The 45,353-nt window shown below is 62.3% G+C and carries 41 protein-coding genes, 1 tRNA gene and 2 pseudogenes; 19 read left to right on the top strand and 25 right to left on the bottom strand.

What is annotated here, in order from left to right:
- Positions 1 to 458 (top strand): annotated as a pseudogene (locus GSQ92_RS30585) (transcriptional regulator); the annotation flags it as partial.
- Between the two features lie 96 nt (positions 459 to 554).
- Here the strand turns inward: GSQ92_RS30585 and GSQ92_RS27405 are convergent.
- From GSQ92_RS27405 to GSQ92_RS31270, 8 genes and pseudogenes are all read right to left on the bottom strand, one after another.
- Positions 555 to 776, bottom strand: coding sequence for a hypothetical protein (locus GSQ92_RS27405; RefSeq protein WP_159014698.1), 222 nt, complete (start codon positions 774 to 776; stop codon positions 555 to 557).
- A gap of 792 nt (positions 777 to 1,568) precedes the next feature.
- Positions 1,569 to 2,354, bottom strand: a complete 786-nt coding sequence (locus tag GSQ92_RS27400; RefSeq protein WP_159014697.1) for a response regulator transcription factor — start codon at positions 2,352 to 2,354, stop codon at positions 1,569 to 1,571.
- A 574-nt stretch (positions 2,355 to 2,928) separates the two neighbouring features.
- Positions 2,929 to 3,795 (bottom strand): DUF2189 domain-containing protein, encoded by an 867-nt coding sequence (locus GSQ92_RS27395; protein WP_158803199.1) that lies wholly within the window; start codon positions 3,793 to 3,795, stop codon positions 2,929 to 2,931.
- 27 nt (positions 3,796 to 3,822) lie between these two features.
- Positions 3,823 to 4,209, bottom strand: coding sequence for a cytochrome O ubiquinol oxidase (locus tag GSQ92_RS27390; RefSeq protein ID WP_159014696.1), 387 nt, complete (start codon positions 4,207 to 4,209; stop codon positions 3,823 to 3,825).
- Positions 4,209 to 4,838, bottom strand: a complete 630-nt coding sequence (locus GSQ92_RS27385; protein ID WP_159014695.1) for a cytochrome c oxidase subunit 3 — start codon at positions 4,836 to 4,838, stop codon at positions 4,209 to 4,211. The genes GSQ92_RS27390 and GSQ92_RS27385 overlap by 1 nt, the downstream gene beginning before the upstream one ends.
- A complete protein-coding gene (locus GSQ92_RS27380; RefSeq protein ID WP_216857006.1) occupies positions 4,838 to 6,871 on the bottom strand; it encodes a cbb3-type cytochrome c oxidase subunit I in 2,034 nt (677 codons plus the stop codon). The genes GSQ92_RS27385 and GSQ92_RS27380 overlap by 1 nt, the downstream gene beginning before the upstream one ends.
- Positions 6,872 to 6,905: 34 nt before the next feature.
- Positions 6,906 to 7,922, bottom strand: coding sequence for a cytochrome C oxidase subunit II (locus tag GSQ92_RS27375; RefSeq protein ID WP_254066723.1), 1,017 nt, complete (start codon positions 7,920 to 7,922; stop codon positions 6,906 to 6,908).
- A 320-nt stretch (positions 7,923 to 8,242) separates the two neighbouring features.
- Positions 8,243 to 8,976: pseudogene (locus GSQ92_RS31270) on the bottom strand (integrase core domain-containing protein); the annotation flags it as partial.
- A gap of 370 nt (positions 8,977 to 9,346) precedes the next feature.
- Here GSQ92_RS31270 and GSQ92_RS27365 point away from each other — a divergent pair.
- Together GSQ92_RS27365 and GSQ92_RS27360 are read left to right on the top strand one after the other, a co-directional pair.
- Complete coding sequence (locus GSQ92_RS27365) at positions 9,347 to 9,616, top strand: hypothetical protein (protein WP_159014692.1); 270 nt, start codon at positions 9,347 to 9,349, stop codon at positions 9,614 to 9,616.
- A gap of 29 nt (positions 9,617 to 9,645) precedes the next feature.
- Complete coding sequence (locus GSQ92_RS27360; RefSeq protein ID WP_159014691.1) at positions 9,646 to 9,882, top strand: hypothetical protein; 237 nt, start codon at positions 9,646 to 9,648, stop codon at positions 9,880 to 9,882.
- A gap of 183 nt (positions 9,883 to 10,065) precedes the next feature.
- On the opposite strand, the gene GSQ92_RS27355 is transcribed toward GSQ92_RS27360, so the two are convergent.
- Together GSQ92_RS27355 and GSQ92_RS27350 are read right to left on the bottom strand one after the other, a co-directional pair.
- Entirely contained in the window at positions 10,066 to 10,224 is a 159-nt protein-coding gene (locus GSQ92_RS27355; RefSeq protein ID WP_159014690.1) for a hypothetical protein, read from the bottom strand.
- 55 nt (positions 10,225 to 10,279) lie between these two features.
- Positions 10,280 to 10,423 carry a hypothetical protein gene (locus GSQ92_RS27350; RefSeq protein ID WP_159014689.1) on the bottom strand — a complete coding sequence of 48 codons (144 nt, stop codon included), beginning with the start codon at positions 10,421 to 10,423 and terminating at the stop codon, positions 10,280 to 10,282.
- A 954-nt stretch (positions 10,424 to 11,377) separates the two neighbouring features.
- Between GSQ92_RS27350 and GSQ92_RS27345 the strand changes: the two genes are divergently transcribed.
- The 4 genes from GSQ92_RS27345 (at position 11,378) to groL (GSQ92_RS27330) (ending at position 15,523) form a co-directional block, all read left to right on the top strand.
- Entirely contained in the window at positions 11,378 to 11,632 is a 255-nt protein-coding gene (locus tag GSQ92_RS27345; protein WP_159014688.1) for a hypothetical protein, read from the top strand.
- Between the two features lie 631 nt (positions 11,633 to 12,263).
- Positions 12,264 to 12,959, top strand: a complete 696-nt coding sequence (locus GSQ92_RS27340; protein ID WP_159014687.1) for an SDR family NAD(P)-dependent oxidoreductase — start codon at positions 12,264 to 12,266, stop codon at positions 12,957 to 12,959.
- A 481-nt stretch (positions 12,960 to 13,440) separates the two neighbouring features.
- On the top strand, positions 13,441 to 13,746 hold the full coding sequence (gene groES, locus GSQ92_RS27335) for a co-chaperone GroES (protein ID WP_159014686.1): 306 nt from the start codon (positions 13,441 to 13,443) through the stop codon (positions 13,744 to 13,746).
- A 118-nt stretch (positions 13,747 to 13,864) separates the two neighbouring features.
- The gene (groL, locus tag GSQ92_RS27330) at positions 13,865 to 15,523 is read left to right on the top strand and encodes a chaperonin GroEL (RefSeq protein WP_159014685.1); all 1,659 of its coding nucleotides are present in this window, start codon (positions 13,865 to 13,867) and stop codon (positions 15,521 to 15,523) included.
- Between the two features lie 125 nt (positions 15,524 to 15,648).
- On the opposite strand, the gene GSQ92_RS27325 is transcribed toward groL (GSQ92_RS27330), so the two are convergent.
- The 9 genes from GSQ92_RS27325 to GSQ92_RS27285 form a co-directional block, all read right to left on the bottom strand.
- Positions 15,649 to 16,374 (bottom strand): response regulator transcription factor, encoded by a 726-nt coding sequence (locus GSQ92_RS27325; protein WP_158806614.1) that lies wholly within the window; start codon positions 16,372 to 16,374, stop codon positions 15,649 to 15,651.
- A gap of 212 nt (positions 16,375 to 16,586) precedes the next feature.
- The gene (locus tag GSQ92_RS27320) at positions 16,587 to 17,585 is read right to left on the bottom strand and encodes an ABC transporter ATP-binding protein (protein WP_158806615.1); all 999 of its coding nucleotides are present in this window, start codon (positions 17,583 to 17,585) and stop codon (positions 16,587 to 16,589) included.
- Positions 17,575 to 18,567: an ABC transporter ATP-binding protein gene (locus GSQ92_RS27315; protein WP_216857003.1), complete on the bottom strand. Its 993-nt coding sequence runs from the start codon at positions 18,565 to 18,567 to the stop codon at positions 17,575 to 17,577. The genes GSQ92_RS27320 and GSQ92_RS27315 overlap by 11 nt, the downstream gene beginning before the upstream one ends.
- Complete coding sequence (locus GSQ92_RS27310; protein WP_159014684.1) at positions 18,564 to 19,442, bottom strand: ABC transporter permease; 879 nt, start codon at positions 19,440 to 19,442, stop codon at positions 18,564 to 18,566. Before GSQ92_RS27310 ends, GSQ92_RS27315 begins: the two co-directional genes overlap by 4 nt.
- The gene (locus GSQ92_RS27305) at positions 19,443 to 20,459 is read right to left on the bottom strand and encodes an ABC transporter permease (protein WP_159014683.1); all 1,017 of its coding nucleotides are present in this window, start codon (positions 20,457 to 20,459) and stop codon (positions 19,443 to 19,445) included.
- 15 nt (positions 20,460 to 20,474) lie between these two features.
- Positions 20,475 to 22,091 (bottom strand): ABC transporter substrate-binding protein, encoded by a 1,617-nt coding sequence (locus GSQ92_RS27300; protein ID WP_216850630.1) that lies wholly within the window; start codon positions 22,089 to 22,091, stop codon positions 20,475 to 20,477.
- Between the two features lie 51 nt (positions 22,092 to 22,142).
- Positions 22,143 to 23,384 carry an aminotransferase class III-fold pyridoxal phosphate-dependent enzyme gene (locus GSQ92_RS27295; protein ID WP_174246752.1) on the bottom strand — a complete coding sequence of 414 codons (1,242 nt, stop codon included), beginning with the start codon at positions 23,382 to 23,384 and terminating at the stop codon, positions 22,143 to 22,145.
- 96 nt (positions 23,385 to 23,480) lie between these two features.
- A complete protein-coding gene (locus tag GSQ92_RS27290; protein ID WP_158806618.1) occupies positions 23,481 to 24,806 on the bottom strand; it encodes an aspartate aminotransferase family protein in 1,326 nt (441 codons plus the stop codon).
- Between the two features lie 7 nt (positions 24,807 to 24,813).
- Positions 24,814 to 25,863 carry a phosphotransferase gene (locus GSQ92_RS27285; protein ID WP_158806619.1) on the bottom strand — a complete coding sequence of 350 codons (1,050 nt, stop codon included), beginning with the start codon at positions 25,861 to 25,863 and terminating at the stop codon, positions 24,814 to 24,816.
- A 135-nt stretch (positions 25,864 to 25,998) separates the two neighbouring features.
- On the opposite strand from GSQ92_RS27285, the gene GSQ92_RS27280 reads away from it, so the two are divergent.
- Positions 25,999 to 26,072 (top strand) — tRNA-Gly (locus GSQ92_RS27280).
- Positions 26,073 to 26,293: 221 nt separating this feature from the next.
- Positions 26,294 to 27,670, top strand: a complete 1,377-nt coding sequence (locus GSQ92_RS27275) for a hypothetical protein (protein WP_158806620.1) — start codon at positions 26,294 to 26,296, stop codon at positions 27,668 to 27,670.
- A 38-nt stretch (positions 27,671 to 27,708) separates the two neighbouring features.
- On the opposite strand, the gene GSQ92_RS27270 is transcribed toward GSQ92_RS27275, so the two are convergent.
- Positions 27,709 to 28,938 (bottom strand): argininosuccinate synthase, encoded by a 1,230-nt coding sequence (locus GSQ92_RS27270; protein ID WP_158806621.1) that lies wholly within the window; start codon positions 28,936 to 28,938, stop codon positions 27,709 to 27,711.
- 82 nt (positions 28,939 to 29,020) lie between these two features.
- Here GSQ92_RS27270 and GSQ92_RS27265 point away from each other — a divergent pair, with 82 nt between their 5' ends.
- From GSQ92_RS27265 to GSQ92_RS27255, 3 genes are read left to right on the top strand one after another with little or no spacing between them, the layout of a single operon-like run.
- The gene (locus GSQ92_RS27265; protein WP_158806622.1) at positions 29,021 to 30,085 is read left to right on the top strand and encodes a DUF2125 domain-containing protein; all 1,065 of its coding nucleotides are present in this window, start codon (positions 29,021 to 29,023) and stop codon (positions 30,083 to 30,085) included.
- Positions 30,086 to 30,103: 18 nt separating this feature from the next.
- Complete coding sequence (locus GSQ92_RS27260; RefSeq protein ID WP_254065982.1) at positions 30,104 to 31,102, top strand: Hsp33 family molecular chaperone HslO; 999 nt, start codon at positions 30,104 to 30,106, stop codon at positions 31,100 to 31,102.
- Between the two features lie 46 nt (positions 31,103 to 31,148).
- A complete protein-coding gene (locus GSQ92_RS27255) occupies positions 31,149 to 32,186 on the top strand; it encodes a hypothetical protein (RefSeq protein ID WP_159014682.1) in 1,038 nt (345 codons plus the stop codon).
- A gap of 152 nt (positions 32,187 to 32,338) precedes the next feature.
- On the opposite strand, the gene tldD is transcribed toward GSQ92_RS27255, so the two are convergent.
- The 3 genes from tldD to GSQ92_RS27240 form a co-directional block, all read right to left on the bottom strand.
- Complete coding sequence (gene tldD / locus GSQ92_RS27250; RefSeq protein WP_158806624.1) at positions 32,339 to 33,790, bottom strand: metalloprotease TldD; 1,452 nt, start codon at positions 33,788 to 33,790, stop codon at positions 32,339 to 32,341.
- A complete protein-coding gene (locus tag GSQ92_RS27245; protein ID WP_159014681.1) occupies positions 33,791 to 34,894 on the bottom strand; it encodes a COX15/CtaA family protein in 1,104 nt (367 codons plus the stop codon). It lies immediately after the preceding gene.
- A 104-nt stretch (positions 34,895 to 34,998) separates the two neighbouring features.
- Positions 34,999 to 35,259, bottom strand: a complete 261-nt coding sequence (locus tag GSQ92_RS27240; protein WP_158806625.1) for a Usg family protein — start codon at positions 35,257 to 35,259, stop codon at positions 34,999 to 35,001.
- 300 nt (positions 35,260 to 35,559) lie between these two features.
- Between GSQ92_RS27240 and groES (GSQ92_RS27235) the strand changes: the two genes are divergently transcribed.
- From groES (GSQ92_RS27235) to GSQ92_RS27225, 3 genes are all read left to right on the top strand, one after another.
- Positions 35,560 to 35,874, top strand: coding sequence for a co-chaperone GroES (groES, locus tag GSQ92_RS27235; protein ID WP_158806626.1), 315 nt, complete (start codon positions 35,560 to 35,562; stop codon positions 35,872 to 35,874).
- Between the two features lie 52 nt (positions 35,875 to 35,926).
- Positions 35,927 to 37,573, top strand: a complete 1,647-nt coding sequence (gene groL, locus GSQ92_RS27230) for a chaperonin GroEL (protein WP_158806627.1) — start codon at positions 35,927 to 35,929, stop codon at positions 37,571 to 37,573.
- A gap of 268 nt (positions 37,574 to 37,841) precedes the next feature.
- On the top strand, positions 37,842 to 38,045 hold the full coding sequence (locus tag GSQ92_RS27225) for a cold-shock protein (protein ID WP_158806628.1): 204 nt from the start codon (positions 37,842 to 37,844) through the stop codon (positions 38,043 to 38,045).
- A 321-nt stretch (positions 38,046 to 38,366) separates the two neighbouring features.
- Here GSQ92_RS27225 and GSQ92_RS27220 read toward each other — a convergent pair whose 3' ends face one another.
- The gene (locus GSQ92_RS27220) at positions 38,367 to 39,422 is read right to left on the bottom strand and encodes a glycosyltransferase family 4 protein (protein ID WP_158806629.1); all 1,056 of its coding nucleotides are present in this window, start codon (positions 39,420 to 39,422) and stop codon (positions 38,367 to 38,369) included.
- A 265-nt stretch (positions 39,423 to 39,687) separates the two neighbouring features.
- Positions 39,688 to 39,891 (bottom strand): 30S ribosomal protein S21, encoded by a 204-nt coding sequence (gene rpsU, locus GSQ92_RS27215; protein WP_141459012.1) that lies wholly within the window; start codon positions 39,889 to 39,891, stop codon positions 39,688 to 39,690.
- 141 nt (positions 39,892 to 40,032) lie between these two features.
- Between rpsU and GSQ92_RS27210 the strand changes: the two genes are divergently transcribed.
- The 4 genes from GSQ92_RS27210 to clpB all read left to right on the top strand — a co-directional run bounded on the left by GSQ92_RS27210 (position 40,033) and on the right by clpB (position 44,993).
- Entirely contained in the window at positions 40,033 to 40,608 is a 576-nt protein-coding gene (locus GSQ92_RS27210) for a peptide deformylase (RefSeq protein WP_158806630.1), read from the top strand.
- A gap of 1 nt (position 40,609) precedes the next feature.
- The gene (locus GSQ92_RS27205) at positions 40,610 to 41,254 is read left to right on the top strand and encodes a COQ9 family protein (RefSeq protein ID WP_158806631.1); all 645 of its coding nucleotides are present in this window, start codon (positions 40,610 to 40,612) and stop codon (positions 41,252 to 41,254) included.
- 36 nt (positions 41,255 to 41,290) lie between these two features.
- The gene (locus tag GSQ92_RS27200) at positions 41,291 to 42,283 is read left to right on the top strand and encodes a transglutaminase family protein (RefSeq protein WP_158806632.1); all 993 of its coding nucleotides are present in this window, start codon (positions 41,291 to 41,293) and stop codon (positions 42,281 to 42,283) included.
- 124 nt (positions 42,284 to 42,407) lie between these two features.
- Positions 42,408 to 44,993: an ATP-dependent chaperone ClpB gene (gene clpB / locus GSQ92_RS27195; RefSeq protein ID WP_158806633.1), complete on the top strand. Its 2,586-nt coding sequence runs from the start codon at positions 42,408 to 42,410 to the stop codon at positions 44,991 to 44,993.
- The last annotated feature ends 360 nt before the right edge of the window (positions 44,994 to 45,353 follow it).

Genomic DNA, 45,353 nt, shown 5'->3' with positions numbered 1-45,353 from the left:
TCGGCCGGCGGTGGGACGTGCTGGCGTGGAACAGGGCAGCCGAGGTGGTGTATGGCCCGTATGGGCGGCTCGAGGGCGATGAGCGCAACACGCTCCATCTAATATTTACAGATCCGGCGCACCGCCGCTTGCTCGTCGATTGGGAGGCAGTGGCGCGGGCCTCGCTCGCGATGTTCCGCGCCGACTATGCCCGGCATACCGGAAACCCGGATTTCATGCGCCTCATCGCTCACCTGACGCGTCAAAGCACAGAGTTCGCGCAGTGGTGGCCGCAGCGTGAGGTGGCACGCCCGCTCGCGGGCCAGAAACGCATCAATCACCCGACCGCGGGGCAAATGCTTTTCGAATACTCCAGCCTTGGCGTGGGCGACCTGCCGGATATGAAGCTGATCGTTTTCACACCCCTTGATGATTCAGGCAAGAAGCTGGAGCAGCTACTGCGCGATCGGCCGCGGTGACGATACGATAATAACAGCTGCTGCTTCTAGGAGGCGTCGAGTTCGCCGCTGCCGTGTCGAAGATAACGCGTTGTCCGTAGTTCGCACGGAAGGTCCTCAAGATAAGCTCTTTGATGCAGCAGCCTCATGGGGCGCCTCCAGCAATCCGAGTGCCTCATAATCCTTGAGGTCTACTTGCACGAGAAGGTCGGCGACTGCGGCCTTTTCGGTATCTCCTTTTCCAACCGGATCTCCGGCTTGGTAGCTGTCCATTGTCGCCGTCCAGTCAAAAGACCGCTCCTCTATAGGTAGTCGATCGTAGCGTGTGACGATTTTCATGCGTGCCCCCGGTGCTCGGTGCAAGCTGAGTCACACCCTGTGAACAAGTGAATTTTGCGCAATCAGCGACAGTATCGCGGGTACGTGTTGGTAGTGTGCTTCTCTGAAATCCATAAATAGGCACGAGATCCTTTCATTCCACGCCGAGGAACTTCCTTTACAAAGTTAGCCAGCATTTTGCTAGCCGGGAGCTCCGCGACCAAGGTTTCCAGCAGCGTCTTGTCTGTGTTCTAGAGAGCGGCTCCGCCGCGTGACCGCCGCCACCCCGCACAAGATTCTGGGTCTAGAACGCGTGCGTTGAATTCGAGAGAAGCTAAAATTGTGCATATAAGAGCGGGAGTGAACTTCTTGTGTGTATCCCTGACAGGGTGCAAAACCCTGCGCACCGCCGCTTCTTGACCGGCAGTCGCGGGGTTCAGGCCGCACCTGGACCAACCCGGGATCACGCATGGGTTCGCAGATTGGCCCGACGTTGCCCTTGCGAACCGGGCGCAGCATTTGCGGTGGCCGCTACGGGGATAGTGCGCTGGCGCGGGGTAGCGGCGGCCGCGACCCGATCTCGCGACCGCCGGGTTGGCGGAATCTTCAAGTCTCCGCCAACCCGGCCCCGCTTTAGCTTCGCCGTCGGCCCGCAAGCCGACGCGAGCCGGGCAGAGGCGTCGCGCAAGGAGATAGTAAAATACGACTTCAACTCCGCGTTGACCTCGCGGTCAGTATCGACAAGTTACCAGCAACACATCAGATGATCGTCGATGGCAGCGCAACTTGAACGCAATCGCAGCTTGCGTCTGATCAGGCCGATGCCCATTGGCTCGTCGTGGTTGCACTGGACAGACGATATGCCGCGAAGGCCGCTTGCGTCCGGTTAGTCGCCCCCATCTTGCGCATAATGTTGCGAACATGGACCTTAACGGTGCTTTCGCTCATCCCGAGATCAAACGCAATGATCTTGTTGGCTTTTCCGAGCTGCAGCTGTTCCATCACGTGTCCCTGGCGCACCGTCAGTTGGCTGGGTAACCGAACAACTGCTTCAGCGGCCGTGCGACCTGTGCGCTCCTTCAACATGACATCAGTGGGCACATAGGTGCCTCCCGACTGCACGAACTGGATAGCCGCGAGGGTCATCGCGAGACTTGTCGTTTGCGTTGGGATGAAGCCGTTCGCGCCATTCGTAAGTGCGTCGCGAATTGTGCTTGCCTGACGACCCTCTTCGAGGTCCGACAAGACGACCAGTCTTGCGCTCTCAAAAGCCAGATGGAGCTGCGAGGTTCCTGAAAGAGAGGCCTCTGAGCCGTGGGAGTAGTAGACGATAAGGTCGAACCCGCTGCCTTCTTGCGAAATGCACTCGTCAACAGATGCAAAAGCGTGGATCTTGTTGTCGGGATACAAATCACCCAATGACGACAGGAAACACTCGCGTGTGAGGCTGTAACTGTCAATCAACGCGAGCCGCATTAGGCTCGACGCGGCGTTCGAGCGCTTAGCTGGAGCCGACGATGGCCCAAAGTTCTCGCTAAGCTCTGCTGCGTCCTCCGAATAAGTCGAAAGGGAGGAGGCATCAGCGCTGAAATTGTCCATGTCTAAAACTTTCGAATTTTAGCGGTTAATTGGGCGTAGGCGGTTTGAATGACCTTCGTTTAGCTGGATATTTGTTGCGTTGGATTGCTGCTACGTAAGGAAACGTAACCGCAAGCGCGCGTGATGAGCTAAATAAGAGACAATGTCTCGCCATGCGGTTCGGTAGATGCGCATCGATGCGACGCTCACCAGGACCTAACGGCGGTGTTCCGCTGCTGATGGACGGTGCTCGGGGCTTAGCCGCACACCGAACTCTGGCAGCGGATCCGTAAGCGTCTTCCGATCGACGCGGTTGACATAGCGTTGTGGCGAAGGTGACGATCGCACTGGCAGCGGATTCGGGAAGGCCGATCGCTTGAAAGCAACCTTCGGGAAGCGGGCTTGTCATGCTGAACACAACCCGCCGCCGTGTCCTAGCTTTCGCGATCACCCTCGTGCCGGTGCTGGCATTTCGCCGTGCTGTCGCCGGCGCCATGGTGGTGGAACCGGTGCCGGAATCAGCGCGTCGCCCACCCGCCGCTATACGTTGGTGGGACGCACTAAAGTTGCATTTCAGACTTGAGAAGCGATTGGCTCAGGCGACGATGCGACGATAGACATGCCAAGTTGCGTGGCCGAGGAGCGGCAAAGTGACCGCCAGGCCAAAAAGCCCAGGAATGGCGCCGATGACCAGACCGACGACGATCACCACGCCCCAGCCCAGCATGAAAACCGGGTTTCGCGCCATCGCCTGCAACGAGACACCAATTGCCTCCATCGCCGTCACCGGCTTATCGAGCGCAAGTGGGAAGGACACGCAGCCGATCGCCACGGCAACCAGGGCGAAAATGATGCCGGCGCCACAGCCGATGACGATCATCTTCCAGCCGGCGGTGGTCGTCAGCACCCGGGTGAGGAAGAAAGCGCTGGCCTTGTCGGATGAAGTGCCGAGCGTCGAGTGATAGATGACGCCAGCGACCGCGAGCCATAGCAAAAAGAGGAGAATGGCGATACCGCCGAGGACGCGCAGCGACCGGCCGCGTGGCCCGAAGAAAAGATTCACGGGATGCGCGGCGGCATCCTCTCCATACAGCTCGCGTCCACGGCTGAGGGCCGCGTACCAGAGCGTCGCCAGCGGTCCTATCAGTGCGAAACCGGATGCGGCCGGGAACAGGAACGGCAGCAGCGCGCGGTCCGCGACGACGCCGGCGACAACCAGGCCGGCAAGCGGAAAGAGCACTGCGATCGTGATCTGGTCGGTCCGCAATGCGCGGAGGTCGTCAAACCCCTCGCGCAGCGCGGAGACGAGGTCATTGAGGCCGGCCTTACGAATTTCGATGGGTCCCGGCGACGCCGCGTCGTCCCGCTCTTCCTCTACGCGGGCGGCGACCTCCTCATGGGTTTCGGGCGGGGCGCGGAACACAACCATGAAAGCATCGGAGAGTGTGGTGGCGAAGCTCATGTGGATCGTTTCCCTACCTGGCCGCCGCTACTCGAGCAACGTCGGTTGCTGAGTCATGTCCATGCCCGGCATCGTGTCGGGCATAACGCGCGGCGCAAGCGAGTGGAACATCCAGACCGAAAGCCCGATCGTGAAGACGAAGAGCGGCAGCGTGAGGATGAGCGAGACGCTTTTCCAGGCTTGAGCCGGGGACAGGCCCAAGCCGAAGAACAACGTAGCCTGTGCGACGAGCGCGATAACGACGAGCGAGAATATAACCCAGAGGAAGGCAGGGTAGGTAAGCACATGCTGCTGCGTGACCAGCAGCGCCGCCAGCATGAGAACGATGGAGGCGGCATAACCGGCGAAATAGCCGCCGGTGCTTGCCTGGCGCACTTCGGAGTGCAGCAGCGGATCCTGTCCATGAGTGGCCATCAGAAGGCTCCCCTAAGATAAACGAAGGCGTAGACGCAGACCCAGACGGAGGCCTGGAACTGCCAGAACATCCGCAGGTTGAGCAGGCGCGCGACGATGCCTGGGGTGAAGCCGGACCTTGCCACCTGAACGATCATGACGAGCATCCAGAGGATGCCGAAGGCCATGTGCAGCCCGTGCGTCCCGATCAGAACGAAGTAGATTGAGAGGAAGCCGCTGCGGTCCGGACCGTCGCCTAGGGCGATGAGCCGTGCGAAGTCGCCGAGTTCCAGTCCGATGAAGACGAGGCCAAGGACGAGGGCGATGGTGATGTAGAGAATGACGCCCGGCTGGCTGCGCATCTTCATGGCAACGCTGGCGAGGCTGTAGGCGAAGACGCTCGTCATAACGGCGAGAGTTTGCCAGAAGCCTGCGAGCGGGTGGACGATCTGGTGGGCACCGGGTCCGCCTGCGAGATTAGTTGTCTGGTCGAGCACGCCATAGGCGGCAAAGAGCGCCGCAAAAATGAGCGCGTCACTCATCATGTAGAGCCAGAAGCCCAGGGTGCGCGTCGCGATATCGTCATGCGCCTCAGCCTCGTGCTGCCACAGCACCGAGTCCGGGGTGGCAGGCCGCTGGTGAATTGCCATCAGTGGGCCCCGGCTTCCACGAGCGGCGGTCGCGACGGCTGCTCGGCGATGATGCCGGAGGCGGCCGTCCGCCGTTCCATCGAGGCGATCTCGGCCGGCTGCAACATGTAGCCGGGCGTGTGCTGGGACGAGCGGAAGGTGACCAGGGCGATGATGGCGAGCAGGCCGCCTCCCGCCATCCACCAGATGCGCCAGATCATGCCAAATCCGAGGCCGAAGGAGCAGATGCCGATCAGGATCGGTATCATCGTGTTGCTTGGCATGTGGATAGGCACAAAGCGATCGGGATGCGAGAGATCGAGCCCGCCGCGCCGCCGCCAGTCCAGCTCATCCCGCGCATTGATCTGCGGGATGACAGCGAAGTTGTAGAAGGGTACCGGCGTTCGGGTCAGCCACTCCAAGGTGCGCGACGTGCCCCATGGATCGGATTCGAGGCTTGTGTTCCGGTTGCGGAGGCTGACGAAAAGCATCCACGCAAAGATCAGGACGGAGAGGCCGTAGAAGCCGATACCAATCTCCTGGATGATGAGGAGGGGCAGCATGTGCGGGTCGTAAAGATAATCCAGCCGCCGCGTCTCCCCCATGAAGCCGAGCGCGAACATGGCTACGAAGACCAGGATGGAGCCGGTCGAAAAGGTCCAGAAGAACAGCTTGCCGCTGCGCTCGTCGAGCTGCATGCCGAAGACCTTCGGGAACCAGAAGGTGACGGCGCCGAAGATCGCGTAGGCGATGAGCAGGACCATGCAATGGAAGTGAGCCACCACGAAGACGCTGTTGTGGACTGTGTAGTCGATGGCCGGCATCGCAAGCATCATGCCGGTCAGGCCGCCGGCCAGCAGCATGAACAGGCCGCCGAGGCACCACAACATAGGCGTCTCGAAGGTTAGCCGGCCCCGGTACATCGTGAAGACCCAGTTGAAGACCTTCACGCCAGTCGGCACGCCCACCAGCATCGTGGCCACGCTAAAGAAGGTATTCACCCCAGGGCCGGCGCCCATGGTGAAGAAGTGATGCAGCCAGACCAGCCAGGCGATACCCGCAATCGCGAAGGTGGCCGCGACCATGGTGGTGTAGCCAAAGAGCGGCCGGTGCGAGAAAGCCGGAATGATTTCCGAGAAGATGCCGAAGGCCGGCAGCACGAGGAAGTACACCTCCGGGTGGCCCCAGATCCAGAATAGGTTGGTGTACAGCATCAGGTTGCCGCCCATGCCGGCCGTGAAGAAATGCGTGCCGATGTAGCGGTCGCAGCTCAGCATCGCGAGCGCCACGCCGAGAACCGGGAAAGCGGTCAGGCCGATGATGTTGGTAGAGAGCGTCGTCCAGGTGAAAACCGGCAGGCGGAACCACGTCATGCCGGGCGCACGCATCATGACGATGGTGGCGATCATATTGACGGCGTTCAGGGTGGTCCCGATGCTCGAGATCTGGATAGACCAGACCCAGTAGTCGACGCCGACGCCCGGGCTGAAGGGCAGCTCGGTCAGCGGGATCAGGCCAGACCAGCCCGCATCCGAGAAATCACCGACGAACAGCGAGACCATGACGAGCGCCGCACCCATCGCGGTCAGCCAGAGGCTGAGGGCATTCATATACGGAAAAGCCATATCACGGGCGCCGACTTGAAGGGGCACAATGACGTTGGTGAGGCCGGTGAGGATTGGCGTCACCGCAAACAGGATCATAATGGTCCCGTGGGAACTGTAGATCTGATCGAAGTGGTACGGCGGAATGTAGCCGTGCGAGGCGTCTAGAAAATGCGGCGAGTGGGGTCCGTCCGCGAGTACTTGCTGTGTCCGGATCATCAGCCCGTCGAAGAACCCGCGGAACATCATGACGAGCCCGACGATGATGTACATGACGCCGATCTTCTTGTGATCGACGGTCGTGATCCACTCGCGCCAGAGGTAAGGAATTTTCTTGAAGTAAAGGACGGGCAGAACAATGGCGATGCCCGCGACGGCGGCGAGCGTGAAAGCGAAAAGAATGATGACGTTATCGTAGGGGATGGCGTGCAGCGTGAGACGGCCGAACAGAAAGGACCAGGGGCCCTGCAGATGGACTGGCACTCTATGAGCCCTTTCCGTTTTCGGAGCTTCGGCGCTGATTGGATGGGCCGCTATCGGGCGCCATTTTCTCGGTGAGGTCAGCGGGGACGGGATAGGTCAACCCGTTCAACGCGTCCGTCACGGCACGATTGAACACGCCGGTGTCCACTGAGGCGAAGTAGCCCGGCTTGGCGCCGATGTTCAGCGTGGGATGAGCGAGCTTCTGGAACACCGCGTAGGACAAGGCACCGCGGTTCGGCTGCGCCTGGCCCGCCTGCACTCCGGCTACCCAGCTGCTGAAGCCGTCCCCGCTCATGACGCGGGTGGAGAACTGCATCCATGAAAAGCCCGCACCGCTGAAGTCGGCGGAGAAGCCGGTAAACGTTCCTGGACCGTCGGAACTAAAGGCGTCCCGCGTCTGCATGCCGGGCATCACGTCGATCATCGGTGCAAGTTGCGGGATGAAGAAGTCGTTTGTGACTGATGTGGATGTCATCCGCAGCCGCACTACCCGCCCCTGTGGCACGACAAGGTCGTCGATCGTCGCGATATGCTGCTTCGGGTAAATGAAGAACCACTGCCAGTCCGTCGTGATGACATCAATTTCCAATGGAGCTTGCGCTGGCACCTGCGTGCCGGCGGGCGCGCGGAGCACGGTCGGGTCATAGGGATTGGTCTCGATGACGGACTCATAGGTAAAAACCGCGAGCAGGGCGACGATCGCGATCGGGCCGCCCCAGATCAGGAGCTCGATTGTCATAGAATGAGCCCAATCCGGATCGTAGGCGGCCTTGCGCGCCTTGCCGTAGCGCCAGATGAAAAGGCACAGCATCAAGGTTGTCGGCAGGATTATGAGCAGCATGATGCCCACATCGATCATTGTGTACTTGAGCTGCGCGGCTGCGACAGGGCCTTTGGGGTAGAACAGCCGGAATTCTTCGCCGCAGCCGCCAAGCGGGAGCAGCGCGAGAGCCACAAGTGGCCTTGTCAGGCATTTCGACAGGCGCTCTTTGACGTGGGAACACTTGACCGGAGTCAAGACGAAATCCTTCCTGCGCAGACGATGAGGTTTGACCATGGTTCCTCCGTACAGCGCGGCGTGCCGGATGGCGGCGGAGTTCTACGGGAGATCTCGATGCTGTCGAGTGGCTCCGTCAGGAGTTCGGTGTTTCCAGAGACCACAAAGAGGCCAACCAGGCAACACCTGGCCGATGGCACCCGTCGGGTGCAGGACCATTTAGGCCGCACATCCTGGTCCACCCCGCTACAGCAACGACAATTACTTTCGTTAAGTGTACTAGTCGTGATTCGATCTGACAGATGCCCTGGATGGTGTCGGATGGCCTATCGTGTCCGACGTTAGGCGGCATTGAGCATCTTGCCTCTGGCGACGGGTTTGCTGTCAATGAAGGTCTGCATGGGTGTCTTGCCATAGCACCAGCGTCCCTGGTGGGACCGTTGCTCGTTGTAGCTGGCCATCCAGACGTCGGGGTCAGTGCAGCTGCGCGATATTGCTTTAGATTCGCATGCGGAAGGCGACCTGGTAGAATTCGCTGAGCATGGTCTTATGGAACCGCTCGACGATGCCGTTGGTTTGCGGGCTGCGGGCCTTGGTCCGGCTGTGGCCGATGTCCCCGCCCGCCAGATGCGACAAAACTCGGGTCCGCGATCGGTCAGCTCCCGGCATAGCTTGAGATCCTGGTGGTCGAAGAACGGCACGATACGGTCGTCGTGGAGATCGGCCGGGGTGATCGGGGTTTTGCGGTCACACAGCTTGGCGAAGCCCAGCTTGGTGTAGGTGTCGATGAAGGCCTGGTCATAGATGCGCCCCACGCCTTTGAGCGTGCCGACATAGAACGTGTCCTGAGCCCCGTAATAGGCCGGGCAGTCACTCTCGAACTCGCCGAACGCCTCCTTGTCCAGCTGGCGCGCTCCGGGGCTGCAACCTGGGCCTCTGTCAGCACCAGGCCGTCCTGGGCGCTTTTGGCCTCCAGGGCTTTGAGCCGCTTCTGCATGGTTTCCGGGTCATGGCGCTGCCAGACACAGCGCACGCCAGCGGCGAGGCCGCGATGTCGGGCGCGCCCCCATCCAGGTCCCGGCCAGTGATCGCCTGATCACGGACTGGCAGTCGCAACCGGATTACAGTTTAGATTCCTGCAATCACTCAGTGTTTGCTTGCGCATCCGCGCGTTTTCTCGGTGCGTTTACGTGCGGCCAGGTCACTAGCGACTGGTCGTCGGGCTTCAGCGCAGCAGTGACTGAGCAACTGCGTGAGACGGGCCTGGCAATCCTGGTGCTGTCAAAGCCTATCCTTGCCAACTCAGGTTGCGCGAACCGGATGACACCCAATGTGCTCTCTTAGAGTAGAGAACGCGGCGGGCAGTCTCAGCGACACGGGTTCCTACGCCTGATCAGCTGATTAGTCCCGACGCACACGTCGACTAAGTTTCGGAAGTTCGGGAGATGAGCGTGAACGCAGATCGCATTGGAGACACTTTCCAGAATTTGGCTGAAAAGGTCCAGGATGCCTTGGCTGGGGACACCAGAGCTCAGCTTGAGGTCAAAGCGCGTCGGGTGGCCGGCCAAGCTCGAGACGCGTACGGCGAGGTAGTCGAGCAGGCGGCAGATGCTGCGACCGCTGTTGGCAAAGGTGTGGAGCAACAACCGTTGATCGCCCTGCTAATAGCTGGGGCCGTCGGCTACGCGCTGGGCAAGCTGCTTCATCCTCGCTGAGTTGGCACATAAGCAGGGAGAATGCATCCATGAAATCAGTTCTGGCTTTGGCAACTTTTGCTTTAGCGATCCTCGTTCTCGAAGGCAAAGCTCGCCAGGTCGCCGCCGATGCTCAGGGTGCCTATGGTGAGACTGTGGATCGGGTTCGCTCCGTAGCGGCCGATACCCGCCGTGCGACGACGAATCGGCCCATTCCATCTCTGCTGGTCGCAAGCATCGTGGGTTACGGTCTAAGCCGTCTGACACGTCTAATTGGGATCGACTGAGACCTACACATACGGATCTGAGCTGAGGCGCGCGGCGTCACAATCATTGCTGTGCCTGCAGCTTTCTTCCTGTATCTCGCAACTTGACCCAGCTACGCCTTGGTCAGCATTTCGGATGTTTCCATGCTCCGCGTTTCCTGCAGTGACAAGCGGGGTAACTACGTCGCCGACGTTACAATCGTCCTAGGATTCTGGGACGGGGTCGATGCCAAGTTCCTGCCGGATGTGCTGAAACTTCTTCGGATCGGCGAAACGGCGGTCCGTCATCATTGCCCGCAGCTCGGCCAGCCCTTTTGTCGTGAAGAATAACCGAGGGGGACGTGATCCGGTATCAAGCCGCATCAGCCCCCGCTCGATCAGACCGTTGGCGATGGGCGAGAGCTTAGGCTTTCCGCTCTCAGGTCCGCCCCCGCCAGGTTTTGAGCATAAAGCCCTCGGCGACCGTCGGATATGTCGAGAAGAACATATCGAGCTCTCGCCGGATATACTCTCGCTCGCCGGCCGTGAACCCCGCGGCAGTCGGATCGTTCAGCTTGCTCATGCCAAATCCAAATGAGTGGCCCACTCTCCTCAGGAACGTAAGGTTTTGCGCCCGAGTCAATCCCGCAAACGTCGTTGGATTTTTGGCTCTAGAAGATCATGAGGGCGGAACCCCACAACCCGCGCGATGTTGTCAATACCGATATTCCATCTCAACGGGGCAACTCCCTAAGCTAAGCTCAAATGTCTGCCAGCTAATCTCGCGAATGTAATCTTTCTTCTAGCCGCTGCCGCCGTCCCTCTCCATCGCACCTGCATTGCCTCCTCTTGCAGCTCACGCGCAAGGTCGGCGTACTTTGGAACCATCGCCGCCTCACTCCGACGCGCCAGATAGTGGCTCGCGCAAAAGGGATATGGACGAAAGTTGATCGCGATCACGGCGTATTTCTACACCACAGGCACGTCGCTTTTCGGCGTGACTGTAGGCCGGAGTAATTGGATGCTAACTGCGACGCGCTGCTCCATGCCTGCAGCGCGCAGTAGCATAGATCTGAAGCTTATAGGCTCCAGAGTTGACCCAACGGTCATTGCCGCACGAGACAGAGTAAGTTATTCTCCGAACCTGATAAAAGGAGGTTGTTGAGGCGCTCAATGGATAGAATGCAAACCTCAGGGATCGACGGCCAAGCGAAAAGTGGGGTTGATTCGGAAAAAAGCTTCGAGTGTCCAGCGATCGATCATCAAGTCGTGAGTGCTCTCGTTCAGGATCTCAGCCCTGACACCTATCGGAGTCTGCTGGACACGTTCTCGAGCGATTTCATCGAGGTTCAAACTAAGCTAATCGCGGCTATGACAGCTGCCGACGTTGAGGAACTCAGAAGGCAGCTACATGCTATACGAAGCATAAGCCTGCCGATGGGAGCTGTGGAACTCCCATGCCTCGTCCGAACGATCGAGACGCATGAAGACGACGAAGTCCTTCAAGCAACCGTAAGATCCCTTCAGGAAATCGCGCGTGGATTCCGGCGATTTCAGACGGCCGCCTCCGCTCTGCTTCGCTGAGAAGCTGGAGCGAAAGCATCACGGAACAGAAAGCGACCTCAATCGGACGGAAGCGATGAAGGCTTTTGACACAGTCGACTATCCTCTTGGTTTTGGGACGAAATTTGCCTCAGGCGGCCTCAGAATTAAAGTGGCAGCCGGGATCGAGCCTGAATCCGACAAGCATGTTCCGATGGCTGCTCATCTGGCAGCGAGAGATAGCAGCTAAGCTGTCTGGGGAACGAGAAACATGGCATTATTGGAAAGTAGGCTGTTCTGTCAAGGCATATGCTAAACAGGAATGTGTTCAGGGGAACAGAATGGCGATCGGCCGAGCGCTCAAAGTAAGTAAATTCCAGCCAAATAGTGCCACCCTTGTGCACAGCTTCAACCTTACGACATTTGCACATACGGTTTCCAAGAAACCTTCAGGGCGACGTTCCTCAGGGAGTGCGGGAACTCACGGTTGCCGTCGATGATTTCTGCCGCGCAGGGCACGATGGCAACTTCATGGGTTTTTCAAACCAGTGTTTGGCTGGAAACACCTGCGGCTTCGCTACGTCGCGGGCGTGGGCGAAGCCGAAGGAAGGCTCGATGATCGATGGAAAGTCAATTTCAAGGGCGACGGGCAAAAATATCGAAACCCAGCGGCGTGTGCATTCGTCAACATTGGGCCGAGCTGAATATACGTAGGCTAATGCCAGAAAGAGGACGAAGACGACGCTGTCAAGGGCTGCCCGGCACAGTGATCGGAACCTCAAGAGCGTCGCGGATCGCTGCCTAATCGGCCTTGCCTCGCCGCCAAACGGCGGTAATTCTGCAGGACCAAATCCCCGCTGCCTGACCTCTGGAGAAGCCTGATGCCTGTCGCCAAACCTGGGACCGCACTTGTCGTCGGCGCCTCACGCGGCCTTGGTCTTGCTCTCTCCCGGGAATGGCTATCACGCGGCTGGTCCGTTATTGCGACCGTGCGGGGTGGCTCCCATACCGACCTCCACAAGGTCGCGGAGCAGTCGGCCGGAAGGCTCGCGATCGAACAGCTTGAGGTGACCGCCCCTGACGCCGTGAACGCGCTCCGGAAGCGACTATCCGGCAGTCAGATTGACCTCCTATTCCTCAACGCGGGCGTCTCGCTTGGAGCCGGCGATCGGGTGGACAGCATCTCCACCGAGGAATTCAACCGGATCATGGTGACCAACGCGTTGAGCCCGATGCGGATCATCGAAGCGCTTGGGGACCTTGTCCGACCGGAGGGAACGATTGCGGCAATGTCATCCAGCTTGGGCAGCGTAAGCCTCAATGAATCGGGCGGCTGGGAGGTTTACAGGGCCAGCAAGGCGGCATTGAACACGCTGATGCGCTCCTACGCCGTCAGGCACGCTGGACGCAATCTGGCGCTGGTGGACCCGGGCTGGGTGCGGACGGACATGGGTGGTCCGCAGGCAAACCTCAGCATCGAGGAGAGCATCCCAGGCGTCGTCGATGCCCTTGAGGCGCTAGCCGGGAAGCCAGGTCTTCGCTACTTCAATTACCGCGGCGAGACGGTGCCCTGGTAAAACCAGTCACGACGGCAGGCGCCCATAGTTATCTGTTGAGAGGAGACCGACATAGTGGACGTATGCATGCCTCCTCGCGGCACGGCCGATGGAACCCTTCACTGGGTGAGCCACCCAACTTATGGACACCGTGTCTGGGGCTGGGAGATGGGCCACTGGCTATTCTACCAGGGCGTTGGCATCCACGCGGAAGACGTGACGAAGGGAGGGTGGGTCTATGTGGGCCCAGCATCGGCGCCTGGGTAGGCGTAGCGCCGCTAATGGCAGGATAGACGGCGCAGGCGGCTGGGCGTCACACGCGGATGGTGCCAATCACCACATAGATGATTGGCTCTTTGCCGCACAGGTGGTCGCCAGAGAACTGGTGGCGGTCCTGGCACACTTACGCGAAGAGTGCTATTTTTTGTAGGTGCCGGCTCGCGATCGGCGGCGAAATTGGTGCCGCTAACGTATTGCGCGCCCAATTCATAGGATTAGAAACATGAAGTTTCGTCCCCTCCACGACCGCGTGGTTGTCCGCCGCGTCACGGCCGAAGAAAAGACCCGTGGCGGCATTATTATCCCCGACACCGCCCAAGAGAAGCCGATGGAAGGCGAAGTCATCGCCGTTGGCCCGGGCGCCCGCAACGAGACCGGCGAGATCGTTGCCCTCGACGTCAAGGCCGGCGACCGCATCCTGTTCGGCAAGTGGTCCGGCACAGAGGTCAAGCTTGATGGCGAGGAACTCATCATCATGAAGGAGAGCGACATCATGGGCATCGTCGAGGGCCAGCCGTCGGCAAAATGACGGCACGCTGACAAACCCGGCCCGGGATAGAAACCGGTCATCGCGGTAGGCACACCAGGAAAGCCTCGAGCGCCGGGGGCTACCCATTTGAGACCTGACTTAGAAGGAGAAAACATATATGGCCAGCAAAGATGTGCGCTTCGGCGCCGACGCTCGCAGCCGCATGCTTCGTGGCGTTGACGTTCTCGCCGACGCGGTGAAGGTGACACTCGGCCCCAAGGGCCGCAACGTCGTCATCGACAAGAGCTATGGCGCCCCGCGCATCACCAAGGACGGCGTTACCGTCGCCAAGGAAATCGAGCTCGCCGACAAGTTCGAGAACATGGGCGCGCAGATGGTGCGTGAAGTCGCGAGCAAGACCAACGACGTGGCCGGCGACGGCACCACGACGGCGATCGTGCTGGCGCACTCGATCATCCGTGAGGGCGGCAAGGCCGTTTCCGCCGGTATGAACCCGATGGACCTCAAGCGCGGCATCGACAAGGCGGTTGTCGCCGTCGTCGAGGAACTCGCCAAGCGCACCAAGAAGATCACGACCGAGGCCGAGATCGCCCAGGTCGGCACGATCAGCGCCAATGGCGAAGGCGAGATCGGCCGCATGATCGCGGAAGCAATGCAGAAGGTCGGCAACGAGGGTGTCATCACCGTCGAGGAAGCCAAGGGCATCCAGACTGAACTCGATGTCGTCGAGGGCATGCAGTTCGATCGCGGCTACATGAGCCCCTACTTCATCACCAACGCCGAGAAGATGACGGCGCAGCTCGACGACCCGTACATTCTCATCCACGAGAAGAAGCTCTCCAACCTGCAGACGCTTCTGCCGCTGTTGGAAGCCATCGTGCAGTCGGCCCGTCCGCTGCTGATCATCGCCGAGGATGTCGAGGGTGAGGCTCTCGCGACGCTCGTCGTCAACAAGCTGCGCGGCGGCCTGAAGGTCGCGGCCGTGAAGGCTCCGGGCTTTGGCGATCGTCGCAAGGCGATGCTGGAAGATCTCGCGATCCTCACCGGCGGCACCGTCATCAGCGAAGATCTCGGCATCAAGCTCGAGACCGTTACGCTGGAGATGCTCGGCCGCGCCAAGAAGGTGTTGATCGAGAAGGAGACGACCACGATCATCGAGGGCGTCGGCAAGACCGAGGACATCAAGGGCCGCTGCACCCAGATCCGCGCGCAGATCGAGGAGACCACCTCGGACTACGACAAGGAGAAGCTGCAGGAGCGTCTCGCGAAGCTCGCCGGTGGCATCGCCGTGATCCGCGTCGGCGGCTCGACCGAGGTCGAGGTGAAGGAGCGCAAGGATCGCGTTGACGACGGTCTGCACGCGACGCGCGCGGCGGTCGAAGAAGGCATCGTTCCGGGCGGCGGCGTCGCTCTGGCACGCGCCTCGCTGGTGCTGAAGGACCTCAAGGGTGACAACGACGATCAGCGTTTCGGCATCGAGGTGGTCCGCAAGGCCCTTCAGTCGCCGATGCGTCAGATCAGCGAGAACGCTGGTGAGGATGGCGCGGTGATCTGCGGCAAGGTGCTGGAGAACGCCGCGTACAACTTCGGCTTCGATGCGCAGATCGGCGACTACAAGGACCTGGTCGCGGCCGGCATTATCGACCCGACCAAGGTTGTGCGCTCGGCGTTGCAGCATGCGGCCTCGATCGCGTCGCTGATGATCACGACCGAAGCGATGGTCGCCGAGCGTCCCGACAAATCCGCCCCGATGGGCGGTGGCGGCGGTGGCGGCGGCATGGGTGGAATGGGCGGCATGGGCGGGATGGATTACTGATCCCTCCAATCCGCCAGGTCATGCTCGGCGAAGGCCGAGCATTCACGCCTTACTTGCTTCACTAAGCTGGAAGGTGGGAGGCGATCGCGCCTCCCACCTTCGCTCGATAAAGCAGCACCCGCGGCTCAGGCAGCCGCGAGGTGTTCGCCTTCCATTTGATTGATGCGTGACACCAAAGACGTCCGGTTCTCGACGCCCAGCTTGTCGAAAAGCCGCATGAGATGCGTTTTAACGGTGGTCAGGGCGATCCCGAGTTCGTCAGCCACATCGTGATTGGTGCAGCCTTGGCGTACCAGTTTCGTAACCTCGATCTCCCGGCGGGTCAGCCCGTAGGCCGCGCTCAATTGTCGGGTGAGCCGCTGGTGCCGCAACCGAGGATGGCTGAAGAGATTAAACTCGATATAGGGTTGCATGGAGGCGGCAAAGCTCAAGGCTTCCGCGCAGAACGGCGGATCCTCCGTTGTCTTGATGATGCCCAATCCGGCGAAAGCGAAATCGCCGTGCCAGAAAACAAAATCCAAAACATCGCTGATCCGGCTATCGCGCAAGTAACTGCAATAGCGAGCGTATTCGGCGGCGGGCGCTAATCCGTGATCCGCATCCAGCGTTGCGACGCGCTTCCCTGAAGTGACCAGGCGCCGGACATTCAAGGGATCGCAGGAATTCATCCCACCCTCATACAGGTGGAAACTTTCCTCGCAGGCGCCCGAGACCTGAGCCGACTGCATCTCCAGGGTTTCGTCGATCCAATAGAAAACCGAGGACGACGCGCGCAGCGCCCCGAGGGCAAAGCGCAGAACCTCCTCGATCCGCATGTCAGGGAGGCCGTGATTTGGTCCGATATTCCGCATGGATAACCACTCCAGCATGGTCCCGCAGATACAGAGCAAGAACCGTACCATGGGCGACCCTGCGGGCGAAGTAGAAACCGGGCCTCAGCGTGGATGGTCTAGTATCGAAGCGTTACCAAAACGTCCGTCATGGCATGCCTTCGCATGCCATGACGTGGTGGAATGGGCATGACGTGGCGGAGTGGACACCTCCAACCCCAAAACCCCTCGGCTCAGCGGTTCGGGTAATGGCAGCTCGCGACATGGCCCTCGGCGATGGCTAGCAGCGGCGGTTCGATCTCCTCGCAGGTCTTGGTGGCCTTCGGGCAACGCGTACGAAAGCCGCAGCCGGAGGGGCGGTCCGCCGGGTTCGGGATCTCGCCACGCAGCACGATGCGGCGCCGCTGCTTCTCGCGCACCGGGTCCGGCACCGGCGCGGCGGAAAGCAGCGCCTCGGTATAGGGATGGGCGGGCCGCTTATAGAGTTGATCGCGCGGCGCGCTCTCCACGATCTTGCCGAGATACATCACGGCCACGCGGTCCGAGATATGCCGCACCACTGATAGGTTATGCGCGATGAAGAGATAGGCGAGCCCCTGCGCCGCCTGCAGATCCTTGAGCAGATTCAGCACGCCCGCCTGCACCGAAACGTCCAGCGCGGAGACCGGCTCGTCCAGCACTACAATCTCGGGATCGACCGCGAGCGCGCGCGCGATGCCGATCCGCTGCCGCTGGCCGCCGGAGAAAGCGAAGGGATAGCGGCCCGCCTGCTCCGGCAGAAGCTGCACCCGCTCCATCGAGCGAACCACCCGCTCGTCCTGCTCCCGTCGATCCAGCCCCAGCATGCGCAACGGCTCGGCGATGATGTCGTGCGCTGTCATGCGCGGGTGCAGACAGGCATAGGGATTCTGAAAGACTAGTTGCAGATGCCGGCGAAACGGCCGCATTTCGGCGGGCGATAGGCGCGAGAGATCTGTCCCCTTGAACAGAATGCGCCCCGTGCTCGGCGTGCCCAGCCGCAAAATGGCCCGCGCCAAGGTCGACTTGCCGCAACCCGACTCGCCCACCAGGCTCAGCGTCTCTCCCGGCGCGAGAGTGAGCGAGACTCCGGCAACCGCGCCGATGCTGCCGACCTTGCGTTGGAAGATGAGGCCGCGGGTGATCGGGAACTCGACTCGCACATCCTCGACCTTGAGGAGCGGCGCCTCGGCGGCCACGGAACTAATCGACATTGGGCAAAATCTCGGCGGCGCGGTGGCAGGCGGCCATGGAATTGCCGAACCACTGGAAGTCCGGATCCTGCTCGATGCAGATCGGCAAGGCATAGGCGCAGCGGGGATGGAACTGGCAGCCCGACGGACGATCCAGCAACGACGGCGGCACGCCTTCGATGGCATGCAAACGGGCGCTTGTCGTGTCGATCGAGGGCACGGCGGCCAGCAGACCGGCGGTATAGGGATGCCGGGGCCGGTGGAACACCGCCTCGATCTCACCGCGCTCGGCGACGCGGCCCGAATAAAGAATCGTCACTTTATCAGCGAGCCCGGCGACCAGGCCGAGATCATGGGTGATGAGCATGATCGCTAGACCCTTCTCCCGCCGCAGCCGGTCGAAGATCTCGATGATCTGTGCCTGGATCGTCACGTCCAGCGCGGTCGTCGGCTCGTCCGCGATCAGCAGTTCCGGATCATTGGCGACGGCAATGGCGATGACCACTCGCTGGCGCATGCCGCCCGAAAATTCATGCGGATACTGGTCGAACCGCCGCTCCGGCAGCGGGATCGCGACCAGTTCCAGCAATTCGATCGCCCGGGCGCGAAGCTGTCGCCGCGACCATGTCCGGTTGTGCAGCATCAGCGCCTCGGTCAGCTGCGCGCCGATGGTCAGCACCGGATTGAGCGCCGTCATCGGGTCCTGGAACACCATTGCGATATGGCGACCGCGCAGGGCCCGCAAACGTCGCTGGGAAGCGCCGACCAGCTCCTCACCATTGAAGCGGATCGAGCCGGAGACCTGCATGCCATGCGGAAGCAGGCCCATCACCGCCATCATCGAAAGGCTTTTGCCCGAACCGGATTCCCCGACCAGACCCAGCACCTCACCGCGTCCGATTTCGAAATCGACATTCGACACGGCGACCCGCGCACCCTCGCGGCCGGGAATGGAAATGCACAGCCCCCGGATGTCGAGCAGCTTCTCGGCCGTCTCGGTCAACGCGACATCCTGGAGCGGGGATCGATAAGGTCCCGCATGCCATCGCCGAGGAAGTTGAAGGATAGGGAGAGGAGGAAAATCGCGAGACCCGGACCAAGGGCGATCCACCAGGAATAGAAGCTGCTCGCACCCTCGGCGATCATCTGTCCCCATTCGGGCGTCGGCGGCTGCGCGCCAAGGCCGATGAAGCTTAACCCGCTGGCGAGCAGAATCACCTGGCCGACATCCATGGTCATATTGACAAGGATCGGACTCCAGCAAAGCGGGATGATGTGGCGGAACAGGATCCGCCCAGGCATTGCCCCGGCGATCACAGCGGCATCGACATGGTCGAGCCCCTTCACATTGATCACCTGCGCCCGCATCAGCCGCGCATAGATCGGCCACCACACGATGATCAGCGCGATGGCGGTGTGCAGAAGTCCTGGCCCAAGTGAGGCCGCGATCGCCATCGCCAGCAGGATCGGCGGGAAGGACAGGGTGATATCGGCCAAGCGCATCAACACGCTGTCGAGAAGGCCACCGACGAAGCCCGCAACCGCGCCCAGCAACGTGCCGATGCTGACACCCGCCGCGAGCACGATGGCGGCAATCGGCAGCGAATAGCGCGCGCCATACAGCGTGCGGATGAAGACGTCACGTCCTAACGCATCGGTGCCGCACCAATGCTCGGCGCTCGGCGGCTGCAACCTGCGGCCGGCCAATGCCACAGGATCATAGGGCGTCCAGAGCGGTATCGTGATGGCGATCACGATGAAGGTGACCACAATGACTGCTCCGAGAATGACGGGCGCGGAACGCCAGCTCAGCCGCCTCGCGAAGCGTCCGTAGATCCCGCGCCGCGCGGTGGCGGCGAGCATCGTGGTGGCGGACATCTAGGCCGCCGACCGCATGCGCGGATCGACCGCGGCATAGGCGATGTCCGTCAGCAGATTGGCGATCAGGAAGCCAAGACCGCCGATGATGGTGACGCCTGTAATGGCCGGATAGTCCAGCGCGCGTGCCGCCTCGACAGCGTAGGAGCCGATGCCGGGCCAGGAGAAGATCGTCTCCACCAGCACCGAGCCGGTAATCAGATAGGCAAAGGTGAAGCCGAGAATCGTCAGCGCCGGGATCAGCGCGTTGCGCAGCGCGTGGTTCATCAGCACGCGCGTCTCGCCCGCGCCTTTGGCGCGCGCCATGGTGATGAAGTCCTGCCCCAGCACGTCGAGCATGCTGGCCCGCACCATGCGGGAGACGATGCCCGTCACCGACCATCCAAGCACCAGCGACGGCAGTATGAGATGGCGCAGCGCATCAACAAACGAAGACCATTCGCCGGCAACCAGCGTATCGATGAGCAGAAAGCCGGTGACGGTGGGCGGCGGATCGGACCGGATATCGAGCCGCCCCGGACCCGGCAACAGATGCGTCTGCACCGAGAAGATAAAGAGCACCAGCAGACCCAGCCAGAACATCGGAATGCAGGAACCGAGCAGCGCGATGAAACGCGCGGTGTGGTCGGCTGGCGTGTCGCGAAACTGCGCCGAAATCACGCCGAGCAATATCCCGCTGACCGCGCCCACGATCATCGCACAGATCACCAGCTCCAAGGTCGCGGGCAGCCGCTGCGCGAGGTCGGTCAGCACCGGCTGCTTGGTGCGGAAGGAGGTGCCGAGATTGCCCTGCGCCAGATTCGCGACGTAGATCACGTAGCGCTCCGGCACCGAGCGATCGAGGCCCCAGCGCGCTTTCGCTGCCGCCACGACATCCGGATTCTCGAGCCCGCGCGCACCAATGATCGAGACAAGCGGGTTGCCCTTGGTAAACTGGGCCAGCACGAAAGTCGCGGTCACGATGCCCAGGACCAAGAACGGCATGAGGACGAGCCGTTTGAGGATAACCCTGAGCATCGGCGCGGTTTCGGCTTAGTGCTTGACGATCTCGTTCAGCGGCAGGTTGCAGCAGGCGCTATACCGCACGCCGCCGATGTTGCTGCGATAGGCAAGCACGAGGTCCGGGCTCACGATCGGCAGGATCACCTTATCCTCGATCATCTTCATTCCAAGCGCCCGATACGCGGCCTCGCCGGCCGGGCCGGGAGGGGCGGCCAGCGCCTTGTTGAACATGTCGAGCTCAAGCTTGCCGTCGAGGCCCGGCGTGGTGCCGACACCCGCGCGCTTACCCCAGGGCATATTCCCGGGCAGCATGCCGAAATACTGCACATACTGGGCGCTGCCGAAATAATCCGGCGCGAAGAAGCCGATCGTGAAGGGCACGCCCGGCGTGTCGATGTCAGTCACCCAGACATTGAAAGTCTGCGGCTTCAGAACGAGGCTAACCTTGATCCGCGCCAGATCCTGCTGGAGCTTTTGTGCGAGCAACGAGAGATCGATGCCGTAAACATCCATCGCCGGGAATTCGAGACCGAGCTTGAAACCATCCGCAAGCCCTGCCTTGGCCAGCAGCGCCTTCGCCTTCGCGACATCGGTGACCGGATCGGGCAGGTTTTCGGTACCGGGGAAGCCATTGGGGATCGCGGAGGGCTGCAGCGACCCTTCGCCGCCGACCGTGAAGTCGATCGCGCCCTTGTAGTCGATTGCCAAAGCTATCGCGTTGCGCACGTCATAGGACAATGTCACCGGCGCACCCTTCGCGATCGGGCTGAAGGCGACATAGACATAGTTGAAGGACGGCACCGTCTTGAAGACGATATTGGGGTCGTGGATGGTCTTCGAGGTATCGGGATCGATCTGCATGGCGATATCGGCCGCGCCGGATTGCAGCATCTGCGCCTGGGTCACGGCGTCGGCCGTCTGCTTCACGATCACGCCGCCGACCGCCGCCTTCTTGCCCCAGTAATCATCATTCCGCTTCAGCCGCAGCGCATCGTCTGCCTTATAGCTTTGCAGCGTGAACGCGCCACTGCCGGCCGAATGCGCCAGGAACCAGGTATCGGCCGTGTCGCTTGTCGCGGCATCCGCATTCGCATTCGCGCCATGGGCGGAAGCGAGTTTGCTATTGATGATGCCGACATAGGTCGCGGCCAAGATGCCGAGGAACTCGGAATTGGGTGTCTTGGTCGTGATGACGACGGTTTGCGGGTCCTTCACCTCGATCGACTTGAGGCTGTCCATCAGATAGGACGCGCCACCTTTGATATTCTTCAGCCGCTCCAGCGACCATTTCACGTCGGTCCCCGTCACCGGGCTTCCGTCAGTGAACTTTGCCGCTGGGTTAAGGTGGAAGGTGAAGGTCGTGACGTCCGGGCTGACTTCCCACTTCTGCGCGAGGTCGGGAACAATCGTCTTGTTGTCGGAACCGAGCGTGAGCAGCGTGTCGTAAACCGCCGAGAGATAAATCTGGCAGGTGTCGCAATAGGCGCGCGCCGGATCGAGCGAGTTGAGGTCCATCGCGCGGGCGACGACGATCGACGAATCATCTGCTTTCGCCGTGCCAAGAGTCGCCAAACCGGCAACCGCCGTCATGACCGCCAGCGATGCGGCGGAAAGCAAGCCGGATCGACAGAATTTCGCAAGCACCATCACTGAGCCTCCAAAGGTTGACGACGTCCGATCGAAAGCGGGTTGCCGCCTTTAGTCGTGCGCCGAAGGGACAGCACGTGCGGCGCGAAAACCGTGCTCGGCCGCATCCAGGGCGCGCGCGATGTCTTCGGGCTTATGGGCGGCGGAGAGGAACATGTTGTGCAGCGGGTGGAAGTAGACGCCCTGCTTCAAAGCGGCGGCGCAGAAGGCAAAGCCGCGGCGGCGATCGGCATCGTCATCGAACAGCACCATAGGCATCTGCACGGGACCGGTCTGCCGGATCGGCAAATCATGCTTGCGGCTCAGCGCATCCAGCCCGTCCCGCAGCGTCTGGCCCAGCCGTGTCATATGGCCCACACCGTCATCCCGCTGCAGGACGCGCAGTGTCGCGACCCCAGCCGCCATGGAAAGCGCGGAACACCAAAAGGATCCAGTGGTGAAGATCGATGTCGTCGCTTCGCGAAACCGGTCATTGCCCGTCAAAGCCGCGATCGAGAAGCCGTTGGCGAGCGATTTGCTCCAGGCCGAAAGATCCGGCCGCACACCGACATTCTCCCAGCTTCCGCCGAGGTTGAGACGAAAGCCGGCACGCACGTCATCGACGATCAGCGCGGCATCGGCGGCATCGCAAGCGGCGCGGGCGGCTTGCGCGAAATCCTGCGTCGGCAGATGCTGGTCGAACCCGAAATCATGCTTGAACGCGCTGACGATGATGCCGGCGAGATCGCCCTTCGCCTGCTCTACGGCCTGCTCAAGACTCGCCACGTCGTTGTATTCGTATTGGATGATGTGGGCGCGATCCTCCGCGGTCACGCCGACGAGCGAGGGCGAGCACCAGGGCACGGCGCCGTGATAAGCACCCTTCGCCACCAGGATCTTGCGGCGCCCTGTACCGGCTCGGGCGACCGTAACGGCGGTGGTGGTGGCGTCGGTGCCGTTCTTCTGGAACTGAGCCCAAGTGGCATGCGGCAGGATCTCGACAAGGGTCTCCGCCAGCTCGACCATTGCTTCGCTCGGTCCGTTCAGGCAGTCGCCCTGCGCTAGTTGGCGCTTTGCCGCCTCATCCACCTCGGGATGATGGTGGCCGAGGATGATCGGCCCCCAGCTGCACATGAAGTCGACATATTCATTGCCATCGACATCCCACACGCGGCTGCCGGCGCCGCGTGCGAAGAACTGCGGATAGCCCTCCGGCAGCGCAGCGGCGTTCATATGGCCCCACATGCCGCCGGGAACGACGGCGCGCGCGCGATCTCGCAGGGAACTGTCACGCGAATTTTTCAAGCCGCTCATTCTGCCCGATACCGCCCGTTTGCCAGGCGGATCACGCTAGAGAGGCGTTCCTAGGCTGCCAATCAGCCGAAAGTAGGACGGCAGCGCCGCGAGCGCTCAATCCCGTTCGATCTCCCGCAAAACCTCGTCCATCGCCGTCAGGAACAGGTCTGCATGGGCGCGCGTGAAAACCAGCGGCGGCCGGATCTTGAGCACATTGGCCGCCGGGCCGGAGGCGCTGATCAGCACACGCTTGTCCCGCAAGCTGTTGACGAGACGCGCGGTAATCTCGGTTGCCGGTGTTTTCGTCGCGTGGTCCGTAACGAGTTCGACACCGACAAAAAGACCGGCTCCCCGCACATCGCCAATCAGCGCGTGGCGCTCAGCGATCGCGACAAGGCCATCTCGCAGATGAGCGCCCACCAGACGCGCATTCTCGATCAGGCCCTCACTTTCGATGACGTCGAGTACCGCCATCCCCACCGCGCAGGAAACCGGGTTACCGCCGAAGGTGTTGAAATATCGCGTTTGCTCGCCGAAGCGCTCCAGCAACTCCGGCCGCGCCACCATCGCGGCGACGGGGTGGCCGTTGCCCATCGGCTTGCCCATCGTCACGATATCGGGCCGCAGCCCATGCCGGGAAAATCCCCACATGCCCTCGCCGGTGCGGCCGAAACCGGGCTGCACCTCGTCGGCGATGAAAATCCCCCCCGCCTCGCGGATGGCGGCCGCCGCCGGTTGCAGGAAACCCGCTGGCTCCGCGAAGACGCCATCCGACGAGAAAATCGTATCGACCAGCAGCGCCGCCGGCCTGACACCATGCGCCGCAAGATCCGCCACCGCCGCGCGCACATGCTCGGCAAAGACCTCGCCGACATCGCGCCCATCCGAGCGATACAGGTCAGGCGCCCGCACCGTTCGCACATGTGATCCGAGCGGAGAAGCGCGGCCCAGTGACGGGGACATCCCAGCGATCACGGAAGTCACGCCATGATAGGCGAGTTCCGTTACGATGAATCCCGTGCCGCCCGTCGCCGCACAGGCCACGCGATAGGCGAGGTCATTTGCCTCGCTACCCGTGCAGGTGAACATTATTTGGCCAAGCTCAGCGGGGAAGCTGCTCAGCAGCCGTTCAGCGTACAGCAGGATGCCTTCGTTGATGTAGCGCGTATGCGTATTGAGGGTCGCCGCCTGTCGCGAAAGAGCCGCCACGACATGCGGATGACAATGACCGACACAGGCGACGTTATTGTAGACGTCTAGATAGGCCTGCCCATCCGGGTCGTAAAGCCAAACGCCCTCGCCACGCACGACATGCACCGGATTAGCATAGAACAAACGATAGGCAGGACCGAGCAAAGCCGCCCGGCGCTTGATGAGCTCACGCTCGCGCGCCGCGACACCATCGGCACGGTTTCGGTCATAGGCATTGATCATCGACATGCGAACATCATCCCATCCCGCAGGCGCGGCGTAGAACCGCTTGACTCTCGGCGCGCGAGATAGTGCTGAGACTATGCAGGCCGCGCCATGCGGTTCCCTGGTTGCGAATGATATAGGTGGCGTTATCCGGGTGCCGCGCCGCGCGCCAAGTTGAGATGGCGATCGTCAATACTAGCCGCGCGGCGATCAGGTCGGCGAGAATCTCCACCTCCTCGGGCAGCAGCGGCAGCACGGCGTGATAGGCGGCAACCATTTCCGAAACGCCGCCGAGTGGTGCCGCCTCGTCTCCGACCTGATAGGCTGCGGCGGTCGCGAGATCCTGCACAAGTGGCGCGCGCAGCATATCGCCGAAATCGATGATCCCGGCGATGCCGTCGCCATCGGCCAGAACGTTGTGCGGGTTGAAGTCGTTGTGGACGACCTGAGCGCGAAGGCCCGGCAGGATCGGCAGCGCATGGCGCTCAAAGCGATCGAGGAATTGCGTCGGGATCGCCCGGCGCGCCGGGTCGGAGACATGAGCGAGCAAGCCCCGCGTGCGGGCGGCATAATGCAGGTTCCAAAGCAGATCGTGGCTTTCGGCGTGATGACGCAGACCGCTCAGCGCGAGGTCAAGCCGGGCGAGGTATCGTGCGAGCTGGCATCGCTGCGCGGCATCGGCGGCTGGTCCGCGGCCGAGCGGCGTGCCGTGCAAGTAGGTCAGCATCCGCAGGATGCGCGGCGGCGCTCCGTCCTCTACCTGCACGCTGGTGCCCCCAGACTGTGGCGCGATCAGGCGGGGTACCGGCAGCGCGGGGTCACGGCGGGCAATTTCCAGCAATGCCTGATCCTGGAAATCGACGACCGCCGGATCCTCCGCCGGATGCATCAGTTTCAGGACATACTCGTGTCCCTCCCCATCGCGCAGGTGGAAATTGCTGTCGCGCTCGCCGGCCAGCGGCGTGGCCGTCGCCGTCAATCCGTAATGCCGCCTCGCCAGGGCCTCGGCTTCCGTTACGCTGACGGGCGGGGGCGCTTGTTCGAGCACCTCTCCCAGCCGGGCCAATACCTGATCGTCCATCCGCCTCGTTTACCGTGTGGGTCCGGCCTAACGGCCAAGTTATCCCTCAGTCTGATGGCGGGGACCAGCCACATTACACATCGCCATCGCGGCCTTGCGAGCCGAGTGCGCGTAGCGCTATTGAGGGGGTCCAGGGCGGGCGTAGCATAGTGGTAATGCTCTAGCCTTCCAAGCTAGCTAGGAGGGTTCGATTCCCTTCGCCCGCTCCAGGGGCCTAGTCGTTCGCGGATCGGCCTCCTTCGCGCCCGGCGGTCAGAGAGGGGCAGAATAGTGCGCTTGATGCCACCGAGGTAATGGGACGCAGGGCGTCGTGACATGCTGCGAGTCATGACGGATCGATCGCATGATTCGATACCAAAACAAAGAGCTAAGGTAATATTCAGAAGTTCTAACCGTAAATAGGACATTGTGTTGATTTAGGATCGAACCTTTGTCCAATGGGACCACCAACAATGCCAGCCTGACCAGCAACAGTACCGAGTATTGGCCGGGTTACGCATCCTATGCCGCGGCTGCGGCCGTGCCACTCTACCAGCCCTTTGTTGATTACCTAGGGAAGACTACGACGAACGCGCTTCAGTACGCATACAACAACTATTTGAATGGAGGCGCCCCAACGGCCCCTCAGGCCGGCCACACTCAAACAGGGCTAACTGTCACTGTGACCCCGCCGGCTTCTTACATGCCCAGTCAGCCGGTCGGCATGCCGGTGACGGCTCTCTCAAAAAATGTTTTAGACTCCGCATCAGGCGGCGCAGCATTCCAGCCGAGCGCCCAGGCCTGGTTGCCTGCCCCCGCCGCGCATGACATCAACGTGCGCGCTGCTCCCAATGGGGCCGTAACATTCAGCGACCTCATGGCCATGACGCGCGAGCGCTTGGCGCAGCTTACGCCGCGCCAGCAAGAAGCCGTCAATCTTGCTATAATGAGGTCGTCAGCTGGGTTCCCTGCTCGAAGTGGCCGCAAGTTGGCGGAGTTTTATTTCCAGTATTCCGTCGGCCCCGACAATATGTTCAGCCCTGAGGCGGCGAATCTATTTATGGAAAGGTTCGACGACTCCTTTGAACGTTATTTAGAATACCCACTTTCAGAAAGTGCTTACCGCACGATCAGGCCTCAGCTGTCCGATCTGGGAGACCACGCGCTGCGCACCACTCAGCAATTGAAAACGCAGTTCAATCCGCTTAGCCCAAGGTTTCTGCGCGCGTCGATGTTTGACGGATATAATGACGCTCTTTCGGCAGTTGGCCAGGGAGGCAGTTTCGACTACGGAAATGTTACGCCGAGTTCAATCTACGACCATGCGCGGACGCTTAAGCAAGTCGACAGGATCCAGCAGGGCTATAATTTAATTACAGACGATATTATTGGCGGGACCAACAGACCGTACGGCCAAAAAATTGATTGCCCCAACTTCGGATTAATAAACTGGTTGAATAAGGAGCAATTTACGAATCTTGCGCCTAGTGGCACTGTAATTAAGGTGCCGAATTGGACATGGTACAAGCCTTGGACCTACCGGGACACGGACTCGCGTCTCGTGTATCCCCAGCAGATTATCCAGCAATTTTACGATGGCACGGTGGTTGGCGTGCTTCCCGGTAAATTCACATTTGACGGAACAAACTGGGGTGAGCGAGAGACTAACAATCTCATTGAGGCGGCTCGGGTAGCAGGGATGCAAAAATATATTGAACAACAAAACCGATTTTTTCAGATCGGGTCAGGCCTTTATCCAAACTGCCGGGCCGACGAAATCGGGGCTCTGAAGCGCATGAAGCCAGGGCAGGTGGTGCCGCGCACGTAAGAAGCCCGGCATCACCTGCGCAGAAGGGTGGGGCGCGCTTAAAGCGCGCCGCCCTTCCGTCCCGCCGCGGCACCCAACCGCAGCCGGAGAGCCTGCAGCTTGATAAAGCCCTGCGCATCGACTTGGTTATAGGCGCCTTGGTCATCCTCGAAGGTCACAACCTTCATCGAATACAGGCTGTTCGGGCTTTCCCGCCCGATCACCGTCACATTGCCCTTGTAGAGCTTCAACCGCACCCGGCCGCTCACCGATCCCTGGCTTTCGTCAATCAACGCCTGCAGCATCCGCCGCTCCGGGCTGAACCAAAAGCCATTGTAGATCAGCTCCGCATAGCGCGGCATCAGGCTGTCCTTGAGATGCGCCGCCTCGCGATCCAGCGTGATGCTCTCGATCCCGCGATGTGCGGCAAGCAAAATGGTGCCGCCCGGCGTCTCATAGATGCCGCGTGATTTCATCCCAACGAATCTGTTCTCCACCAAATCAAGCCGCCCAATGCCATTGGCCTTGCCGAGTGCGTTGAGCTTGGTCAGCAGCGACGCCGGAGACAGCCGCTCGCCATCGATCGCGACGGGATCACCGTGCTCGAAATCCATGCTGATGACGGTTGCCTGGTCGGGCGCATCCTCGGGCCGGATGGTGCGCTGATAGACGATCTCGTCGGCCTCGATCGCGGGATCCTCCAGGATCTTTCCCTCTGACGACGAGTGCAGCAGATTCGCGTCGACGGAGAAAGGCGCGTCGCCGCGCTTGTCCTTGGTCACCGGAATCTGGTTCTGCTCCGCGAATTCGATGAGCTTGGTGCGGCTGGTCAAATCCCATTCGCGCCACGGCGCGATCACCGTCACATCCGGCTTCAGCGCATAATAAGCGAGCTCAAACCGCACCTGGTCATTGCCCTTGCCCGTCGCGCCATGAGCGACCGCATCGGCGCCCACCTGCTCCGCGATCTCGATCTGGCGCTGAGCGATCAGCGGCCGGGCGATCGAGGTGCCGAGAAGATATTGCCCCTCATACAATGCATTGGCGCGGAACATCGGAAACACGAAATCCCGCACGAAGGTCTCGCGCAGGTCGTCGACGAAGATTTCCTTGATCCCGAGCATCTCGGCCTTGCGGCGTGCCGGCTCCAGCTCCTCGCCCTGGCCGAGATCGGCGGTGAAGGTCACAACCTCGCAGTGATAGGTCGTCTGCAGCCACCGCAGGATCACGCTGGTATCGAGCCCGCCCGAATAGGCGAGCACGACCTTCTTCACCGACTTCGCAGCCATCCCCGTCTCCGATGCTTTGCGTGCAGACGCATATAAGCGGGGCGGGGTGGCGGCAAGCAGGCGCATGGGGATATGCAGGCGGATGCGCAGAAGGCGTCCCCTCCGCCGGGTTTTGGCCGGCTTGATCCTCCTTGTTCTCCTGGCCGTCGCTGGCTGGACGGGGGCCTGGCTATGGGTGGCCGACCGGATGAACACGCATCTCGCGGCCTGGGAGGCGGAGCAGCGAAGCGCGGGGTGGACGATCGCCCATGGCACCCCGACCCGAGCGGGCTGGCCCTTCGCGGCCGCGCTTATCCTCCCGGATCTGAATATCGTGGGGCCACAGAACATGGTGCCCGGCGGCATCACCTGGACGGCCGATCGGCTGACCCTCGCGCTCGACATCCGCCATCCCGACGACCTTTATCTGGCCGCCACAGGCCGGCAGACCTTAGCCATCGCGGGCTCAGGGCCGATTCCCTTCGCGGCCGAACGCCTCGTGGCGCATGCGGCGCTTCAGCCCGGCGGGGCGCCGACCGCCGCGACGTTCCGTGCGCGCCAGCTACTGGCCGCCTTTCCGAATGCTGCGGCAACGCCGAGCAGCCTCGCCATCGCTGATATGGTCGGAACCTTGTCCGTCGATCGCAGCGCGGGCAGGGACCGCGCCGCGATCGCAATGCTTGTCTCCGCCTCCGACATTGACCTGCCCGAGAAGAATGGCCTCGGCCTGGGTCGCCGCGTGGCGGCGCTGGCGGGGGCCGTTGGGATTTCCGGCCCGACGGCGATGCCCGGCGGTGCGCCGATGACGCTCGCGGCGTGGCGTGACAGCGGAGGCAGCCTTGACCTTCGTCTGCTGCGTCTCGACTACGGCCCTCTCGCCGCGAGTGGAGAGGGCCAAATCTCCCTGGGTGCGACGCTGCAACCTGAAGGCACGGCGCGTCTGCATGCGACCGGAGTGGATGCCGCGATCGAGTACTTGATCCATAGCCACGTTCTCAAGCGTCCGGCCGCCACCGCGCTGAGGGCCATGTTGGGGCTGCTGATCTCCCCCTCGGCTTCGGCCACGCCCTCGGCGCTGAACGTTCCGCTCACCCTCAAGTCTGGCGCGGTGAGCCTCGGCTCGGTTCCGGTGCTGCGCGTGCCATGGCTAACCGGCAGCGGCGATTGACCTCTTTGCGGATCATGCATGGCGAAAGCCGCAGCGGTGACTAATCTAGAGACAATGAGCGAGACTCCAGCCTTCCTCGATAGCGGCCGTCCCAATGTCCCTGACATCGTGGTTCCGCGCGGCGTAACGCCTTTTCATCTCCCCGGCCGCCCCGTACGGGGCCGGTTGATCCGGCTCGGCGTGCTCGCCGACGCCCTGCTGACGCGCCACGACAATCCACCGGCGGTAACCCTGCTGGCCGGCAAGATGCTGGCGCTTACCGCCGCGTTGGCGACGGCACTCAAGTTCAAGGGCGTGTTCAGCATTCAGGCGAAAGGCGACGGGCCGGTCAGCCTCATGCTTGCCGACTGCACGGACCAAGGTGCCCTGCGTGGCTATGCGCGGGCAGGGGAGAACAAGCTCGACGTCTTGGACGAGATGGCGGCGAGCGACGCCGCTCTGTTGGGGGAGGGATATATCGCCTTTTCCGTCGACCAAGGCGGGGACCGAGAGCGGCATCAAGGCATCGTCGCGATCGAGGGCGAAAGCCTGACCGAGATGGCCTTGCATTACTTCGCTACCAGCGAGCAATTGGAATGCGCGCTGCATCTCGCTTGCGCCCATACCCGTTCCGGCTGGCGCGCCGGGGCTCTCATCCTCGAAAGGGTTGCCCAAGGCGGCGAGGGCAATCTGACCTTGAGCGAAGCCGAACAGGACGAAAGCTGGCGCACGGCGACGACGCTTGCCGGCACCTTGTCGGACGAGGAGCTGCTGGACGACACGCTCCCGGCCGAGCAGTTGCTCTACCGTCTCTTCCACACCGAGGGGGTGGCCGCCGACCGGCCCCGCCCTCTGGCCTATGGCTGCCGCTGCACGCGTGCGAAACTCTCCGCGATTCTTGAGAACTTCGGCGGTGGCGATCTTGATGCGATGGTGATTGATGGCGACATCGCCATGACCTGCGAATTCTGCAACATCGACTTCCGCTTTCCTCGCGGCGAGTTCCCCGCCGCGCCCTCAGAGGTTGAGACTTCGTGAGCTTGGTCGCGACTGAGAGACCGAACGACAGAACAGGAGACACGCCGTGAACGTCCCGTATTTCCGTCAACTGCTGCTCGGGGCCTGCTTTGCCGCGCCTTTGGCCTTGGCCGGCTGCAGTCAGGAGGCGGGCGTCCCGCAGTCTTTCCCGCCGCTGCACTACAGTTACCTGGCGCCCATCTCGCTCAATGTCAGCAACATCGTCACCCAGGTGAATTACGTTCCCCCGGCGGATGGTAGCGACATCGATAACCTCAGCCCGGAAACGCCTCTGCAGGCTGTCCAGGCGATGATCCAGGACCGGCTGGTCGCCTCGGGAAGCTCGGGCACCGCGACGGTGCAGGTCAACGACGCCTCGCTGCGCCGGGTCGGTGACACGGTTGTCGCGACCGTCGCCATCCATCTGAGCGTGCGTTCGGCCGACGGACTGCGCACCGGCTACACGGATGCGACCGTCACCCGCACCCGCACTACCCCCGATGACACGAGTCCGGAGGCCCTGCGGGCGTTCCTGTACACGATCACGCAGGACATGATGAATGCGGAGAACGTGCAGCTCGAATACCAGATCCGGCAGAACCTTGGCGCCTGGTTGGTCGGCGGCGTCTCAGCCGTGGGCGGCGCGGCCGCTCCGGTTCCGGTGCAGACGCAAGACCTTGGCAGTGGTTCCCTGCCGCCTTTGACGGCGGTTCCCGACACCAGCGTGTCAGCAATGCCCGGTGCGCCCACACCGCTGGTTCCGGTGGCACCTCCCGCAGGATACAGCACGCCGCCCGCGCCGGTTTACGGAATTCAACCGCCCGCGGCACCGCCGATGCCAATGGCAATGCCCGCCCCGGCGATGGCGGCACCCACGGTCAATCCCGACACCATGCCAGGTGGCAGCGTGGGTTTGCCCGCCGGCAACCCGGTGCCGACTCCGATGGGTGCCGACCAAATCGGCGCGCAGCCGGCGGCCACAATGCCCGGTGATGTCTCGACGCCCGCCGTGGTGCCAAGCGCCCCGCCTGCGCCGCTCGCCCCGCCGGCGCCACCGCCTTCTAGCAGCAGCCTGCCGCCCCTACCGCCTGGCATTACGCCCTGAGTTGAAGGCGTGTGGATCTAATGTCGAGCTGGGATCCAAAGATCCGTCGTGGCATGCTCGGCCTTTGTCGAGCATGCCACGGTGAGATAAGCGCGGCTCGAACTAAAGACGACAACACGCTCTCAGAGCTTGCCTGGACGGTATCAGGCTAGCTAGTTCCCCGTGCCGCCCACGGTGAGGCCGGCCATCTTCATGGTCGGCTGACCCACGCCCACCGGCACGCCCTGGCCTTGCTTCCCGCAAGTACCGATCCCGGCATCGAGCGCCATGTCGTTGCCCACCATCGTCACCTTGGTCAGCGCGTCTGGCCCATTGCCAATCAGCGTGGCGCCCTTCACGGGCGGACCGACCCGGCCATCCTCGATCAGATAGGCCTCGCTCGCGGAGAAGACGAACTTGCCGGAGGTGATGTCGACCTGGCCGCCGCTGAAGTTCACGGCATAGAGGCCGCGCTTCACCGAGCCGATCATCTCCTCGGGCGTATGCTGGCCGTTGAGCATGATCGTATTCGTCATGCGCGGCATCGGTGCGTGCGCATAGGACTGGCGCCGCCCATTGCCCGTCGCGCGCATGCCCATGAGGCGAGCGTTCATCCGGTCCTGGATGTAGCCGATCAGGATCCCATCCTCGATCATCGTCGTGCGGCTGGTCGGTGTCCCCTCGTCATCGACAGTCAGGCTGCCGCGGCGATCAGGGATGGTTCCGTCATCCACCACGGTCACGCCGGGGCTCGCGATGCGCTGGCCGAGCAGGCCAGAGAAAGCCGACGTTTTCTTTCGGTTGAAGTCGCCTTCCAATCCATGCCCGATCGCCTCATGCAGCAGAATGCCGGGCCAGCCGGAGCCGAGAACGACCTCCATCTCGCCCGCCGGTGCCGCGACGCTGTCGAGGTTGAGCACTGCCTGCCTCAAAGCCTCGTCGGCTGCCGCGCGCCATACCGCCTCGTCCATCACCCGCGCGTAGCTGAAACGGCCGCCGGTGCCATAGCTGCCGGTTTCCCGCCGCCCGTCCCGCTCGACCACCACGGCCACGTTGAGGCGCACGAGGGGGCGCAAGTCGGCGACGCGGCTGCCGTCGGCGCGGATAATTTGCACCGCCTGCCATTCGCCCGCCATCGAGGCCATTACCTGGATGACGCGCGGATCCTTGCCCCGCGCATAAGCATCGATCTCCGAAAGCAGCCGGGTGCGGACCGCGAAATCGGTCGTGCGCAGCGGGTTCTCGTCGGAATAGAGGCGCTGGTTGGTGGCACGCGGCGCACCGGAGCTTTCGCCCGAATGGCCGGAGCGCACCGCGCTGACGGTCTCCGCCGCCCGCTTCAGCGTATCCCGCGTGATCTCGCCAGCATGGGCATAGCCGGTCGCCTCATCGGAAACGGCGCGTAGCCCAAAGCCGAGGGCGGTGTCGGAACTCGCCATGCGGATGCGCCCGTCATCCAGGCTGAGCATCTCGCTTTCGCGGTATTCGAGATAGAGTTCGCCGTCATCGGCGCCGTGCAGCGCCTCCGAGGTGATGTGCTCCGCTTCCTGGCGGTCGAGCGACGAGGTCGCCTGACCGAAGAACAAGCGGTCCGTGGTCTCAAGTGGCGTGGCTGAAGACAGCATCTATCGAACCTCGTTCCGCGAAAGGGGCCGGGCACCGCGCAGGCTGTGCAAGGCGATGAGGGCTGCGCTGAGCAGCAGCACCGCCACCACCTGATGCAAAGTCGCAAGATCAACCGGCACCACGAGAAGCAATGTGGCGATGCCGAGGGCATATTGCACCACCAATGTCATCCCAAGCGCCGATAGGGCATCGCGCGCGCCTTGCGGCAAGGGAAGCGCGCGGCTGGTGCCCCAAAGCGTCGCGGCAAGTGCTGCTATGCCGGTGAGCGTCGCCAGCAGCCGGTGATCGAACTGCACGGCCGCCAGATTCTGAAACCAATTGAGCCAGAACGGCGTCAGGGTCGCGTAGTCGCGTGGCACCAGCCTGCCGTCCATCAAGGGAAAGGTGTTGAAGACATAGCCAGCCCGCGTCCCCGCTGTGAACCCGCCCGCGACGATGGTAAGCGAAGTCAGGACCACCACGGCCCAGACCAGCCGGCGCAACCCGACGGCGCCCGGCGCGGCGGCCGGAATGGGCGTCCACTCGGTCATGGCGACCCAGAAGATCGCTACATACAGCACGAGCGCGAAGACGAGATGAACGACGAGGCGCGAGGCCGCGACATGGATCGTATCCGGCAGGAAGCCCGAGGCGACCATGAACCAGCCAACAAAACCCTGCATCGCGCCGAGGAAGAAGATGAGGATCAGCCCCGGCAGCAGGCCGCGCCGGATCTGTCCGGTGACTGCGAAATAGATTAGCGGCACCAGGAAGGCGATGCCGGTCAGACGGCCCCAGAAGCGGTGGATCCACTCCAGCCAGAAGATGTGCTGAAAGCCCGAAAGGCCGAACCCGCTATGCTCCAGCTTGTATTGCGGGATCTGCTTGTAGAGCGCGAAGAGATGCTCCCAGGCCTGGTGCGTCAGCGGCGGCAGAATCCCGCTGATCGGCGCCCATTCCATGATGGAGAGCCCCGAGCCGGTCAGGCGCGTGGCGCCGCCGAGGGCGATCATGCCGAGCAGCATGAAACAGATGAGGAAAAGCCAGACAGACACCGCGCGGCGCGATCGAGTGGCGGGCACGCCGCTCGCGCGGCCGCGTGCAATGGCGAGATCGAAGGGCATGGCGGCTTATACCGCGATCACCGCCCTGCGAAAGCACGGCCAGCGTATGCCTGCATCGAGCCCTTAAGACCTCCGGCGCCCCTCCCTAAAGCGCCGTCGCAAACCTAGTGAAGCGCGTGACTACCCGGGGCCTGTGCCCATTGCGCGGGCGCGGCACCGAGCGTCGCGGCGCCGACGCGAACGGAATGCAGCTTGCCCTCGATCTCCCGTTGCCAGAAATCGAGGAATTTCTTCAGTCCGGGGAAATCCGGGGCGAGGTCCACGTCCTGCCAGATATAGCTTTGAAGGACACCCGGATGATCCGGCAGGTGATAGAGGATCTCGGCGGTGGTCAGCCGATAGTCGCCGCGGTCGGTGGCTCGCATCAATGCATCCTTCGTGATCGTCAGGGACTTGAGGGTGGCTCCTTCGGGTGGCGCTCCCGCGGCTGCGGGTCAGCAGGATGATGGCGGCTCTTTTTCGCAGGAACAAGATAAATCGTGCCGAATCAGTAGGTTGGCACTCATCTACATAGAGTGCTGCCGTAGCCTTGACTTCGTGGAAGTGACCCTCTAGATCGCTGGCACTCTCATGAAGAGAGTGCCAATCGCGTGAGGCCGGTGCCGCAAACTGAGGGCCGCCAGCGCGGGGCATAAGCGCAACATCCGCATTCAGGAGCGATCCGAATGAAGTTCCGTCCCCTGCACGACCGTGTAGTCGTTCGCCGTCTTACGGCAGAAGAGAAGACGGCGGGAGGGATCATCATCCCCGATACCGCCAAGGAAAAGCCCATGGAGGGCGAGATCGTGGCCGTCGGTTCCGGCGCCCGCAATGAGCGTGGCGAAATCGTCGCGCTGGACGTGAAGCAGGGTGACCGCATCCTGTTCGGCAAGTGGTCGGGCACCGAGGTCAAGATCGACGGCGAAGAGCTGCTGATCATGAAAGAGTCCGACATCATGGGCGTGATCGCCGGCGGCGTGGAGGCCAAGAAGGCGGCCTGAACGGCGCTTTCTAGCTTCAACTCCTCCCAGAAATAATAAGGACTTTTTCAATATGGCAGCGAAAGACGTTCGTTTTTCCACCGATGCGCGCGCGCGCCTGTTGCGCGGCGTCGATATCCTCGCCGATGCGGTGAAGGTGACCTTGGGTCCCAAGGGCCGTAACGTCGTGCTCGACAAGAGCTTCGGCGCCCCGCGCATCACCAAGGACGGCGTGACGGTCGCCAAGGAAATCGAGCTTGCCGACAAGTTCGAGAACATGGGCGCCCAGATGGTGCGCGAAGTGGCCTCCAAGACCAACGACCTCGCCGGTGACGGCACCACGACGGCGACCGTGCTGGCCCAGGCCATCGTGCGCGAGGGCCTCAAGGCCGTTGCCGCCGGCATGAACCCGATGGACCTCAAGCGCGGCATCGACAAGGCCGTCATCCTGGTCGTCGAAGAGCTGAAGACCCGCTCCAAGAAGATCACGACGCCGTTCGAGACCGCGCAGGTCGGCACCATCTCCGCCAATGGCGAGGCCGATATCGGGGAAAAGATCTCCCAGGCCATGCAGAAGGTCGGCAACGAGGGTGTCATCACCGTCGAAGAGAGCAAGGGCATCGAGACCGAGCTCGACGTCGTCGAGGGCATGCAGTTCGACCGCGGCTATGTCTCGCCGTATTTCATTACCAATCCCGAGAAGATGGTTGCGGACCTCGAAAGCCCGTACATCCTCATTCACGAGAAGAAGCTGTCTGGTCTGCAGCCCATGCTGCCGCTGCTGGAAGCCGTGGTGCAGTCGGGCAAGCCGCTGCTGATCATCGCCGAGGACATCGAGGGTGAGGCGCTTGCTACCCTCGTCGTCAACAAGCTGCGCGGCGGGCTGAAGATCGCGGCCGTGAAGGCTCCGGGCTTCGGCGATCGCCGCAAGGCCATGCTGGAAGACATCGCCATCCTGACCGGTGGCCAGGTGATCAGCGAAGATCTCGGCATCAAGCTTGAGACCGTGACGCTCGCCATGCTCGGCCGCGCCAAGAAGGTGCTGATCGAGAAGGAGAACACCACGATCGTCGAAGGCGTCGGCAAGAAAGAGGACATCGCCGGCCGTTGCGCGCAGATCCGCGCGCAGATCGAGGACACGACTTCCGACTACGACCGTGAGAAGCTGCAAGAGCGTCTCGCGAAGCTGGCCGGTGGCGTTGCCGTGCTGCGCGTCGGCGGCTCGACCGAGGTCGAGGTGAAGGAGCGCAAGGATCGCGTGGACGACGCGCTGCATGCGACGCGCGCGGCGGTCGAGGAAGGCATCGTTCCGGGCGGCGGCGTCGCCCTGGTGCGCGCTTCCGCGATCCTCAAGGACGTCAAGGGCGACAACAGCGACCAGAACTTCGGCATCGAAATCGTCCGCAAGGCGATCCAGACGCCGCTGCGTCAGATTGCCGAGAATGCCGGTGCCGATGGCGCCGTCATCGCCGGCAAGGTGCTTGAGAAGGACGAGTATAACTGGGGTTACGACGCGCAGACCGGCGAGTTCAAGGATCTGGTCGGCGCCGGCATCATCGACCCGACGAAGGTTGTGCGCACCGCGCTGCAGGACGCGTCTTCCGTTGCCGGCCTGCTCATTACCACCGAGGCTATGGTGGCCGAGCGTCCGGAGAAGAAGGCCCCCCCGATGCCGGGTGGCGGCGGCGGAATGGGCGGCATGGGCGACATGGACTTCTAATAAAGTCTGTTGCTTCCGAGCCTGTCTTACGGGCTCAGAAACATAACGCTATCGCAAGAGGGGGTCGGTTCGCGCCGACCCCTTTTTCGTTTTCTCCAATGGGACACTCGGAGCAATTGACAAGAGGGGTGATTTTCTGCAGAGGAGGAATGCAATCGATTTTTGGCTTGCCTTGCCGAGCCTTCGTCTAAGGCGACGCTAAGTCTTCCAAAGCCCCGGTTGTCCTCAGCGCGACGGCGCGGCTTTTTTGGACGGAGATGGTTACGCTATGGCGATCGGCACTGTTAAGTGGTTCAACAGCACGAAGGGCTTCGGCTTCATCATGCCGCAGGACGGCGGCAAGGATGTTTTCGTCCACATCACCGCGGTCCAGGCTGCCGGTCTTCGCGGCCTTAACGAAGGCCAGAAGATTAGCTACGATGTAGCAATGGAGCGGGGCAAAGCCGCCGCGACAAACCTCAAGGCTCTCTAACTTTCGACGACGTTGCGACTGGTCGCGTTTGCGCGGTCGGAGAGTGCGGCGCTGACGGACGAGTTCAGGCTATTCGGGGCAGGAGATCGGGCGGGCCGCTAAGGCTCCGCCCTTTCTTCGTTGCGAGGTCGAATCGGCTTAGTGTGGATGTCTTGTCTAAACACCGCTCATTCCGCCTCGTCATGCTCGGCGTAGGCCGAGCATCCACGCCTTTGCTTGCGTGACGAAGGCAAGGCGTGGATGGCACGCAGGGGGCTGCCCCGCCTTCGGGTGCCATGACGAATCTTTGCATCTCGGCGCGCAGTATTAGATCATCACACCCTAGCCGCTGACGAGACGCAGGCGCGGGCGCCGGCTGCGGGCAAGCGTTTCGTAGACCGAGAGATAATCCTCAGCCATCCGTCTCGCCGTGAACCGCTCCTCAAACCTGGCGCGGACCCGTTCGCGCGGGAGCGTGTTCAGGCGGCGTGTGGCGGCGATCGCCCCCATCTCGTCCTCGACTATGAAGCCGGTCACACCCTCGTCGATGATCTCCGGCACCGAGCCGTGATTGTACGCAATCACCGGCGTTCCACAGGCCATAGCCTCGATCATCACCAGGCCGAAGGGCTCCGGCCAGTCGATTGGCATGAGGAGCGCCTTCGCCCCACTGAGGAAGGCAGGCTTCTGCGCCTCGTTGATCTCGCCGATCATCTCGACGCCACCCTCGGCGATCATCGGCTGAATGACCGTCTCGAAATACTCAGCATCGACCTTATCGACCTTCGCCGCCATCTTGAGCGGCATGCCCGCCGCCCGCGCGATGCGGATGGCCCGGTCGGGCCGCTTCTCGGGGCAGATCCGGCCGAGGAAGGCGAGATATGTCGGTGCCACGTCCTGCGGGGTAAGCAGATCTCTCGGCAGCCCATGCAGCACCGTGCCGACATAATTCGGCTCCGGCAGCGGCCGGCGCTGCGATTCGGAAATCGAAACAACATTCATCGGCGGCAGGCTGGCATAGACGGGCCGCAGCTCCGGAAGGTCGAGCCGGCCATGCAGCGTCGTCACATAAGGGATGTTGTGGCGGCCAAAGAGCGAGGCCGGCCAATAGTCCAGGTGAAAATGGAGAACGTCGAACTCCTCCGCCCGCTGCCGCACGCGCTCGAGCAGCATGGCAAGCGGCGCGGACCAGTCGCGAACGGTCGGATCCAGGCGCAGGGCTTGAGGCCATACGGCATCGAGGGTCGCCGAGGTTACGGAGTCACCGCTGGCAAACAAGGTCACGTCGTGCCCCATTTCGACCAGCTCTTCCGTCAGGTAGGACACCACGCGCTCCGTCCCGCCGTAGAACTTGGGAGGGACTGCCTCGGCCAAAGGAGCAACTTGAGCGATCCGCATCTTTTCGCCTCTCCTGCCTAAAACAGGCATCTGAATTGTCTTTGACGCATATAGTGCTGCATCGCGGCAATGATGGGGCGGTGTTTGCCACAGGTGCGGCAGCCGACCAGCTACGCGCAGGAAAACTCCAGATTTTCTAGGCGGGTGAGGGCATTACACAATTTTGTGCAGTGCGATTATTTTCATCGAACTGCCACGCGGACACGAAAAGCCCGCCGGTTTGCACCGGCGGGCGGATATCGTGGCCAGGACTCCGTAGTCGGAGTTAGAAGCCTTCGCGCTCCAGGCGCTTGCGCTCCATCTTCCGCGCGCGCCGCACAGCTTCGGCGGCCTCACGGGCTCGTCTCTCGGACGGCTTCTCGAAATGGCGACGCAGTTTCATCTCTCGGAAGATGCCCTCGCGCTGCATCTTCTTCTTCAGGGCTTTGAGGGCCTGATCGACGTTGTTATCCCGAACGAGAACCTGCACTTGGCCGCCTACTCCGTTACGTTGCATTGCGGTATAAAGATGAGCGGAGCACATAGGGGGCCCGCCACCGAAGAGGCGGGCCTATATCACGATCATCCGATGCCGCAAACCCTTTCCAAACTTTGATCGAGGTTTCTGTCTATGGCTATCCTCAAGATTGCAAGGATGGGTCACCCGGTCCTCCTGCGTAGAGCGGATCCGGTCGAGGATCCGACCGCGCCGGAAATCCGCCGGCTCATTGATGACATGATAGAGACGATGATCGATGCCGGGGGAGTGGGTCTCGCGGCGCCGCAGGTTCACGTCTCCTTGCGGCTTTTCGTCTTCCGCCTGCCAACGGCGCCTGTGGACCAGAAGTCGGTGGCGCCCGATGATCGTCTGGCCGGTGAAACCGGGCCTGGCCCCGGTCCTCATGTCCTCATCAACCCGGAAGTTGTGCCGCTGGGGCCGGAAATGGCGCTTGGCTGGGAGGGCTGTTTGTCCATCCCTGGTCTCCAGGCGGCGGTGCCCCGGCATGCCAGCATCCGCTACATCGGCCTTGGCTGGGAAGGCGAGCGGATTGAGCGAGTCGCGGAGGGTCGCCATGGGGTTATCGTGCAGCATGAGAACGACCATCTCGATGGCGTCCTTTATACAATGCGTATGAGCGATTTCTCGCTGATGGGGTTCAACGAGGAAGTCGCCCGCTTCCAGCCCATGCTTCCCCCGGGATCCTGACATGGCCTTTAAATCCGATCCGCAGCAGGACGCCGCGATAGACGCGATGCTGCCTTTTGTCCCAAGCCTCGGCTGGGGATCGCGCGCCTTCAAAGCCGCCTATGCTGAGACGCCGGATGCGCTGGGCGTTGATCTCGTCTTTCCTGGTGGATCGGCGGAGATGGTGGAAGCCTTCCTCGATCTCTCCCTGCGTCGGGCCTTGATCGCGGCGCAGCCCCGCATCGGCGGCGAGATGCGGCTCGGCAAGCGCGTGCGCGGTGTGGTCGAGGCTTTGCTGGTCACTCTCGAGCCAAATCGGGAAGCCGCACGGCGCGGTGCGGCCTGGCTGCTCCGCCCCAGCCGTGGACTGCGCGTCGCCGGGCGGCTGGTGGACCAGATATGGTACGCCGCCGAGGACCGTTCGTCGGATTTCAGCTGGTACACCAAGCGGGCCAGTCTCGCCGCGATCCTGCTGCCGACGCTCTTCTTCTGGCTACACGACCCGATGGGTGATGAGGTCGCCAGCATGGCGTTCTTCGACCGCAAGCTCGCGGGCCTCGGCCAGATTGGCCGGACGCGTGCGAAGCTTGCTGGCTGTAAAGATATGCTCCGTGGCCGAAAGCGGGGGATGGCGCGGCATGCGGCGGCGGATAGACCTGCCGCATGAAGGGATCGGGAAAGATCTCTGTGTTAGGATCGCGTCATGCCTAGGGTCCGAATCGTCCATACCACCGAGTATCGCTACAGCGCCCCGGTGAGGCTCACGGAGCATCGCTTGATGATGCGCCCGCATGACAGCCACGATCTGCGCGTGCTCGACGCGACTCTCTGGATCACGCCGCCGGGCGCGCGGACGCGCTGGGCTCACGATGTCTTCGGCAACTCGGTCTGTATCCTCGACTGGGAAAATGCTGAGACGGAGGAGCTGCGGATCGTCTCCGCACTGGACCTCAAGCATTACCCGACCGCCACGGATCTGCCGATCGAACCGGCCGCGGAAACCTATCCCTTCCGCTATGCGGGAGATGAATACCCCGATCTCAGCCGGCTGATGGAGCGGCACTACGCCGATCCGGACCGTCAGGTCGAAAAATGGGCCCGCAGTTTCCTGCGGCCGGGCGGGACCGCGCGTACGCGCGACCTGCTCATCGCGATGACGCAGGCGATCAAATCCGACTTCACCTATGAGGGGCGCGAGGCGAAGGGCACGCACCCGCCACTCAAGACTCTTGCGGAGCGGAAGGGCGCCTGCCGGGATTTCGCGGTTCTGATGATGGAGGCAGCGCGCTCGCTCGGCTTCGCGGCCCGCTTCGTCTCCGGCTACCTCTATGACGAGAAGCTGGTCCAGAGCGAAGCTCCGATGAAGGGCGGCGGCGCCACCCACGCCTGGTGCGCGATCTATTTGCCCGGCGCCGGATGGGTTGAATATGACCCAACGAATGGGCTGATCGCCGGCCGCAACCTGATCCGCGTTTGCATGGCGAGGGAACCCCATCAGGCCCTCCCGCTATCCGGCGGCTATCTCGGTCGCCGCGAGGATTTTTCCTCTATGACCGTACGTGTCGAAGTGGCCGTGGGCGACCCGCCAACGCCAGGTTTGCGGCCGAGTGAGGCGGGTAGAAAGGTCCTGACTCCGGTGCCGGATCCCGAGGAAGCCGTGGCGCCCGAAGCGGTCCCGGAGCCAGTGGTTTCCTGAAGCCGAATGCGATCACGGCCTCTTGAGCAAGGCGGCCGGTCGTCCCATCTGAGAAGACATCATCGCGGTCCATTGCCTAAGTCTAGGGATGGGCCGGAGGCGTCGCCTTAGAAAGGGACACAGAATGGATATTGAAAAATTTACCGAACGGTCTCGCGGCTTCCTTCAGGCCGCGCAAACCATCGCCATCCGCGAATTCCATCAGCGAATCACGCCCGAACATCTCTTGAAGTCTTTGCTGGATGACGAGGAAGGGGCCGCCTCCGGCCTGATCCGCGCCGCCGGTGGCGATCCGGCGCGCGCCCTCAACGCCGTCAACCTCGAGATCGCGCGGCAGCCCAAGGTGCAGGGCGGCGGTGCCGGTCAGCCCCAGATCACGCCCGAACTGGTGCGCGTCTTGGACGCGGCACAAACCGCCGCGCAGAAGGCCGGCGACGACTACGTCGCGCAGGATCGCCTGCTCGTGGCCCTGGCCGCGGGCGAAGGCCCCGCCGCCAAGGCGCTTCGGGAAGCCGGTGCCAATGCGCAGGCCCTCGATCGCGCCGTCACGGACATCCGCAAGGGCCGCAAGGTCACCAGCCAGAACGCGGAATCCACCTTCGACTCGCTGAAGAAATACGCCCGCGACGTGACCGAACAGGCCCGCAACGGCAAACTCGATCCCGTCATCGGCCGGGATGAGGAGATCCGCCGCACCATCCAGGTTCTCGCCCGCCGCACCAAGAACAACCCGGTGCTGATCGGCGAGCCGGGCGTCGGCAAGACCGCGATCGTCGAGGGTCTCGCCATCCGCATCGTCAATGGCGACGTGCCGGAGGCGCTCAAGAACAAAAAGCTTCTGGCGCTCGACCTCGGCTCGATGGTCGCGGGCGCCAAATATCGCGGCGAGTTCGAGGAACGGCTGAAATCCGTGCTGCAGGAGATCGAAGCCGCCCAAGGCGAGGTCGTCCTTTTCATCGACGAAATGCACACCCTCGTCGGTGCCGGCAAAGCGGACGGCGCGATGGACGCCTCCAACCTCATCAAGCCGGAACTCGCGCGCGGCACACTGCACTGCATCGGCGCGACCACGCTCGACGAGTATCGCAAGCATGTCGAGAAGGATGCGGCGCTGGCCCGGCGTTTCCAGCCGGTCTTTGTGGGCGAGCCATCGGTTGCCGACACCATCTCGATCCTGCGTGGCATCAAGGAGAAATACGAACTGCATCACGGCGTCCGCATCACGGACGGCGCGCTGGTCGCGGCGGCAACCCTCTCCAACCGCTACATCTCTGACCGTTTCCTGCCCGACAAAGCGATCGACCTCATGGACGAGGCGGCCAGCCGCCTGCGCATGCAGGTCGACAGCAAGCCCGAGGAACTCGACGAACTCGATCGCCGGCTCTTGCAGCTCAAGATCGAACGCGAGGCCCTGAAGCGCGAGGAGGACGCGGCCTCCCGCGATCGGCTGGAGAAGCTGGAGCTGGAAATCGCCGAACTCGGCGAGAGGTCGGATGCGATGAGCACCGCCTGGAGCAACGAGAAGTCGCGCCTCGCCGACGCCCAGAAGCTAAAGGAGAAGCTGGACCAGGCGCGCATCGAGGTGGAAGGCGCCCAGCGCCGCGGCGAACTCGGCCGCGCCTCCGAATTGCTATACGGCGTGATCCCTCAGCTGGAACGGGATATCGCGGCTGCCCAGCAATCGGACGGACGCCTCGTCAACGAGGCCGTCAATGAGGAGGGCATCGCCGCCGTCGTATCGCGCTGGACCGGAGTCCCGGTCGAGCGGATGCTCGAAGGCGAGCGGTCCAAGCTCCTGCGCATGGAGGATGAACTGCGTCGCCGCGTGGTGGGGCAGGAGGACGCGTTGAAGGCCGTCTCGGATGCCGTCCGGCGCGCGCGTGCCGGTTTGCAAGACCCTAACCGCCCGATCGGCAGCTTCCTGTTCCTCGGTCCAACTGGCGTCGGCAAGACCGAACTGACCAAGGCGCTCGCTGCCTTCCTCTTCGACGACGAGCGGGCGCTGCTGCGCGTCGATATGAGCGAGTTCATGGAGAAGCACTCCGTCGCCCGCCTCATCGGCGCGCCTCCCGGCTATGTCGGCTACGACGAGGGCGGCGTGCTGACCGAGGCGGTGCGCCGGCGGCCTTACCAGGTCATCCTCTTCGATGAGGTCGAGAAGGCGCATGAGGATGTCTTCAACATCCTCCTCCAGGTGCTTGATGATGGGCGGCTGACGGACGGTCAGGGGCGCACGGTCGATTTCCGCAACGTCATGATCGTGCTGACCAGCAACCTGGGGAGCGATATCCTCGCGGCCCAGCCCGAAGGCGAGGCGGCGACGATGGTTCAAGGTCAGGTGATGACGCTGGTGCGGCAGCATTTCCGGCCGGAATTCCTCAACCGGCTGGATGAGGTGATCCTGTTCCGCCGTCTACAGCGGGCGGACATGGCGACGATCGTGGATATCCAGCTGGAACGTCTCCGTGCCCTGCTGGCCGATCGCAAGATCACGATGAAGGTGCAGACGGCGGCGCTCAATTGGCTGGCCGAGGAGGGCTACGATCCGACCTACGGGGCACGTCCGCTGAAGCGCGTCATCCAGCGCCAACTGCAGAATCCGCTGGCGGGGATGATCCTGGAAGGCGCCGTGCATGATGGCGAGACGATCGACATCTCGGCTGGCAAGGACGGTCTGGTGATCAACGACCGGCTGGTGCAGGCGGCATGATTGCGGCGGTTGGTCGCGCCCTTGGATGGGCGTGGCCACCGCGTCAACCGCATGCCTCCATTTGAGCTCTCCTTTTTGCGCATAGTGCGCATGCCTAACCTAAATCGACCTGACTTTGACTAAACTGTGTGACGTTTTGACGTAACGCATTGTTAAAAGTGGCTGTTTTGTCTGTCATCGCTTTGACATTTCCGCGTTGACAGTCCGAGGTGAGGCGCATAGAACCCGCCTCCACCGACGGGGTGCGGTTCTGGCGAAGACGCCGGCAGCTAGCGCCTCTAAGGTTTGTTCTTTGAAAATTGCATCAGGAATGGAAGGGATATGTTGGTGGCGCCTTAGGTTTTATCTGCGGGGTGACTT

Source organism: Acidisoma sp. S159, from assembly GCF_009766125.1.
Classification (GTDB): Bacteria; Pseudomonadota; Alphaproteobacteria; order Acetobacterales; family Acetobacteraceae; genus Acidisoma.
Note: the sequence above shows the minus strand (reverse complement) of the source record. Positions and strands in the feature narration are given on the sequence as shown.

What these genes read in the sequence shown, in the direction of transcription:
- GSQ92_RS27385 (WP_159014695.1), bottom strand. Translation starts at nt 4,838, where the DNA reads ATGGCAATTCACCAGCGGCCTGCCACCCCGGACTCGGTGCTGTGGCAG.
- GSQ92_RS27395 (WP_158803199.1), bottom strand. Translation starts at nt 3,795, where the DNA reads ATGAGCTTCGCCACCACACTCTCCGATGCTTTCATGGTTGTGTTCCGC.
- groES (WP_159014686.1), top strand. Translation starts at nt 13,441, where the DNA reads ATGAAGTTTCGTCCCCTCCACGACCGCGTGGTTGTCCGCCGCGTCACG.
- GSQ92_RS27355 (WP_159014690.1), bottom strand. Translation starts at nt 10,224, where the DNA reads ATGCGGCTTGATACCGGATCACGTCCCCCTCGGTTATTCTTCACGACA.
- GSQ92_RS27245 (WP_159014681.1), bottom strand. Translation starts at nt 34,894, where the DNA reads ATGCCCTTCGATCTCGCCATTGCACGCGGCCGCGCGAGCGGCGTGCCC.
- GSQ92_RS27350 (WP_159014689.1), bottom strand. Translation starts at nt 10,423, where the DNA reads ATGAGCAAGCTGAACGATCCGACTGCCGCGGGGTTCACGGCCGGCGAG.
- GSQ92_RS27200 (WP_158806632.1), top strand. Translation starts at nt 41,291, where the DNA reads ATGCCTAGGGTCCGAATCGTCCATACCACCGAGTATCGCTACAGCGCC.
- groL (WP_159014685.1), top strand. Translation starts at nt 13,865, where the DNA reads ATGGCCAGCAAAGATGTGCGCTTCGGCGCCGACGCTCGCAGCCGCATG.
- GSQ92_RS27400 (WP_159014697.1), bottom strand. Translation starts at nt 2,354, where the DNA reads ATGGACAATTTCAGCGCTGATGCCTCCTCCCTTTCGACTTATTCGGAG.
- GSQ92_RS27270 (WP_158806621.1), bottom strand. Translation starts at nt 28,938, where the DNA reads ATGGCTGCGAAGTCGGTGAAGAAGGTCGTGCTCGCCTATTCGGGCGGG.
- GSQ92_RS27210 (WP_158806630.1), top strand. Translation starts at nt 40,033, where the DNA reads ATGGCTATCCTCAAGATTGCAAGGATGGGTCACCCGGTCCTCCTGCGT.
- GSQ92_RS27290 (WP_158806618.1), bottom strand. Translation starts at nt 24,806, where the DNA reads ATGTCGATGATCAATGCCTATGACCGAAACCGTGCCGATGGTGTCGCG.
- GSQ92_RS27325 (WP_158806614.1), bottom strand. Translation starts at nt 16,374, where the DNA reads ATGCGGAATATCGGACCAAATCACGGCCTCCCTGACATGCGGATCGAG.
- GSQ92_RS27265 (WP_158806622.1), top strand. Translation starts at nt 29,021, where the DNA reads ATGCGCAGAAGGCGTCCCCTCCGCCGGGTTTTGGCCGGCTTGATCCTC.
- GSQ92_RS27300 (WP_216850630.1), bottom strand. Translation starts at nt 22,091, where the DNA reads ATGGTGCTTGCGAAATTCTGTCGATCCGGCTTGCTTTCCGCCGCATCG.
- GSQ92_RS27320 (WP_158806615.1), bottom strand. Translation starts at nt 17,585, where the DNA reads ATGTCGATTAGTTCCGTGGCCGCCGAGGCGCCGCTCCTCAAGGTCGAG.
- groL (WP_158806627.1), top strand. Translation starts at nt 35,927, where the DNA reads ATGGCAGCGAAAGACGTTCGTTTTTCCACCGATGCGCGCGCGCGCCTG.
- GSQ92_RS27390 (WP_159014696.1), bottom strand. Translation starts at nt 4,209, where the DNA reads ATGGCCACTCATGGACAGGATCCGCTGCTGCACTCCGAAGTGCGCCAG.
- GSQ92_RS27365 (WP_159014692.1), top strand. Translation starts at nt 9,347, where the DNA reads ATGAGCGTGAACGCAGATCGCATTGGAGACACTTTCCAGAATTTGGCT.
- GSQ92_RS27260 (WP_254065982.1), top strand. Translation starts at nt 30,104, where the DNA reads ATGGCGAAAGCCGCAGCGGTGACTAATCTAGAGACAATGAGCGAGACT.
- groES (WP_158806626.1), top strand. Translation starts at nt 35,560, where the DNA reads ATGAAGTTCCGTCCCCTGCACGACCGTGTAGTCGTTCGCCGTCTTACG.
- GSQ92_RS27295 (WP_174246752.1), bottom strand. Translation starts at nt 23,384, where the DNA reads ATGAGCGGCTTGAAAAATTCGCGTGACAGTTCCCTGCGAGATCGCGCG.
- clpB (WP_158806633.1), top strand. Translation starts at nt 42,408, where the DNA reads ATGGATATTGAAAAATTTACCGAACGGTCTCGCGGCTTCCTTCAGGCC.
- GSQ92_RS27285 (WP_158806619.1), bottom strand. Translation starts at nt 25,863, where the DNA reads ATGGACGATCAGGTATTGGCCCGGCTGGGAGAGGTGCTCGAACAAGCG.
- GSQ92_RS27220 (WP_158806629.1), bottom strand. Translation starts at nt 39,422, where the DNA reads ATGCGGATCGCTCAAGTTGCTCCTTTGGCCGAGGCAGTCCCTCCCAAG.
- tldD (WP_158806624.1), bottom strand. Translation starts at nt 33,790, where the DNA reads ATGCTGTCTTCAGCCACGCCACTTGAGACCACGGACCGCTTGTTCTTC.
- GSQ92_RS27340 (WP_159014687.1), top strand. Translation starts at nt 12,264, where the DNA reads ATGCCTGTCGCCAAACCTGGGACCGCACTTGTCGTCGGCGCCTCACGC.
- GSQ92_RS27310 (WP_159014684.1), bottom strand. Translation starts at nt 19,442, where the DNA reads ATGTCCGCCACCACGATGCTCGCCGCCACCGCGCGGCGCGGGATCTAC.
- GSQ92_RS27240 (WP_158806625.1), bottom strand. Translation starts at nt 35,259, where the DNA reads ATGCGAGCCACCGACCGCGGCGACTATCGGCTGACCACCGCCGAGATC.
- GSQ92_RS27405 (WP_159014698.1), bottom strand. Translation starts at nt 776, where the DNA reads ATGAAAATCGTCACACGCTACGATCGACTACCTATAGAGGAGCGGTCT.
- GSQ92_RS27225 (WP_158806628.1), top strand. Translation starts at nt 37,842, where the DNA reads ATGGCGATCGGCACTGTTAAGTGGTTCAACAGCACGAAGGGCTTCGGC.
- GSQ92_RS27360 (WP_159014691.1), top strand. Translation starts at nt 9,646, where the DNA reads ATGAAATCAGTTCTGGCTTTGGCAACTTTTGCTTTAGCGATCCTCGTT.
- GSQ92_RS27305 (WP_159014683.1), bottom strand. Translation starts at nt 20,459, where the DNA reads ATGCTCAGGGTTATCCTCAAACGGCTCGTCCTCATGCCGTTCTTGGTC.
- GSQ92_RS27205 (WP_158806631.1), top strand. Translation starts at nt 40,610, where the DNA reads ATGGCCTTTAAATCCGATCCGCAGCAGGACGCCGCGATAGACGCGATG.